Here is a 55,407-nt window from a genome sequence, read left to right as displayed (position 1 = left end):
TAAACGGAACGTACGCCTCCACCAGCCGGATCGGAAGTCCCGCGACGGTGTGCCCCCGCTCACACGGGGGCGGCGGACTCGCGGACCGCACGGCGTCACGAACGGCGGCGCGGGTGTGGAGCTCAGGGTCAGGACGTCTCTCGGGCCAGGGCGGCCAGAGTCTCGTAGTCCCAGGTGAGTGCGCCGGAGCGGAGGTCGGACGTGATCGTGTCGAGCCAGCCGAGCTCCGCGGTCAGTACGGTGCTGCGGTACTCGTCCTCCAGCATGGCGATCCGCGGCAGTGCCGCCTGCCGTGCCGCCTCGGCGGCGGTGCCCAGTTCGGCGAGCCGGGCACGCACCTGTGCGGCGCGAGCGGTCAGGTCGGCCTGTACCTCATGCGGCAGCAGCATCATGGTGAACGAGAGCGCGGCGGGGAACTCCGGGTACTCCGCTCGCGGGGCGGCCAGCATCTCCCGCAGCCATTCACGGGTTGCCGCGCGGCCCGCGCCGGTCACCTCGTAGACCGTGCGCTCGGGGTACTGCTGGTCCCGACTGGTCTCGCGCACCGCGATCAGTCCGGCGTCGAGCAGCCTGTCGATGGTCCGGTACAGGCTCGCCCGCTGGCTGACGTTGACGACCTGGTCCTTTCCCCACTGCTTGATCAGCCGCTGGATGCCGTACGGGTGCAGTGGCCGCAAGTGCAGCAGTGAGAGAACGGTCAGGCCGAGTGGGGAGCTGCGCATGCCTGGAGCCTAGCCGAATGATCTCAAGTGAACTAGTTGACATGATACTAGTTTCACTGCAACTATCAATTCCATGATGACGCCGACCCGGCTCGCGTCCGCCGAGCGCATCCACGCGGACCACGCCACCGTGAAGCACCTGGGCCACTGGACCGAGGCCACCGAGTTCGACGTGCACGCCCGCCACGCCAACGTCGTGCTGGACCTGCGCTCCCCGCACATCGGCTGGGACGAGCCGCTGACGACGGATCTGGAACTCGTCCGTGCCACGCTCACCCTGCTGCTGCCCGACGAGGTCTCCGTGGACAGCCGGGACCTCGCCTTCGCCCGCCGTGGCCGGGTGAAGGACGCGCAGCCCGGTGCCGGGCCGGCGCGGCTGCGGCTGGCCGGGGCGGTCAGTGACGGTGAGATCCGGATCCGCCGCGGCGGGAACGCCCAGCTCACCGCCATGTGCTCCCGCGCCTACCTGGACGACCTGCGCCGCGCCCACCGCGAGGGCGGCCTGCCCACCGTCGACGACCCCACCCGCGAGAGGACCCGTTGACATGACCCGCACCCGCACCGCCATCGTCGTGGGAGGCGGCATCGCCGGCCCGGTGGCAGCTCTCGCTCTGCACAGGGCCGGGATCGAGGCCGCCGTGTACGAGTCCCACTCCGCGACCGCCGACGGCATCGGCGGCGCCCTGAGCGTCGCCCCCAACGGCCGTGCCGCACTCGGCCTGGTCGGACTCGACCGGGTCGGCGTCCCGATGAACGCCATCGTGCTGCAGAACCACAAGGGCCGGGCCATCACCGAGATCCGCCGGCCCATGCGGTTCACCTGGCGCGCCGACCTCTACCGGCGGCTCTACGACCTGGCCCTGCACCAGGGTGTCCCGGCCCACCACGGCCACGAACTCGTCGACGTCCGCGACAGCGGCACCGGCATCAGGGCCGTCTTCGCCGACGGCACCGTCAGTGAGGAGGCCGACGTCCTGATCGGTGCGGACGGCCTGCGCTCCACTGTCCGCGGGCTGATCGACCCCCGGGCTCCTCAGCCGCGCTACAGCGGACTGCTCGGCTTCGGCGCCCGCGTCGACGGCGCCGGACTGCCGCCCACCGGCGACCGGATGTACATGGCCTTCGGCCGCCGGGCCTTCTTCGGGTACCAGACCTTCGACGACGGCAGCGGCGTCTGGTTCGCCAACCTCCCCCACCCCTACGCGACATGGCAGCAGGTGCGGCAGACCCCGAACGAGGAGTGGCTGCGCCGGCTGGGCGAGGCCTTCGCCGGTGACACCGTCCCCGCCCTGGACCTGCTGCGGCGCACCTCGCCCGAAGCCCTGGTCACCGCCGGGCCCATGGAGGACCTGCCGCACGTCCCGCACTGGCACCGCGGCCGGATGGTGCTGGTGGGCGACTCCGCCCACGCCACTTCTCCCAGCTCCGGCCAGGGCGCCTCACTCGCCGCGGAAAGTGCCGTGGAACTCGCTCGCGCGCTCCGGGACCTGCCGCGCTCCCAAGCCTTCGCCGCCTACGAGCGCGCCCGCCGCGCCCGGGTCGAGCGGGTCATCGCCGAGGCCGCTCGTACCAACAGCGGGAAGGCCGCCGGGCCTGTCGGCCGGGTGTTCCGCGACGCTCTCCTGCCGCTCTTCGCCCGCCTCGGCACCCCCGAGAAGATGGAATGGCAGTACGACCACCGGATCCACTGGGACACCGCCGTCGCCGCCTGAGAAACGGACCACACCGAGCGGAGCCGCACGCCCCCGGCAGTCATGAACTCGCCGGGGGCGCGTGCTGCCCGCGGGAGTGTCATGTCCCCGTTGTAGCCGTCGTGCGGACGGCGGGCGCGACGGGGGCGCCGTTCTTGCGTGCGGAGAACAGCGCGGCCTCGACGACCGCGACCGCCGCGTGGATGTCGGCCGCCGTGACCAGGGGAGTACGTCCGTAGCGGATGTCGTCGCAGAACTCGGTGAAGAGCCGGCGCAGCGCCGTCACCCCGGCGGGCCCGCCGATCTGGCGGGACACGCTGCCGCCGTCCGTCCCGCGCACGGAGACGGAGGGAGCGTCCTCGTCGGCGAGCGCGTGGCCGTGCGAGCCGAGCACCCGCAGGCTCGACGAGACCGGCGCCGGGCCGACACCGGCGGGTGTGCGGGCCACGGTGGCGGTCGCCACCACTCCGTTGCGCAGGCGGAGCGAGAGCACCGCCGCGTCCTCGACACCGTGGGTGCCGTGCGGACCGTCGAAGAGGGGAGCGTGGGGCGCGGCGCTGCTGAAGGCGACGACCTCCTCCACGTCCAGTCCGGTCAGGTGCCGGATCGCCAGCGCTGGATACCAGCCGAAGTTCATGAGTTCGCCGCCGCCGGACAGGGCGGGGTCGCAGACGAGTTCGGGGCGCTCGACCGTGGTTCCGTCGAGTCCGCCGGCCGCGAGCCACTCCGCGTCGACGGCCAGGGGCAGGCCGATCGCGCCGGAGTCCACGATGCGCCGGGCGCGGACGAGTTGCGGGGAGTACAGGCGGTGGACGGCGGTGAGCAGCCCGCGGGAGCGGTCGGCCGCGTCCCACAGGCGCTGTGCGCCGAGGGTGTCGGTGGCGGCGGGCTTGTCGACGATGACGTGGCGGCCGGCTTCGAGCGCTCTCAGTGCGAGTTCGACGTGGCGCGTGGGCTCGCTGCACACGAGGGCGATGTCGCAGGAGGCGAGACCCTGCTCCAGGTCGAGCAGCGCAATGCCCGTCGTCCGGGCGAGGGTGGCACTGTCCTCGGCGAAGGGGCTGTCGGCGGTGTCGGAGCAGCCGATCACTTCGATGCCGGGCAGGGACCGCAGCAGCGGCACGTAGTCACGGGCGTGCCGGACCCCGGACGCGATGAGGATCCTCATGTCAGCAGACCTCCTTGACGTCGACGGGGCGGCCCTCGTCCGCGCTGAGCTGTGCCGCCAGGGCGGCGGCCAGAGCGGCACGTATCTGGTGGGGAGCGGTCAGCGGGGCGGTCACGCCGTCGAGCACGTCGCGCAGATGCCTGGTCTGCTCCGTCATGGCGCCGTCGATCGAGGCGGGGGCGACCGGCGACGCGGAGTGCGCTCTCGGCTCGTCCTCGCTGCTGTGGTGCAGGGTGCCGGTCGTGCCGGACAGCACGAGCCGGCGGACGAACGTGCCGCGTTCCGCGAGGGCGTAACACAGTTCCACGGTGGCGAGGGCGCCGCCGGCGAAGCGTACGAGGATCTGGAAGCTGTCGGGGGTCGGCATCCCGGGCGCCCAGGTGCGGCAGGGGCGCGCGAAGACGCGGACCGGTTCGTCGTCCATGAGCCAGGTCAGCAGGTCGAGGGCGTGCACGCCGTTGTGGGCGACATGGCCTCCGGAACGGGACGGGTTCAGCTGCCAGCCCCGCCAGCCTCCGGGCCAGACGTGCCCGGTGTACCAGGTGAGGTGGGCCAGGCGCGGAGTGCCGATCGCGCGCTCGGCGACCGCCCGGGCGACTTCGAGGTGGACGGGCTGGAAGCGGGCTGTCTGGGCGACGAGCAGGGGCCGGCCCGCGGACCTCGCGGCGGCGAGGATCCGGTCGGCGTCGGCCACGTTCAGCGCGGCGGGCTTCTCCAGGAGGACCGCGCGGCCGGCTTCCAGCGCCGCCACGGAGAACTCCGCATGCGATTCGGGTGAGGTGCACACGGCGGTGACGTCGATGCCGTCCGACCACGCGCTCGCCGGGTCGGTGGACCACGTGGCTCCCTCGGCGAGGGCGGCCAGCGCGGCCGCCCGCTCGGGGTGCCGGTCGACGACGTGGGACAGGCGCATTCCCGGCACCTGCGCGAGCGCGGCGACGTGGTCACGGGCGATGGCACCGGCGCCGAGGACGGCCACGCGGTGGCCACCCGGCCGCCGCCCGGGGTCTCGCGGTTCCCTCTCTCCGGGCGGGGCCTCTCCGGGAACGGGGGCAGGGCGCACGCGCGGCTCCTCACACTCGACTCTTCGGGTTTCGAGTTCAGACGTCAGACATCTTATGTCTAGGGTCGGGATTTTCGGGAGGGGCGCCGTACGCCGGCCGTGGGTCACCCGTCAGGACCGGTCCGCGTCGCGTGCCCGACACGCAGTGCGGACGATGAGGTCATGCGCCCTCAGCCGACGGAAGACCTGTCGCCGTCCCTCCGCCGTGTCCGCCCGCACGGGCGGTACCCCGTCCCGGCCTCAGTCACTGTGACGTTCGCTCTCGCGGTCGGTGTGCTGACCGGATGCGGTCACAGCGGCGGCAGTGGTTCCAACGTCAGCCCGAGGCCGACTCCTCCCCACACGGCGTCGTTCTCGTCCCAGCCGCTGCCGTCGGCGCTGGCGTCCTCAGCTTCGGCGGCCATCTCCTCCGCCCGCGCCTCGGCGTCGGCGGCGGCCTCGTCCGCGTCCGTGCGTGCCTCGGAGTTCGAGGCGTCGGTGTCGGCCGAGACCGCCAGGCGGGCCGCGGTCGCCGAGAAGGAGCTCAAGGGTGTCCCGGGGCGCGGCAACGCGTTGTCGGAGGTGGGCCTGACCGGTGTGCCCAGGGCGCAGTCCGGGGGTGTGCCGGCTTCCCTGGTCACCATCACCAACAAGACGGACCGCAAGGCGTCCTACGCCGTGCAGGTCGACTTCGTGGACGCGCGGGGGCATGTGGTCGAGACCCGCTACACCGGGGCCGAGAACCTGGAACCCGGCAAGCGTCAGCAGCCCATCGTGTTCAGCCGGAAACCAGCAGAGCCCAAACTGACCGCCCGGCTGGCCAAGGCCCAGCGCTACTGAGCGGCTCGACAAGGGCACCGGCCCGATTGACATCGCCGCCCTGCTCCGCGCCTGGCCGCGGGCCGCCTGAACCGCGGGGCTGCCCAGCCCGCTTCCCTGGGGCTGCCGACACCGGGTCGGGCAGCGGCGGTTCAACGTACGGCGAGTCCGGTCTAGCCGGCGGCTTCGGGCTGGGCCCCCGCCTTGGAAGCCGGGGCCGTCTCGGACTCCGGCGTGTGGGGAGCGGTGTAGAAGACGGACGTGCCCTGCTTGCTGCGCTGAGCCTGGCTCCGGGCGACAAGGTTTTCGAGGGTGGTGCGCACGACGTTGGTCTTGATGCCGCGGTCGGGGTGCGCCTCGCCGAGCGTCGTGGCGACCTCGGCGGCGGAGCGCGGTTCACTCTGCTCGGTCAGATGACGGCGGACGAGGTCGGCCAGCGTAGGCTGCGCCTTCTTCGTGGCAACGTCCTTCCCGGCCGCGGGAGTTTTGGCGGAGCGCCCCTTGGCCTTGGCCGTGGGCTGATCCGCAGCCGCCTTCTTCGCCTTCCCACGAGGCTCAGCGGTGGCCTTCCCGCCGGGCTCGGCGGTGGCCTTCCTGCGAGATCCGGCGGTGGCCTTCTTCCGTGGGGAGGGCACGGTGGCGCTTTCGGCGGTCGCGGGTTCAGGGGCCGTCCCCGCGACACCGAGTGCCTGCCGCATGTTCACCAGCACGGTGTGGTCGTGCTGAAGAGCGGCCAACTGCTGCTGCAATGCGGCGATCTCCGCCGTGATGCGTTCCTGCTCCTTGACGTTCTGCTCCAGGTCGCCGGTCACCTGGCTGATGTACTGCGACGTCAACTCGGTGGCGGTAGCTGTGTTGTGGGGCACTCTTCTCTCCTTGCTCCGGGCCGGTCGAAGCCTGCGTCCCCATGGCAGCGAGTCAGGTGGCAGGTGCTCCGGCTGCGGGTGTCTGGCCCAGTGATGATACGGGTGGTTATACCTGTCTCTGGGCAACTACTTCGGTCAGTATGCGCCCAACCCGCCGCACCCCGTGTGACGGATCCCGCACCGCGCCGCGTGCGGAGGGGCTGACCCGCGCCCTCGCCAAGGCCGATGGTGGAGGCATGAACGATCACCGCACGGCACCCGGCGAGGTACGCCGTTTCTGGCGCCGGCTCGGTCTACCCGGCCTGATCGACGTCCACACGCACTTCATGCCCGAGCGTGTCCTGCACAAGGTCTGGGACTACTTCGACGCGCAGGGACCGCTGACCGGCGGGCTCGAGTGGCCGATCACCTACCGCGAGGAGGAGACGCAGCGCACCGCCGTCCTCCGGGAGTTCGGCGTCCGGGCCTTCACCGCGATGCTCTACCCGCACAAGCCCGGCATGGCCCCGTGGCTGAACGGCTGGGCCGCCGACTTCGCCCGCCGCACCCCCGACTGCCTGCACACCGCCACTCTCTTCCCCGAGCCGGGCGTCGAGACGTACGTCCACGAGGCAATCGAGGCCGGCGCGCGCGTGTTCAAGGCCCATGTACAGGTGGGAGCGTACGACCCGGCCGACGAACTCCTCGATCGCGCCTGGGGATTGCTCGCCGAGGCACGGATCCCCGTGGTGATCCACTGCGGCTCGGGGCCCGCACCGGGCAAGCACACCGGCCCCGAGCCGGTCGCGCGGGTGCTGGCACGGCACCCGGAACTGCGTCTGATCGTCGCGCACATGGGGATGCCCGAGTACGAGGAGTTCCTGGACCTCGCCGAGCGGTACGGGCAGGTGCGGCTGGACACGACGATGGCGTTCACCGACTTCACCGAGGGATTCATGCCGTTCCCGCGCCGGGCCCTGCCCCGGCTCGAAGCGCTCGGCGACCGCGTCCTGCTCGGCACCGACTTCCCCAACATCCCCTATCCCTACATCCATCAGCTCGACGCCCTGGAACGGCTGGGGCTCGGACAGGAGTGGCTGCGGGCCGTGTGCCACGACAACGCGGCGGAACTGTTCGGGCTGTGACCCGCGAGCCGGGGGGAGTTTTCGAGCCCGTACCCGTGCGGTGGCGTCCGCCAGGGCCGAACAGCCTGATTTCGGGGCCGCCGGACCCCTGCGCGAGCCGGCCGGCCGTGACGATGATCAAGCACATGGGGAGAAGGGAACGCCACAAGTGATCGCTGTTGTCGGCCACGCCGATCTCACCGCGCCGACGCTGGCTCTGCTGGAGGAGGAACTGCGTTCCCGTCTGGCCGCGTTCGCCCAGGCGGGAACCTCCGGGTTGGTGCGCGCCGGGAAGGGGCTGCCGGTGGTGGTCGGGCGGGCCGCCCGGAAGGCGGGACTGGCCCTCGTGACCGTCCTGCCGTCCTGCAACGGGGTACCCGCGCACGTCGCCGAGCCGGACCGGAAGGCGGCCGGAGAACTCCTGCTGCTGTCCGAGCAGGTGCGGCTGGTGGAGTACGACCCCGGTGACCGCACCTCGTGCGTGACGGCCGACGAGGGACTGCTGCGCTCGTGCGCGCGGGTGCTGGCCGTCTGGGACGGCTCCCCTTCCTCGGGGAGGGACGCGACGGCGCACCTGGTGGCCTATGCCCGCAGCCACGGTGTCGACGTCGAGGTGCTCTGGCCGCCGGGGGCGGAGCACGAGACGACCTCCAAGGGATAGCCACGCCTGCGGCGCCTCACATGCGTCGACTCCGACACCTTCCTTTCGACCGGCGAGTAGTACAACCAACACGACTCCTCGACCGGAGCCGAGCCGAGCCCGCAGGACACCGCACCGTAGGCTTCTCCCGCCCACGTGGTTCCGCGGGGAAGGGAGTCCATGAACGTCGGCATACAGCGCGGCGCGATCGCCGCCGTACAGGTCCTCGGCCTCGCCGTCTGGTTCTCCATGTCGGCGGTGGTTCCCACACTGCGCGGCGAGTGGGGGCTCGACTCCTCGGACGCCGTATGGCTGACCGCGTCGGTCCAGCTCGGGTTCGTCACCGGCGCGCTCACGTCGGCGGCCCTCACCCTCGCCGACCGCCTTCCACCCCAGCGCCTTCTCGCCGGCGGCGCCGCCGCTGCCGCCGTGTGCACCGTGCTCCTGGCCGTGTCGGTCGACCGGCTCGCCACAGCCGTTCCACTTCGCTTCGTGACCGGTGTGTGCCTGGCCGGTGTGTACCCGGTCGGCATGAAACTCATGGCTTCCTGGGCGCACGGCGCCGCACGCGGCAGGTCCATGGGTGTGCTCATCGCCGCCCTGACGCTCGGATCGACCCTTCCGCACCTCATCGCCGGCGTCGGGTCACTGCCCTGGCGAGGCGTTCTCCTGGTCGCGTCCGCCGCCGGACTCCTGGCCTCCTGCATCGCGCTGGCCTTCATCCGCGTCGGCCCCCACGCCGCCCCGGCCGCGCCCGCCCGCAACCCCCGCTACGCCCTCACCATGTTCACCCAGCGCGGCCCCCGCTCCGCCAACCTCGGCTACTTCGGGCACATGTGGGAGCTCTACGCCCTGTGGACCTGGATCCCCGCCTACCTCGCCGCCACGGACAGCGCCCGTCACCTTCCCGGCTCTGTCGAGGTCACCGTGTTCCTCACCATGGGGATCGGCGGTGTCGTCGGCTGTCTGCTCGGCGGCTGGGGCGCCGACCGCTACGGCCGCCCTCCCGCCGCCATCGCGGCCCTGGTCACCAGTGGTCTGTGCTGTCTGCTCTCACCACTGCTCCTCCACTCCCCGCCGGCGCTCGTGATCGCGTTCTGCGTGGTGTGGGGCGCCGCCGTGATCGCCGACTCCGGAGTGTTCTCCACCGCCCTCAGCGAGGTCGCCGACTCCCGCTACATCGGAACGGCCCTCACGGCCCAGACCGCGATCGGGTTCGCCCTCACGGTCGTCAGCATCCAGCTGACCCCCCTCCTCGCGGACGCCGTCGGCTGGCGCTACGCGTTCCTCCTCCTGGCTCCCGGACCCTTGGCGGGCGCCCTCGCCATGCGCGCCCTGAGAACCGGAACCGGCTCCGCCGAGCCTGCGGGGCGAGGGCGTACCGCACTCCGGCACTGACCGCTCCGTCCGGGCGACCGGGGACTTCGCGGACCTACTCCTCCAGGTTCAACGTCCGCACCGGGCGCCGGAATCCGCCCGTGCGGAGCGTGAGGATTGCCACCCCCACCAGCGCCCAGATGACGCCCACGACCTTGGCCGGGGTGTCCAGGCTGACCCACAGGGCCGCGTTCACGACGAACCCGAGAACCGGCAGCACCAGTTGCAGCACGGCGGCGACGGGTCCGCGGGCCTCCGGCCGTCCGGCGCGCCGGTCGCGCACCCAGAACCCGATCACCGCCAGGTTCACCGCGGCGAAGGCCACGTAGGCGCCGAAGTTGATCAGTGAGGCGGCGCTGCCGAGGTCCAGGAAGACGGCGGAGGCGGCGATGAGGCCCACGATGAGCACGTTGAGGGCGGGGACGCCGGTACGCGGATCGACCCGCCCGAAAACCGCACGCGGCAGCATGCCGTCGCGGCCCATGGCGAACAGCAGCCGTGCCGCACTCATCTGCTGGGTCAGACCGCACCCGAGCACCGCGGTGAGGTAGCCGCCCACGAACACCGCCTGGAACGCGGCACCGCCGATGTACTTGGCGATCTCCGGCGAGGCGCCCACGATGTCGCCCACGGCCGAGACGTCCGGGAAGAGCGTCTGCATGGCGTAGGTGATGGCCAGGAAGAACACCCCGGCGGCGGCCACGATGAGCAGGATGGCCCGCGGGATGTCCCGGCGCGGCTGCTCGGCCTCCTCGGAGAGGGTGGAGACGGCGTCGAAGCCCAGGAACGACAGGGCCAGCAGCGAGGCGCCGCTGAGCAGGGCGGGCAGCGGCACCGAGGCCGGGTCCCAACCGGTGGTTCCGAACGACTCGCCATGGGTGGCGATGGCACGCACGGCGAACACCAGGAACGCGATGGCGACGCCGGCCTGGATGACCACGAGCGCCACGTTCACCTTGGCCGCCAGCCGCACGCCCACCAGGTTCAGTGCCGTGCAGACCACCACGGTGGAGAGCACCCACACCCACGCCGGGACGCCGGGCAGCACGGCGCCCATGTAGATCGCGGCCAGCAGGGCGTTGAGCATGGGCAGCAGGACGTAGTCCAGCGTGGCGGACCAGCCCACCAGGAAGCCCACGGGCGCCCCGAGCGACTTGCCGGCGTAGGTGTACACGGATCCGGCGGAGGTGATGCGGCGGGCCATCCGCGCGTAGCTGAGCGCCGTGAGCCCCACCGCGACGAGGACGGCCAGGTAGGCGAGCGGCACATGGCCGTCGGTGGCTTCGGAGACCAGACCGAAGGTGTCGAACACCGCCAGCGGCGCCATGAAGGCCAGGCCGAGGAAGACGATGTGGCGCAGCTTCAGGCTGCGGCGCAACTGTGTGCCGCCCGGGGCCTCCTGGGCCTGTTCGCCGTCGGCGACGGTCGCGGTACTGCCAGGTGCCGCGGGCCGGCGGTTCGCCGTGGTCCGTGTGGCGGTGCCCTCGGCGACGCCTGAGGGACGGCTGCTGTCAGGCATGGGCGTGACCGCCTTCGGTGTGGGCGGAGCAGGAGGTGAGCGCACCGTAGTGGCCGGCGGTGGCGCGTGCGGTGGCGGCGTCGTGGACCACCTCGCCGCCCACCCAGGTGACCTCGGCCCGCTGCTGGAGCAGCGCCGCCGGGTCCGGTTCGAGCGCGTAGAGGTCCTCGGACCAGGCGACGAGGTCCGCCTTGGCGCCCTCGCGGATGACGCCGTACTCGTTCTCGCGGTGCCAGGCCCAGGCGCCCTCGGCCGTGTAGCCGCGCAAGGTGTCGTCGAGCCCCAGGCGTTCCGCCGGGGTCCAGGCGTCCTTGCCGTCGAGCCCGGCCCGGGTCAGTGCCGAGTAGAACCCGACCAGGGGATCCATCTCTCCCACCTGCCAGTCGCTGGACAGGGCCACGTGGGCGCCGGACGCCATGAGTGAGCGCAGTCGCCAGGCGCGGTCCCAGCGGGTCTCGCCGACGTTGTCCATCCAGGTGCCGGCCACGAGGTCCGGGGAGCAGTGGCGCGGCTGCATGCAGGCGGTGACGCCCAGCCGGGCGAAGCGCGGCAGGTCCTCCGGGGCGAGGCACTCGACGTGCACGATCCCGTGGCGGCGGTCCCGCGTGCCGTTGGTGCGCGCGGCGTGCTCGATCGCGTCCAGGGCCAGGCGGATGCCGCCGTCGCCCGTCGCGTGGGTGTGGGTCTGGAAGCCGAGGCGGTCCAGTTCGGTGATGACCCGGGTGAGCTCGCCCAGCGGTGCGGAGGGGTGGCCGCGGTGCCCGGGCCGGTTGGCGTAGTCGTCCAGCATCCAGGCGTTGTGGGGCTCGATCACGTCGTCGGCGTAGAGCTTGACCGGGCCGAAGGCCAGGCGGTCACCGTTCGGGGCGGCGTCGGCCGCGGCGCGCAACTGCTTCCGGAACGCTCCGTCGGACCCCATGGGGTGGAAGAGCGCCGCGATGACGCGTGAGCTGAGGCGCCCCTCGTCCTGGGCGCGCCGGAACAGGTCGATCTCGGCCAGCGGGACCTGCGGTTCCACGACGGTGGTGATGCCGGCGGCGGTGGCCATCTCCAGGCTGCCCAGCAGCTTCCGGTAGCGCCGCTGGGGCGAGTACATCGGGATGTCGCGCTGGAGGCCGGCCAGGCCCGCCGTCGTCATGGCGCTCGTGTAGAAGTCGGTGACCCATCCGGTGGCGCGGCCGTCGGCGTCCCGTTCCGGGCGGCCCCACGGGATGTCGCCGCCCTCGTCCAGGCGCAGCGCGCGGATCGCGGCGTCGTTGAGCCACACCGAGTGCTGGTCGTAGGTGGTGACGAAGACGGGACGCGAGGTGATGCCGGCCAGGTCGCGGGCGTGCGGGCGGCGGCCGTGGACCACCGAGTACACGGCGTTCTCGGCGCAGATCCAGGTCAGGTCCGGGCGTGCGTCGGCGAGTTCGGCGATACGGCGGCGGACCTCGTCGAGGGTCTCGGCGCCCTCGAGGCTGACAGCGTCGGGGTCGAAGCCGAGCAGCAGGTGGTTGTGGCTGTCGATGATGCCCGGGGTGAGGAGTCCCCCGTCCAGGCGGCGGTGCTCGCGGGCCGCCGGGGCCTCCGCCTCGTCGCCCACGAACGCGATGCGCCCGCCGGTGATGCCGACGGCGCCGGCCCACGGGCGGGAATCGTCGAACGTGCGCACGCGGGCGCCGGTGATCAGGGTGTCCAGCATGGTTGTCCTTGGTTCTGAGCCGCGCCACGAACGCGCGGCGAAGGTGCGCCGAGACGGTGCGCGCATTTGTTGTCATCGGCGTCAAAGAATGGTTCGAGTCTCATGAGCATCTCGACTACTGTCAAGGGATGGCCCGCCGAAAAAATCAGGACGAACGCCGTGCCCACCTCATCCAGGCGGTCATCGACACGACCGCCGAGACCGGGCTCCGCTCCCTCTCCCTCGCGGACGTGGCACGCAAGGCGGGGCTGACCCGAGGGGCCGTCCTCTACTACTACGACGACCTCGACGCGCTGCTGAGCGAGGCCTACCGCGCGGGCATGGAACGTTTCTGCGACCGGCGGGACGCGTTGCCGGGCACGATCGAGGATCCGGCGCGACTCCTGGGGGAGACGATCCGCGCCGGGCTCCCGACAGGACCCGACGACGCGCTGATGCGCCTGCTGTACGAGTTCGACGTGCTGGCCGAGAGTTCCCCGCTGCACACCAAACTGGTCGAGTCGATGTACGAGCGGCAACTGGCCACGTACCGGACCGTCCTCGAACTCGGCGCCGCGGCCGGGGCGTTCAACCTCGTCCTGGACACCGCGACCGCGGCCCTGAACCTGGTGGCGCTGGAGGACGCCTACGGACTGCACATCGTGGCCGGCAACGGCCAGATCACTGTGCGGCGCGCCGTCGAGGCGATGCTCGACGCGTCACGGGCGTTCGGCGCACCGGCCGCGTGACCGTGCGGCCATGGCATGCCGCTTTCGGAGCAATGGCCGGTGTGGTCGGTCCGGCCGTGTCAGGCTGTGATTTCTTTGATCGCGGTCGTGTCGGGATGCCGGGTGACCGGCACGATCCCGGCCACCTGGACCTGGACAGGAAGGGCGCCAAGCCGGTGTTCAAGACCTCAACCAGGCGCTCATGACGGCCGGGCACGAGGACGAGCCGAAGCTGCCGGGAATTCCCGACCTGGGGCAGCGCCTGAACGAGGAACTGGACCAGATCGGCGAGCGGCTCCAGGCGCTGGCCGCCGCCAAGGACCGGCTTCAGGGCCTGCTCGACGCGGTACTGGCGATCAGCGGCGAGCTGGATCTGTCGTCCGTGCTGCACCGCGTCGTCACCACCGCGATGGACCTGGTCGGCGCCCGCTACGGCGCCCTCGGAGTGCTCCACGAGTCCGGCGAGTACCTGCAGGCCTTCATCACCGCCGGACTGTCCGAGGAGGAGCGCGCCGTCCTGGCCGGGGTGGAGTTCCCCCACGGCCGCGGAGTGCTCGGGCTGCTGATCCGCCACCCCGAACCGCTGCGCGTCACCGACATCGCGTCCCACCCGGCCTCCGTCGGCTACCCGGCCGGCCACCCCCACATGCGCACTCTGCTCGGGGTGGCCATCAGCGTCCGCGGCGAGATCTACGGCGACCTCTACCTCTCCGAACGCCACGACGGACGCCCCTTCGACCGGGCGGACGAGGAGGTCCTCGTCGCCCTCGCCGGCGCCGCGGGCATCGCGATCGAGAACGCCCGCCTGTTCGGCCAGATCCGCGACAGCGCCGAGACCTTCCAGCGGCTGCTCCTGCCCACCCTCCCGGACCTGCGGCCCTTCACCGCCGCCGCGATCTACCAGCCCGCCGCCGAGCCCAACCGCCTGGGCGGGGACTGGTACGACGCCGTCATCCTGCCCGACGGCGCCCTCGGCGTCGTGATCGGAGACGTCGTCGGCCACGACCTCCACGCGGCCGGCGCCATGGCCCAGACCCGCAGCATGCTCCGCGCCCTGCTCTACGACCGCCGCACCCCGGCCAGTGGCATCCTCCACCAGCTCGACATCACCCTGAACGCCACCACCGAGAACCCCGTCACCACCGCCCTGCTGGCCCGCATCGCACCCGATGAGCACGGCGGCTGGACCCTGCAGTGGAGCACCGCCGGCCACCTGCCCCCGCTGCTGATCACCCCCGACCGGCGGGCCGAGTACCTGAACGCCGACCCAGGCGTGCCCCTCGGCGTCAGCACCGACGAGGTCCGCCCCGACCACACCCGGACCCTGCCCGCGGGGGCCGTGGTGATCTTCTTCACCGACGGACTCGTCGAACACCCCCAACACTCCATCGACGAGGGGCTGGACGCCCTGGCCGCACTCGCCACCGCGCACGCGGACCAGCCGCTGGAGGACCTCGTGCGGACTCTCGCGGGCCGGCACCCCAGCGACGGCCACGACGACGTGGCCATCCTCGCCCTGCGCACCCCACTCCCATGACCTCGGCGCACCGGGACCGAGTGCCGCGTGTGCCGTGTCAGCGCGGCGTGGAGCGGGCTTTCGGCGCGCTGCCGGTCGACTCCCTGATCTCCAGCCGGGTCGGCAGCACCAACGGCCGCCCCGCGACCGCGTCCGGCCCGTCCATGGCCTTGCGCAGCTCCCGCGCGCCGAGGCTGCCCAGCTCGAACGAGGGAAGTTTCACCGTGGTCAGCGACGGCTGCACGATCCGGGACATCGGCTGGTCGTCGGCGCCGGCCACGGACACCCCCTCCGGAACCGAAACCCCGAGGTCGCGCAGCGCCGCCAGCGCGCCGAACGCCTGGAGGTCGGAGCCGCACACCAGCGCCGTCACTCCGGCGTCGCGCCAGGAGGACCAGTTGTCCGCCACGGTGTCGTACGCCGCCGTCACGTCGATGGGGGAGCGCGCCACCACGACCCCCACCCGCTCCGACGCCTTCCGTGCCTCGGCGGTGAACGCCTTGCGGCGCGCCTCCAGGGTCCGGGTCCGGGTGTCGATGTCGAGGTAGGCGAAGCTCCGGTGCCCGTGATCCGTCAGATGGCGGGCGAGTTCCCTGGCGCTCCCTGCGACGTCCAGATTGACGCGCGGCAGGTTCTGCTGCCGTCCGGGGGAGTCGAGGATCACCACCGGGCACGACGGGTTCAGGGACGTCACCAGGTCGCTTTCGACCGTGGAGATGATCAGGCCGTCCACACCCAGGTCGAGCAGCCGCCGGACGCTCTCCTGGCTGACCGTCTGGCCCAGGGCGGTGACCACGGTGAGGACCTGGTACTCCGGGCTCAGTTCGCTCAGCAGGCCCATCTGCACACTGCTGAAGAAGGGGGTCGCGACATCGGGCGCGACGTAACCGACGATGCCGGTCCGGCCGGTGGCGAGGCTGCGGCCGCGGCGGTCGATGCGGTACCCGAGCCGCTGCGCGGCCGTGTGGACCCTGTCCCGGGTGGCCTGGTTCGCCCTGCCGGAGTCCTTCCCGTTCAGGACCAGCGACACGATGGAGACCGACACCCCCGCTTCGGCGGCGACATCGGCGCCCGTAACCCGGCGGCGTGCCACGAGTGTCACTCCCTTCCCGCCGGAGGCCGGCGACCAGCCCCTGCGAGCGCCGCGGCCCGGTCCGGCCGGGCGCGTAGGCGTCGATGATACGTTCCGCGGCCCACGGCCCCGGCGACCGGTGATCGTTACCGGCCACGCCCCGAACAGGACCGGCGGCGGCCGTGAACGGCCGCCGCCGGGCGGGTGCGCGAAACGGGACCGCGGTCAGTCCACGATCCGCAGGGCCCGCTCCGGGCAGGCCTCGACGGAGTTGCGGGCCTCCTCCAGCAGTTCGGCCGGGATCTCGTCGACCAGGGCGACGGCGATGCCGTCGTCCCGGAGGTCGTAGATCTTCGGCCAGCCGAAGTAGCACAGACCGTGCCCCTTGCAGAGGGCTTCGTCGACCTGCAGGCGTGGCATGGGTTTCCTCCTACTGACTGCTGACGTGCTGTCGTGTTTCCGGCCGAGGGGTCAGCGAGCGGACACGCGGACCGACTCCATGCCCCAGATGACGAAGGCCGAGTTGCGGCGCGGCTCCTCGACGAGCCTGAGATCGGGGCACAGGTCCCGGATCGACGTGAAGGTCTCCTCCAGCTCGATCCGGGCCAGCGGCGCGCCGAGGCAGGCGTGCACACCGCCGCCGAAGTTGACGTGGCGGGAGGCGTTCACCCGGCCGACGTCCAGCACCTCCGGGTCGGTGAACAGGCGCGGGTCGCGGTTGGCCGCGCCGTACAGCATCGCGATCTTCGAGCCGAAGGGGATCTCCTGGCCGCCGATCTCGACGTCGTCGGCCAGCACCCAGCGCTCGAACAACTGGAGCGGGGGATCCCAGCGGATGACCTCCTCCACCGCCTGCCGCGGGGCCACCTCCTGGGAGGTCACCCGCGCCCACTGGTCGGGGTGGCGCAGCAGGGCGGCCATGCCGTTGCCGGTGGTGTTGACCGTGGCCTCGTGACCGGCGTTCAGCAGGACGATCACCGTGGACACGATCTCGTCGTCGGTGAGCTTCCTGCCCTCCTCGGTCTCGGCCTCGACCAGGGCGCTCACCAGGTCGTCGGAGGGCTGCCGGCGGCGCAGCGCGATGAGCTCGCGGACGTAGGCGATGAAGGCCGCGGCCGAGTCGTTGGCCTGCTTGGCCTGCTCCTCGCTGGTGTCGAGCTCGTACATCTTCACCATCGCGTGCGCCCAGTCCAGGAACAGCGGTGCCTGCTCCTGGTCGGCGCCGAGCAGTTCGCAGACGATCGACACCGAGTACGGCATCGCGTAGTCGTGCAGCAGGTCGAACTCGCCCTGCTCGATGAGGTCCGCGAGCAGCTTCCGGGAGCGGGCGCGGACCGCGTCGCGCATCTGCGTCACGCGGCGCGGGGTGAAGGCGGAGGACACCAGCGAGCGGATCCGGGTGTGGTCCGGCTGCTCGATGTCCAGCAGGCTCCACTTCTCCGCCTGCCAGAAGTCGGCCCAGCGGGCGTCGCGCGGCGCGACCCCCATCTCCTCGGGGGTGTACTTGTGGCTGAAGTTCCGGGTGAGGCGGGCGTCCCGCTGGCACGCGAACACGTCCTCGTGGCGGGTCACGAGCCAGAGTCCCAGCGACTCCGCCCTGACGACGGGGGTGTTCTCCCGCAGGTGGTTGAGAACCGGGTAGGGGTTCTTCAGGAACTCCGGGTCGGTCGGATCGAAAATCTGCGCGTCCTGCAGCGGACTGCCCATGGTTCTTCCTTTCAACGTCAACGCCGACCGGTGCGGCGGTGAGCCGGTGCACCGGATCGTGGTTCCTCGGACGGCCTGCCGGCGGTCCGTTCAGCCGATGGGCGGCCCCAGCCGCTCGCACTCCTGCGCGATCCTTCTGCGCGAGAGCATCGCGTCCCTCGGACGGTTGACCGTCGTCGCGCCGGTCAGCCGGTCGCCCAGCCGGTGCGTGACGAACAGGGCGCCGTCGCCGTCGTGTTCCACCTCGCTGTGCCCGCCCGCGAGGATGCGGCCGACGTGCTGGATCTTCATGTCCAGCTGGTCGGACCAGAAGTACGGCACATGCACGAACGGGGTCCGGGACGCGTCCTCGCCCCGCAGTTCGCCCAGCAGGTTCGCGGCCGCCGCGGCACCCTGCTCGCGGGCGGTGCTCCAGTGCTCGACACGCATCCGGGCGCCGAAGGCGGGGTTGTGCCAGCGCGCGGCGTCACCGGCGGCGTAGACCAGGTCCGCCGAGGTCCGGCAGTAGGCGTCGGCCTCGATGCCGTCGCCGAGTTCCAGGCCCGATCCGGCCAGCCATCCGGTGGCCGGGCGCACCCCCACCCCGGCCACGACGATGTCCGCCTCGATCGCCCGGCCGTCGTCCAGGACGACGGTGGAGACCCGCCCGTCGCCCCGGACCTCCGCTACCGATCGCGACGTCAGCAGGGTGACCCCGCTGTCCCGGTGCGCGGCGCACACCCGCTCGGCGACGACGTCGCCGACCGCCGGGGCGAGCGGCAGCGGAAGCAGCTCGACGACGGTGACGTCGAGCCCCAGCCGGACGGCGGTCGCGGCCACCTCCAGGCCGATGAAGCCGGCGCCGACGAGCACGATCGACCGCGCGGTCTGCAGCGATCCGCGCAGTACGAGCGCGTCCTCCAGGGTGCGCAGCCGGCGCACCCGGGACTGCTCGTCGGGGAAGGGAAGCGGCCTGGACTCCGTCCCCGGGGCCAGGACGATGCCGGACGCCCGCAGCTCGGATCCGTCGCTCATTCGCAGCACCCGCTCCCCGGGCTCCAGCTCGGTCACCGACGTGCCCAGCGTGAGGGTGACTCCGAGCCGGGACCAGTGCGCGGTGGACTGGAACTGCAGCGCCGGAAGGTCGAGCCCGCCCCGGAGGACCTGCTTGGACAGCGGCGGCCGGTCGTAGGGGAGGTGCGCCTCCGCCTCGATCAGCCGGATCTCCCCGTCATGGCCCTTGGCCCGCAGTGCCTGTGCGGCCGCGGTGCCGGCGACGGAACCGCCCACGACGCATATGCCCGACCGATCGCCCACGTCTTGCTCCAACTCGCCGGCCGACAGCGCCCGACCGGTATCCCGTGATCCGCTCGGCAGCGCTGGAAGGGCTTCTGAATAGTGCGTGGGGCAGGGCCGGAGAAGTGCCCCGGCTCATGCCGCCACGGGGAACCTACGTCCGGGCGTCAAGTTTAGTCAAGCGTTTGACTTGGCTTTGAGCAGGACGCTCAGGCGCCCCTCGTGTGGCCGAGCGGGGCGTGCGCCGGTCCGTACGGCGCCCCCAGTTCCTGGGGGGAGGCAGGTGAACGGCGGCACGAACGGCCTACCATCTCGGGATGCTGAAGCAACAAGGTGACGGTCCCGTCTGCCGGGAAGAGGTCCCGGTGTGGCGCGTGCCGGGGATGCGGCCTCTGCTGGCCTCGACCGCGCTGGGCTTCGCCGGCCTGTCGTTGCTGATGCCGGTCGCCCCCCTGTGGGCGCTCGAGGGCGGGGCGGACGAACTGGGCGCGGGCCTGGTCAACACCGTGCTGATGCTCTTCACGGTGATCGCCCAACTGCTGGTCGGCAGGATCCTCGGGCGTCTTGGCTGGCAGAGGTCCCTGGCCCTCGGCTCGTGCCTGCTCGGACTCCCCGCCCTGGGACATCTGGTCACCAGCCAGGCGGGAGCCGTGATGGCCCTCGCGGCGGTGCGGGGCCTCGGCTTCGGGATCCTCACCGTGTGCGGTGCCACCGGGGTGGCCGCGCTCGTCGAACCCGGCCGCCGCGGCCGAGCGGTCGGCGCCTACGGGCTCGCCATCGCGGCGCCTCAGTTCCTGCTCATCCCCGTCGCGCCCTGGCTGGCCCAGAGCGTCGGATTCTGGCTGGTGTTCACGTGCGCGGCCGTGCCCTTGCTCGCCGTCCCGCTGGCCGCGCGCGTGGCACGTGCCCTGCATGACAGCGGCGACGTGTCCGGCGCGCCCGCCGAAGCGCATGACACGAGCCGGCTCCGCCGCGTCCTGGTCGGTCCGATCGCCGCGCTGCTCGTCATCACCGCGGCCGGCGGCGCCATCCTCACCTTCACGCCCCGTCTGCTGTCCGACCCGGTCGCCGTCTACCTCGCGCTTTTGGCGTTCACCGCGACGGCGGCGCTGTGCCGGTGGGGGTTCGGACACGTCGCGGACCGCAGGGGAGCAGCCCCGGCGATGGCCCCGCTGCTGTTCGCCGGCGCCGCCGGGCTGGCCGTGATCGGCGCGGGTGCGGTGGGCGGGTCAGGGCCGGCCGGGCCGGTCCTGGTGGTGGCCGGGATGCTTGTCGTGGGCGTCGCCTACGGCGGGTTGCAGAACCTGACGCTGGTGCAGGCCTTCGCCGCCGCCGGCGAGCGGGCGCGCTCCTCCGTCAGCGTCGCCTGGAACGTCGGCTTCGACGCGGGCACCGGACTCGGCGCCTTCGCCGCGGGCGCGGTCGTCACCGTCAGTTCCTACACGGCCGCGTACGCGGCTCTCGCCGCCGTGACCGCTGTCGTGGGTGCCTGCTGGGCGGGCGCGCGATGGCGGAACCGCGGGGCGGCGGGGCGAGCGGCGTTGTGAGGTCCTTGACGGGCGTTACGTGCCCAGGGGCCTCGCTCTCGTGAAGAACTCGACGGCTCCGGCTGATCGGGAGGTAGCCCTGGGAATGGCTCGCATCACGGCACAGTACGGCGACTGGGTTTCGAGCTACTCAGCGAAATCCCTGGTCGGGACGACGGGGTTACTGGAGGAGGCCAACGGTGTTCGACGGGTGACTTCCTCGCCGGTGTCTGCGGTGACGCCCAGATCACGACGCATCGCCACTCTCGTGACGCTTATCAGAGACCAGAGCGCATGCTGCGCTTCAGCGGCTGACTGCAGGGTCTCGCCCGGGCGGGGGTTTCCCTGTTCCAAACGCTTGATCTGTCCATAGACCCCGGTCAGCGCTTCGTTCAGTTCGTGAGCCGGAACAATCACCGCGTCGGGGGCGATCATCAGAGCCTCGGACCACCGGTCACGGTAGGCGTCCTTGGTTCCTTCCAACGCCGATACGTCCTCCGGCCCGAGCGTGCGATCCCGCATGACGTACAAGTGCCGGCTGAGCGCCGTGGCGAACTGCCTGGCATCCCGATGCAGTTGTGTGTAGCAGCTCCGGCGTAGCTCACGATTCTCGCGAGCTTCCTGGATGGCATGGGCCATCTCCAACTCGCGCCTCTTGGCCCGGTTGGCGCCCCGCTGGGTGAGCAACGCGCCCCCGAGAGTACCCGCTACACCAGTGATCGCAATCAGTACCGCCCCCACGTCCATTCGTTCACCCTAGACCGCGTCATGCGCCGGCCGGACAGAGGCGACGACCATCACGAACTACGCCTGAGCACTCGCCTGTCCGGCGAATCCCGCCGAGCCGTGCGGCATCACGGGTACGCCCCATGCCGGTCCACTCCTCCCGGATTGGCCTTGGCGGGGACTGACTTGGCACCCTTACGGTCCTGGGATGCGCATTCATGTCGTCGATGCCTTCACTGACCGTCCCTTCGCCGGAAACCCGGCGGCCGTGTGTCTTCTGGCGGCTGGAGAGTGGCCGGACGAGGCCTGGATGCGTCGGGTTGCGGCCGAGATGAATCATTCCGAAACCGCGTTCGCCCTCCCGTTGCCCACCCCGGCCGAGGCCGACTGGGCCATCCGCTGGTTCACCCCGCTTGTCGAGTCCAGACTGTGCGGTCATGCCACATTGGCCACAGCACACGTGCTACGTGCCGGGCGGGGAATCCTCGGCACTGTGCGGTTCATGAGTCGGCGGAACGGCGTCCTCGTCACGCACGCCGGCGAGGAAGGCGGCATCACTCTGGACTTTCCGGCCGCGCCCAGCACGAAAGTGCCCGTGCCACAAGGGCTGTCCGAGGCGCTGGGAATCGCGCCCGTGGCCACCTTCCGTTCCGAAGGGCTCGGTGACCTGCTGACGATCCTGCCCGACGAGGCCGGCGTCCGGGCCGTGACGCCCGACCTGGACGCGATAGCAGCCCTGACGAACCGCGAGGCCCTGCGCGGAATCATCATTACAGCGGCAGCGGATGGGACCGGCCTGGAACACGACTTCGTCTCCCGTTTCTTCGCGCCCGCCAGAGGCATCCCCGAGGACCCGGTCACGGGCAGTGCCCACACAGTCCTCGCCCCGCACTGGTCGGCGCGACTTGGCCGCAATGTACTTACCGGCCTCCAGGCGTCCGCGCGTACCGGTCTGGTCCGCACCGCCGTGCACGGCGACCGCGTACACCTCACCGGCCATGCCGTCACAGTGCTGGACGGGATGCTGCGCACCCACCATTGACCGGCCGGCAGGTCATGAGCGGAGACGCCGGCCACCACCCTCTCCGCTCCGCCCCTGACAAGGAAGATCACGATTTACGGCTGGTGGCCGACCACTGTCGTGTCGGCTCGCGCGTGTGGGCCGGCCCAGGACGACTCCGGCCAGGACGAGTGCCAGCCCACACAGTTGCTGGGCCGTCAGCTTCTCTCCGGCGACCACTGTGCCGAGCAGTACGCCCGTGACGGGGTTGAGCAGTCCGACCAGCCCCACGGTCCCCGCGGGCAGGTGCCGCAAGCCGGTGAACCAGGCGGTGAAGGCCAGCGCGGTGGCGACCAGGGCGACGTAGCCGAACGCGAGGAGCGCCGGTGTGTCGAGCGCGGGTGGAGGACCCTCCGCCACCGCGGCGACCGGCAGCAGGAACAGGCCTCCGGCGGTGAGCTGCCAGGCGGTCGAGGCGAGCACGTCGGCACTGGTGCTCCACCGCTTGGCCAGGATGTGGCCGAAGGCCGACACGAGCATGGCCGCGGCCGAGGCGAGGACTCCGGGCACGCTCACCCCTCCCACCCCTGTGAGCAGCATGAGACAGACCCCGCCGAGTCCGATCGCGGCGCCGGCCAGGTGTGAGATGCCGGGCCGTTCGGACACCAGGGCCCAGGCGATGAGCATCATCGCCAGCGGGGACACCGCCATGACGGTCGAGGCGACGCTCGTCGGCAGCAGCTGGGAGGCGGCGTAGACGAGTACGAAGAACACGCTCACGTTGAGCAGCCCGAGCACCGCGGACCGCCACCACCACGCACCGTGTGGCCGCTGCCGGCACAGGGCCAGCAGGACGAGGCCGGAGGGCAGCGCCCGCACGGCGGCCCCGAAGAGCGGGCGGTCCGCCGGCAGGAACTCGTGGGTGACGTAGTAGTTGGTTCCCCAGGCCACCGGCGCGACCGCGGTCAGAGCCACCCAGCGCAGATTAGTTTCCATGGAAGGCAATATAGCTTCCATGGAAGCTACCATGGTGTCCATGGACGATCCGCAACCGTTGGACCACGTGGCCCGCATCCAGGCCGACTGGCGCCGCGAACGACCCGACGTCGACATCACCCCACAGGGAGTGATCGGCCGACTGCATCGCCTGGCCGGCCGGCTGACCGAAGAGCTGTGCCTCGTCTACGGCCGCTACGGTCTGGGTGAGGGAGAGTTCGACGTCCTGTGCGCACTGCGCCGCGCCGGCGAGCCCTACGAGCGGGCACCCGGCGAACTCGCCGCGTACACCATGGTCACCACCGGCGCGATCACGAAGAGAGTCGACCGTCTGGAGCAGGCCGGACTCGTCGTCCGCCGCCGTTCCGCCGGCGACCAGCGCGGCCGGATCGTCGCCCTCACCCGGCCCGGACGCGAACTGATCGACCGGGCGTTCACCGACCACATGCGCAACGAACGCCGACTGCTGGATCTGTTGACGCCCGCCGAGGCCGAGGCACTCGAAACGCTGCTCACCACCTGGCTCTCCCGCATGGACGATCCGCGCTCTTCCGGCAATGGCGAATGACCCGCCGCCCGCCGGGCCGGCCGTGTCACGCGGGAGGTGACGGGTACCTGGAGCGGGCCAGATGCCCGCCTGCACTCAGGAGGGAAGGCCCGTGCTCTCCGACGAGTCCCGCCCCGTCATCACCGCCACGCTCCCCGTGGTCGCCGACCGCACAGGTGGGACCGCCCAGCGCTTCTACCGGCATCTGTTCTCCGCGCATCCCGAACTCCTCGACGGCGTCTTCAGCCGCGGCAACCAAGCGCACGGCCATCAGTGGCAGGCCCTGGCCGGCTCGGTGGCCGCCTTCGCGACGCCCGTGCGCCCTGCCGTGCGGCGACGTGGTGCTCGACGACTCGGGACGGCCGGTGGTGTTCGCAGGCGCGGGTATCGGGATCTCTCCCATGGCGGGCAGGCTGTCGCACCTGGTCACGGCCGACTCCGGGCTGTCGATCACCGTTCCGCACGCCGACCTCGACGAGGCGTCCTTCCCGCTGCGACGGCAAGTGGTCAACGACGTGCTGGCGCTGCGGGACGCGCGGATGTACCTCTGGTACGAGAAGGACACGCACAGCCTCGAAACAGTGGACGGGGTCTTCGGGGGCCTGAAGGACCGGACTGACCGCGGAGTGCCGTTCCGGGCAGGAACCGAACCGGCGGCGACGCCGTCGAAGGGCCGACCGAGCTACGGGGAGGCCCTTCCATGACGACAACCCGCACCCATGTGCTCATCGCGTCCGTCGGGCTCTTCCTCGCCGCGGTCGGCTGCGGGACAGGGCCCGCACCGACCGCCGAAGGGGCTGACCGGGTGAAGCGGGACCGATGGCCCGAACCGGACCGGTACTCCTTCCGGCTTCTCTCCGAGTCCGGAGAGCGGGGCGACCTCGGGGAGTACCGGATCACGGTGGAGAACGGAAAGGTCGTCAAAGCGATCGGCCTCGACGAGCCGGCTCGTCGTACCGTCGAGGACAATCCGCACAACGTCCCGACCCTGGGCGGTCTCCTCGCCAAGGTCCAGCAGGCACGCACAGGCCACGCCGACGTCGCCCACGTCGTATTCGCCACAGACGGTCATCCCACCGAGTTTCACATCGACTGGCAGAAGAACGCCATGGACGACGAGGCCGACTACTTCGTCACTGAATACCGCGAACTTCCCTGATCGCCCGTGCGCCTCTTCGCGGCCCACGGGCTCGACCGCCAGTGGGCCTGAAGGGCCGTCAGTTCATGTCGAGTCGCCCTACGCGGGGCCGACGGTGGCGATCGAGAGCGGGACGGTGCGGGTGCACGACGGGCCGGGGCTCGGAGTCGATCTCGACGACACCGCCGGTGCGGAAGCCGGATCCGCACGTCCTCGAACAGGGGTTGTGAACAGGCTCAGGGCCCGGGGCCCCTCCGTGGCGTCATCGCCCGGGGCGTGCGAGGGAGCGGAGGCGGAAGGCCTCCCCCGGTGTCACACGCACCCCCCTACCCGCGTTTGCCGTTAGTTGTCGTATGCAAGTATTGTCGACGCATGTAAGGCGCTTGCGCAATCCGGCTTTGCATGTCAAAGGACCCTCGTCATGCCGCTCGCACTGCTGGCCCTGGCCATCGGGGCCTTCGGAATCGGCACCACGGAATTCGTGATCATGGGGCTGCTGCCCCAGGTCGGCGCGGACCTCGGTGTGTCCGTGCCGACGGCCGGCTTCCTGGTCACCGGCTACGCCCTCGGCGTCATGATCGGCGCACCGATCATGACCGTCATCGGCACCAGGATCTCCCGCAGGAACATGCTCATGCTGCTCATGGGCCTGTTCATCCTGGGCAACGTCATCTCCGCCGTCGCCCCGGTCTTCGCCGTCATGCTGATCGGCCGCGTGGTGGCCTCCCTGGCCCACGGCGCCTTCTTCGGCATCGGCTCCGTCGTCGCCGCCGAACTGGTGGCCCCCGAGAAGAAGGCCGGCGCCATCTCCATGATGTTCACCGGGCTGACCGTGGCCAACGTCGTCGGCGTTCCCCTGGGCACGTACGTGGGCCAGAACGCCGGCTGGCGCGTGACCTTCCTGCTCGTCGCCGCCCTCGGCGTACTCGGCCTGGCCGGCGTCGCCAAGCTCGTGCCCGACCTGCCCGAACCGGAGGGAGTGCGGCTGCGGCACGAGGTCGCCGCGTTCAGGAACACCCAGGTCATCTTGGCCATGGCCATGACGGTGCTCGGCTTCGGGGGCGTGTTCGCCGCGATCACCTACATCGCGCCGATGATGACCGAGGTCAGCGGTTTCGCGGGATCCTCCGTCACCTGGCTGATGGTGGTCTTCGGGCTGGGCATGGTGGCAGGCAACCTGATCGGCGGCCGTTTCGCGGACCGCAGGCTCATGCCCATGCTCTACACCGCACTGGGCGGCCTGGCACTGGTCCTGCTGCTGTTCACCTTCCTGGCCTCCGGCAAGGCCGCGTCCGTCGTGGCGGTCTTCCTCATCGGCGCTCTCGGCTTCGCCACCGTCCCGCCGTTGCAGAAGCGTGTCCTGGACCACGCCCACGGCGCGCCGACGCTCGCCTCGGCGGTCAACATCGGCGCCTTCAACCTGGGCAACGCCCTTGCCGCCTGGCTGGGCGGCCTGGTGATCTCCGCCGGCCTCGGCTACACCGCGCCCAACGCCGTCGGGGCGGTGCTGGCCGCTGCCGCCCTGGTGCTGGCCGTCCTCTCGCACCAGCTCGAGTTGCGGCAAGCCCGCACCGCCGCGGCTTCCGCCCCGGCGAACCTCGACCCCGTCGCGGCCACGGACCACGGGGCCGCCCACCCCTCCGCGTCCGACCACGGCGCCGTTCAGGCCGCCGCGGGAGCGGTCCGCTCCTGATCCCCCGCACCAAGCAGTACGAAGGAAAGGAATCCCGATGACTTCCGTACCGAACGTGACGCTGAACAACGGTGTGACCATGCCCCAGTTGGGCTTTGGTGTCTTCCAGGTCCCCGACGAGGAGACCACCGCCGCGGTCAGCAGCGCCTTGGCGGCCGGCTACCGCAGCATCGACACCGCCGCGATCTACGGCAACGAGCGCGGTGTCGGCAGGGCCATCGCCGCCTCCGGTCTGCCCCGTGAGGAACTCTTCATCACGACCAAGCTGTGGAACGAGGACCAGGGCCACGACCGGACCCTGGCCGTGTTCGACGCCTCCCTGGACAAGCTCGGCCTCGACCACGTGGACCTCTACCTCATCCACTGGCCCACCCCGGCCCGCGACCTGTACGTGGAGACCTACAAGGCGCTGGAGAAGATCCTCGCCGAGGGGCGTGCCCGCGCCATCGGTGTATCGAACTTCCAGGTCCCCCACCTGCGGCGGCTCCTGGAGCACACCGGCATCACCCCGGCGGTCAACCAGGTGGAGCTGCACCCCGGCCTCCAGCAGACCGCGCTGCGCGCCTTCCACTCCGAGCACGGGATCGCCACCGAGGCCTGGAGCCCCCTGGCCCAGGGCGTGGTCCTCGGGGACGAGGCGATCGTGCGCGTCGCCGAGGCGTATGGAGTAACCCCGGCGCAGGTCGTCCTGCGCTGGCACCTCCAGACCGGCAACATCGTGATCCCCAAGTCCGTCACCCCCGACCGCATCCGGCAGAACCTCGACGTCTTCGGCTTCGAGCTCACCGACGCCGACATGGCCGCCCTCACGGACCTCGACCGCGGTCTGCGCACCGGTCCGGACCCCGACACCCTCAACTGACCCCGACCGTCCCGGGGTACCCGTCCGCCGTGGACGGATAACCCGGGAGGACGACACCGCAGCAGCTTCACGGCCTCGAACAACGACGGGAACGCATCATGCAGATCGATCTCTCCGGCCACACCGCCCTCGTCACCGGTTCCACCCAGGGCATCGGTCACGCCATCGCCACCGGCCTCGCCCGTGCGGGCGCCCGCGTCGTCGTCAACGGCCGCGGCGGGGAGCGCGTCGCCGAAGCCGTCCGCACCGTACGCGCCGAGTCCGGCAGCGACGACGTCACCGGCGCCGCGGGAGACCTGGCGACTCAGGCGGGCACCGGCGCCGTACTGGACGCCGTGCCCACGGTCGACATCCTCGTCAACAACCTCGGCATCTTCGGCTCCGCCGCTCCGCTGGAGATCGACGACGCCGAGTGGCGCCGTTATTTCGAGGTCAACGTCCTCTCCGCCGTCCGGCTGATCCGCGCGTACCTGCCCGGCATGAAGGACCGGGGCTGGGGGCGCGTCCTCAGCCTCGCCAGCGACTCGGCCGTGGCCATCCCCGCGGAGATGATCCACTACGGCATGACGAAGACCTCGCTGCTCGCGGTCAGCCGCGGGTTCGCCAAGGACGCCGCCGGCACCGGCGTCACCGTCAACTCCGTCATCGCCGGACCGACCCACACCGGTGGCGTCGAGGGGTTCGTCCGCGAACTCGTCGGCGACGAGCTGCCCTGGAACGAGGCGCAGCGCGAGTTCATGGTCAAGTACCGTCCCCAGTCCCTGCTGCAGCGCCTCATCGAGCCGGAGGAGATCGCCAACATGGTCGTCTACCTCGCCTCGCCCCTTGCCTCCGCCACCACGGGTGGCGCCGTACGCGTCGACGGCGGTTACGTCGACTCCATCCTGCCCTGACCCCGGCGCCGGTCAGGGCAGGCAGCCATGTCGCGGCTGCCGGCCCCGCGCAGGGCGGTGCTCTCAACGCAGCGGGTCGTAGGGCGTCAGGTCGATCCCCGGGTCGGCCCGGCGGGCCAGCCGTGCCGCGACCGCCCCCGCGTAGGGGCCCATCATCAGACCGGACGCTCCCAGGCCGTTGGCCACGATCAGCCCGCCGACCTGGGGGACCGCGCCGAGCAGCGGTCGATGTCGGGGCCCACCGGGCGGAACCCGATGCGGGTCTCCAGATGCGTGGCACCGGCCAGCCCAGGGGCCACCGACAGTGCCTCGCCGAGCACCTCGGCCATTCCGGCGGCGGTCACCCGGTGGTCGAAGCCGGCGCCGTCCTCGCGGGTCGCGCCGACCACGACCCGGGAGTCGTCGAAGGCCAGGAGGTAGTGCCGTGACCGTGGCAGCACGACCGGCCAGTTCGCGGTCTCCACGCCCGGCAGGCGCAGGTGCATGATCTGGCCGCGCTGCGGCGCGACCCGCACCCGGACGCCGATCGGTTCGAGCAGGTGCGGCGACCAGGCACCGGCCGCCGCGATCACTGCGTCCGCGCCGACGAACTCGTCGTCGACCCGGACTCCGCGGACCGCGCTGTCGGCCACGATCGCGGCCGTGCCGTCGACGATCCGAACGCCGTGCCGGACGGCGGCGCGGAGCATCGCGTCGCGCACGGAGCGGCCGTCCAGGCGCGCTCCTCCTGGGATGTGGACCGCCGGGCCGTCGTGTCCGAGTGGCGGGAAGACTTCGCGGGCCCGGCGGGCGTCGACCAACTCCACCTCGCCGGCCATCGGGGACTTCGCGGCACGCTCGGCCACACGCCGCAGCGCCTCCGCGGACTCGGTCTTGGACACCAGCCGCAGCGTGCCGACCCGCCGGTAGCCGAACCCGGTCTCCCCGTCAGCGGTCAGCGCCGCCAGCAGTTCCGGGTAGTACTCGGCCCCGGCGACCGCGATCCGGTACCAGTCCGGATCGTCCACCTGGGACGACCACGGGCAGATGATGCCCGCCCCGGCCGACGTCGCGCGGCCCGGCGCCCGCGAGTCCACCAGGACCACGTCCGCACCGGCCCGCACCAGCTCGTAACCGGCTGCCGCACCCACGATCCCGCTGCCGACGACCACCACACGCATGTTCTGCCCCTCCTGGTCGGACCGGCTCCTTCCCTGTTTTCCGGCGAGTAAGGCATTGCCCGCCGGGCTGAACACGTTGTCAGGCTGGTGCGTCGGCTTCGAGGATCTTCGCCAGTTGCTCCACCGTGGAGTGGATCTCGCGCTGCAGGCCGGCGAGGTCGAGTCCGTCGTCGCCGAGAACGGTCAGCAGGGCGCGTTCGCCGATGGCCTGGATGACGACGTGCCGTCCGGCGCTCCGGGTGGCCACGTCACGCAGCGCCCCGCCCCCGGCCTCGTGGGCCATGCGCTGGCCGAGGCTGTGCGTGGCGGCGGAGAGCGCGGCTATGGATTCCGGCTGGACGGCATCGCTGTCGGACGCGACCAGCAGGCCGTCGACGGTGGAGATGACCGTCTCGTTCACTCCCATCACCCGCTCCCGCAGTGCGGTCAGGACCTCGATGAGCGGTTCGGGCTGGTGGACGGTGGACATCGGCGCTCCTGAGGGTGGGAGGTGAGCTGCTGCGCGTGTGCGGTCGGTCAGGACAGGGCTTTGAGGCCCGCGAAAACCCGGTGCAGAAGGAGCAGGTCGGGTTGGTGGTCTGCGAGGTCGTCCGGCGGGTTCGGCAGCGCGGAGCCGGCGCCGGGCCGGCGGACGGCGAGCGGGGGAGGGGCGAACGGTGCCGGGTTCGGCAGCGGGTCGGGGCTCACTCGCTGTCCGTTCGGTGCGGGTGATGTGTTCCGGGGCTGCGCCGGGGCAGTGGGCGGTCGGCGGGAGACGGGACGTGGTGGGCCGGGGACGTGGGTCGGCGCGGTGCGGTACTCGGGCGCCCGGCCGGCTTCTCGCGGTGCAGCAGTCCCAGTTCGGCCATCCGGGCCAGGTCCAGCATGACCGCGTAGGTCCCCCGCCCCAACGCGAAAGCGATGTCCCGCGGAGTGCGGCGGCCGTTGGCGGCCTCCAGCAGCGCCGCATAACGGGACGGGACGGACGCGGGCCGGTCCGGGTCCGGGCGGACCCGGGTGCGGGCGAACTCGGCGGGCGGTCCCCACAGTCGGCTCAGGAGCAGCAGACGCCGCGAGGTCTCGGCCGCGAGAAGGTGCGGTTCGAAGGCCGGTCCGATGACCGCCGTCGGGGTCGGCTCCGTCACCTCCCAGTCCCCGGGAGGGCTGAGTGCGAGGGCGAAGGCACCGTCGAACACGGCTGCCGTGCAGACGATTTCGAACTCCTCCGGTGCCAGCAGGCCACGCGCCTGGAGCTCGGCGCCGACTCCGCCCTCGGTCCCGCTGTCGGCCGCGCAGGCGGACCTCCAGGAGGCGTCGTCGACACGACCCGACGCGAGCAGAAGGGACTCGACACCCGGAGCGCCGGGGGTTTCCACGGCGACGATCCGGCCGTCGCGCAGATGGATACTGCCGCCAGGCGCGCCGGAGATGACGACCGTGCCGGAATGGCCCTCGTCGTACAGCGTGGTGAGCAGGGCCGGGACGTTGCGCGGGCCGTCGGTGCGGGTGCTCATCCCGCCACCTTCGCCACGTAGAGGTCCAACTCACGCAGGACCAGAGCCAGGTTGGCCTGGTCGCGCTCCAAGGCCGCCATCAGCAGCAGGGGATCGCCCGGCCGGGGCATCGCCCTGAGGACGAGCTGATGCCGGGTGCCCGTGATGACCATGCTCTCCAGCTCTCCTTGCGCTCCGGCCAGGTGGAGCCGGTCGCCGACGAACGCCACAAGCCGACTGCACTCGGCGGCGTCCATCTCCCCCGCGCCGGATTCGCCGTAGGTCAACCCGGTGACCGCGTCGACAAGGGCGGCGCCTGTGACTCCCGGCACTTCGAGCAGGCGGCACAGGGAGTCTTCGACTGAGGACACCGGCATCCTTTCACAAACCCTTCACATTCGGCCAGAAAGCACAGTAGTTTAAGCCAGACGTTCCAGAACAGGTCGTCCGGCGAACTTTTTCTGACACGGCCTCAGTGCCGCGTCGTACAGCGCGAAGGGCAAGAACATGAGCATCGAGACCGCACTCAAGGAAGCCATGGCGATCGAGGGAGCGATCGGTGTCGCCCTGGTCGATTATGAGAGCGGCATGTCGCTGGGCACCCTCGGTGGTGGCCAGGGACTGGACCTGGAAGTCGCCGCCGCCGGCAACACGGAGGTCGTCCGCGCCAAGACGCGGACGCTGAGCACCCTCGGCATGAACGACTCGATCGAGGACATCCTGATCACCCTCGGCGAGCAGTACCACCTCATACGCCCCCTGACCAACAGCGACGGGAGCCTGTTCCTCTACCTCGCGCTCGACCGGACCCGCGGCAATCTGGCCCTCGCACGCCACTCGCTCAAGCGCATCGAGACCACCCTGGACGTCTGACCGGCCCACCCCGCGAGGCCCGGTGGCAAGCCATAGCGCGCGGAGGTACTGGTGCCCGCACCAGCCGCGCGCTTCGAGGGTGCCCGCGGGCCGGCGTCGGCTGCTGTCAGACGTATGAGCAACTCGGCGTGACGCCGGGTTGTCCGGCGAGAGACCGCATCACGACGCCGCCGCATAACAGTGAATGGCCACGAGTTGGGACGGGCTCCATCGTTGCTCGACCGTGGCCATCAGCTGCCACCCCAGCCGCTCGTACAGAGCCGCCGCGGAGGTGTCGGACGCCACGACGTCGAGCACCGGATGCAGGCCACGGTGTCGTGCCTCCTCCACTGCCTGGCCGATCAGCAGTGCACCGATGCCATGCCCCCTGGCCTGTGGGGCGACGAACAGCCGGTTGACCACCGCGGCCAGGGCCGTGCTCGTCCCGTTCCGCTCGCCCCACAAGCCGGGGGCCAGATCTCCTTCACCCTCGCGGGACAAGCTGACGTGGCCGACGAGTCGGCCGCCGAGTTCAGCGACCCAGGCTCCCAACAGGGAAGCGTGTGACAGCCACTCGTCGGGCTGGTCGGGCCAGTTCACCGGGTAGCCGTTACATTGATGGACTTCCGCGAGAACCCGCACACACGTTTCGACATCATCGTCAGTCCTCGGCCGGATCCGGGGATCCGACCGCTCCACACCGGCCCCGAAGCTCTCGATGTTCACTTCGGCATGGAAACACAGGGAACAGACCGACGACCAACCACTTTCGACGCACATTCTGGTACTGCAACGCAGGACGTATGAGCGTCGAAGTCGACGACGGCCGACCGGGAGCGATCAGCCGGCGCGACCCGCGCCCAGGCTCCGGCCTGGGCGCGGGTCGCGGGGCGTGGGTCAGCGCACGGCGTACGCGTCGGTCACGGTCTGGACGACGGAGTTGCCGTTGACGTCCGTCAGTTCGGTCTTCAGCGTGACCGGCTTGCCGGCCGCGCCCGCGTGGTTCACGGTCGCGGTCCAGCGGCCGTCGCGCTGCGAGGTGGTGCCCTCGGCCCAGGTCTCGCCGCCGTCGTACGAGTACGAGACCTTGGCGGCCACCAGCTTGCCGGGCGTGTAGCCCGCGTGACCGGTCACGCTCAGCCCGATCGTTTGACCGTCCCTCGCCGGAACGGTCTTGAGGCCGTCCGTGTCCACGTCGTAGCCCGGGAAGAGCAGCGGAATGCCTTGGGAGTAGGCGGTCTCGTCCCGGTGCGAGCGGAACTTCCAGACCGTCCGGGTGCTGGTGGACCGCTGCCACACGGCGGCGGGCTGCCCGAACTTGGTGGTGTCCATGGTGAGTTCGTACGCGGCGTCCTCAGCCGGGACATTGAACGTCCCCGACGGCCACCCGGTCTCGCCGATCACCTTGCCGCCGCTGGTGAGCCTCATGCTGCCGATGTCGCCGAAGGAGCCCTGGATGCCCATGTGTTCGGTGTCGCCCCAGAAGGCGGGTGCCACGCCGATCAGGTTGTCCTGCCGCTCCGCGGCCAGTTCGAGGCTGCCGTCGGTGCCGCGCGGGGCGGCCGGGGCCGGGATGCCCCGGTACCAGTTCTCCGCGCGCTTCGAGCCCGCGGTGTACGTGCGCGCCTGGTCGGCCATGGCCTCGCCCCAGGGGAAGCTGGAGGAGAGGTAGCGCGTCCAGGCGGTGTCGCCCGCCGAGTAGTACTCCGTGCGCTTGCCGGGGACGGCGACGGAGTCGCCGGCGGCGGAGAACACCCCGCCGTACGGAAGGGCCATGACCATCGTGTCGACGTAGTCCGCCGCGACGCCCATCGCCTCGTAGGTCGCGGTGACCGTGCCGAGCTTCTTGTCCCTGACCTGGTAGGTGCGGTCGGAGACGACCGGGCCGGTTTCGGGGAAGGCGAGGTTGTAGACGAACGGGCTGACGGCGGTGGCCTTCCAGCGCAGCGTCACCGCGCCCTTGGCCAGGGCGGACTTCAGCGCCGCGGCCTCGTCCGCCTCGATGCCGAGTGAGGGCACCGGCGCCTGGCCGAAGCCGATCGACGGCTGCCAGGGGCCCGCGGCCCGGCGGTGGGCGAGGACCGCCTTCGCGCCGGCGGCCTTCGCGTCACGCGCCAGGCTGTACAGGTAGCCGTCGTCGTCGGCCTCGACCAGCGCGATCTTCCCGGCGACGCCCGCGGCCCTCAGTTCATCGGGGGTGCCGGTGCCCGCGTCGACCAGCGCGGCCTCGCCCGTTCCGTCGAGGTTGACCGAGCCTGTGCTCGCCATCCGCGGGTGCAGTGCGGCACCGCCGACGACCGACAGCTTCTCGAGTTGCGGGGCGTACGCGCGCCAGAAGCTGGCGAACTCGAAGTCGCCGTCGCGCGCCTTGCCCTGCACGTCCGCCAGGTAGGTCCGGACGCTCCGGTTGCCGGTGACGGAGCCGGCGTGCAGCCAGGTCCCGTCCCAGGTGCGGCCGAAGGCCAGAGTGGTGGAGCGGCTCTCGGAGGCGCGGTCCGCGGTCTCCACCCGCAGACGGTGGGCCTTGCGGGCGTCGAGCACCACGGTGGTGTCCTTGGCGACGTCCACCTGGGGCCGGGCGAGGTAGCCGACCGAGTCGGTCATGCCGCCCGTGGCGTCGGCTGCGTCCGGCGTCATGACGAAACCGGAGACGAAGTACGCGCCGGGCCGCACCCGGTAGACCTGCTCGGCGGCGCCGTCGTTGAAGCGGCGCTCACCGTCGGCGGTGTCGGTGCCGATGACGTCCAACGAGGAGGAGCCCGTGGCGGGTTCGCCTGCGCGGTCGATCATCTTGACGCGCAGGGTGACGGTCCGCGGCTCGACGTACAGGGAGAAGGGAGTGGAGACCCTCACGTCGCCGGGTCCGGTGGCCAGGACGCGCCCGGTGACGTCGCCGTACTGGGCCGCCTTGAGGTTCGCGGCCGGGTCTATGCGCAGCGGGACCTTCATGGTGGCGCCGGCCGGGACGGTGACGGTCTTCGCGTCGAGCCCGGCGACGGGGGAGTGCACCGCGGAGCCGTCGTTGCCGGTGACGCCCTGGACCTTCAGCGACAACTCGACCGGTTTGCTGCCGGAGTTGGTGTAGGGGAGGTCGACGGTGGTGCGGTCGCCGACCTTCTGCGGCCAGGCGTAGGTGCCGGCCTGGACGGCGGGGGCACCGACGACGGTGGTGTCGATGGCGGCCTTCACGTCGAGCCGGCCGGCGCCGGTCTCGCGTACGTCGCCGGGGATGTCGCTCTGCGCGGACGACACCAGAACGGCCTTGACCTGCTGGGCGGTCCAGTCCGGGTGACGCTGCTTCACGAGGGCGGCGGCGCCCGCCACATGCGGGGTGGCCATCGACGTCCCCGACATCGACCGGTAGGCGTAGAGGCCCCGGCCGCCCGCGGCCGCGGCCGAGATGTCGACGCCGGGGGCGGCGATCTCCGGCTTGAGGGTGTGCGCGCCGAGCACGGGTCCGCGGCTGGAGAACTGGGCGGTGGAGTCGTCGCGGTCGACGGCGCCGACGGTCAGCACGTTCGGGGCGCAGCCGGGCGAGGAGACGGTGTTGAGCGTCGGGCCGGAGTTGCCCGCCGCGATGACGAACAACGTGTCCTTGTTCTGGGCGAGTTTCTCGGCGGCGACGCTCATCGGGTCGGTGCAGTCGGTCGGTTCCGGGTTGCCGAGGCTCATCGAGACGACGTCGGCCTTCTGGTCGACCGCCCACTGCATTCCGGCGATGATCCAGGATTCGGCGCCGTAGCCGCTGTCGTTGAGGACCTTGCCGTTGAGCAGTTCGGTGTCGGGGGCGACGCCCTTCTTCCTGCCGTCGCCGGCGGCACCGGAGCCGCCGACGGTGGAGATGGTGTGGGTGCCGTGGCCCTGCCGGTCGTCGGTGGTGGGGGAGTCGGTGAAGTTCTCCGAGGCGGTGATCCGGCCCTTGAGATCGGGGTGTTCGGCGTCGGCGCCGGTGTCGAGGACGGCCACCTTGGTGCCCTTGCCGGTGTATCCGGCGGCCCAGGCGAGGTCGGCGCCGATCTGCCGGGTGGACCGGTCGAGGGCGGCCCGGACCTTGCGGTCGAGCCACAGCTTCTTCAGGCCGGAGGCGGAACGGGCACGGGGGTTGGTGACGTCCGCCCAGAAGTCGGCGGCCTTCGCCTTGTCCGTCGTGAGGGCGACGCCGTCGATGGCGTCCAGCGCGGGGCCGCGCTTCGCGCCGCGCGGGGTGGCGGGCGCGGTGCGGGCCGCGGCGCTCCCGTAGACGGCGATCAGCGGGAGCGCGGCGGTGTGCGCGTCGTCGTAGCCCTGCCGGACGAGTCCGGTGACGTTGAAGAGTTCCTCGTCGACCTTGCCCGCGGCCAGCGCGCGGGCGGCGGTGTCGGGGTAGACGTAGAGGTCCTTGCCGGACTGGCGGGTCTGCAGGAGGGGCACGGAGCCGTCCTCGCGGGGCAGTGCGGTGACCGAGGCGGCCCCCGAACTGTTCGTGCGTACCAGGACCTTGTCGCCGGTGACCAGGGTGACGGTGACCGGTGCGCCTGCCCCGGCGGCGGTCGTGCCACCGGTCAGTGGTCTCTTCACGGTCGGATCGTCCTGCGGCGCGGCCGCGGACGGTGCGATCGCGGTGACGGCCAGGACGGCGGCGGTGGCCGCCCCCAGCGCCGTACGCGATATCGGACGCATGGCTCTCCCTAGGTGAAACCGGGTTACCTCTGAACTAACAGCGGCATTCCGGAAGTTGTCGGTACTGCCGTGGCGCCACATTGGCAGAGCGACAGACGTTGAAGGGATGATGACCACGGCGGGTTTACGCCGTGGCCGCTTTTCGCCGCGCCGGACGCCCGAGGGCGACGACGGCGTGCGGAATGAATTCGTCCGGGACGTCCGGGAGGGGAGCGGGGATGCTGGGAGCCATTGGTCTGGACGAGATACAGGAGTCGGTGTACCGAGCCCTTGTGACGGTGGGCGCCGCGGAGGTCTCCGACCTGGCCCACCGGCTGGCACTTCCCGAACCGGACACCGAACGGGCTTTGCGAGGGCTGGAACGGAGCGGCCTGGCCGCCCAGTCCTCGTCCCGCGTCGACCGCTGGGTGGCGGCGCTGCCCGCGGTGGCGCTGGGGGCGCTGCTGACCCAGCAGCGCCATGAACTGGAGCAGGCGGAGCGGGCGGCCGCGCTGCTCGCCGAGGAGTACCGGGTGGAGGCGACCGATTCGGCCGTTCACGACCTGGTCGAGGTGGTGACGGGGGCGAGTGCGGTGGCGCACCGCTTCTTCCAGTTGCAACTGGGGGCGACGAGCGAGGTGTGCGCCCTGGTCACCGGGAAACCGGTCGCGGTGAGCGGTATGGAGAACGAGGCCGAGGAGCGGGCCGCCACGCGCGGGGTGTCGTACCGGGTGGTGGTGGAGCGCGAGGTGCTGTCGCTGCCGTCCGGGATCCTGGAGTTGTCGGCGGCGCTCGGCCGTGACGAGCAGTGCCGGGTCGTCGACCGGGTGCCCACCAAGCTGGTTGTCGCCGACGGGGCGTTGGCGATGGTGCCTCTGACCGGCCGGGGCGCGGAGCCCGCGGCTCTGGTCGTGCACGGCTCCGGACTGCTGGAGTCGCTGATGGGCCTGTTCGAGGCGGTATGGCGGGAGGCGATGCCGCTCCGGCTCGGCGGGGGCGGCCGGGTGGAGGAGGAGTCCAACGGGCCGGACGCCACGGACCTGGAGGTTCTGTCGCTGCTGCTGGCCGGGATGACGGACGCGAGCGTGGCGAAGCAGTTGGACCTGGGGCTGCGGACCGTGCAGCGGCGGGTGAAGGGGCTGATGGAACTGACCGGAGTGTCGACCCGTCTCCAACTGGGCTGGCACGCCTACGAGCGGGGATGGGTGGCCCGGGAGCCGCAGCTCTGAACTGTCCTCACGGACATGGCGGAACTCGCCTCGCTCAGGTCAGCTGCGCGTCGGGACCACCTCTGGGCAAGGTCGAATCCACGTATGATGTGGCGAGTTCACACCCGGCTGCCCGGCGCATGCCGGACTCCCCGGGTCCGACGGGTCCACCACCCAGGCACACGAGGCCGGACAAGGCCCGCAGCCCCGCGAGCAGCACCGGAGAAACCGCGATGAACGGCTCCCGACCGGCCAGAGCACTCGCGGCCGTCCTCTCGTTCTTCGTGCTGGCGCTGCTCAGCCTCTACGCGGTGGGAAAGCTGCCCACGGACACCCTCCTGGGAAGCAGCGCCCGGGCAGGCGTCGGTGGGCTCCTCGCCACCGCGACCCTGGGCCTGATCAGATACCTGGCCGGCCTCGCTCGCGCCGGCCGCCGGAGATAGCGGTCCAGGTCCTGTGGGACCTGGCATCCTTCGGCAGTGCGACTCGTCACGGGGCTCGTCGACGCCGAGGATGTCCAGCCCGGCGGCCGGGACTACGAGCGTGGACGGCTGATGATGGCGGAGGACGTCAACGCGGCCGTCCGTGGTGCCGTTGCCGCTGGAGCCACCGAGGTCACCGTCAACGACGGGCACGGACCGATGCGCAACATCCTGCCCGAGGCCCTGCATCCCGCAGCCCGCCTCATCCGTGGCAGGCCCAAGCAGATGGGCATGCTCGAAGGTCTCACCCCCGAGCACGATGCCGTGATCTGTGTCGGCTACCACTCCCGGGCCGGGGCACTCGGTGTGCTGAGTCACAGCTTCATGGGCCACGAGATCGAGGACATGTGGCTGGACGGCCGACCTGTCGGGGAGATCGGCCTGGCCCACGCCACTGCGGCTGCCATCGGCGTTCCGGTGGCGGTCCTCACCGGTGACGACTGCGCGTGCACGGAGATGACGGAATGGGACCCGTCGGTGAGCACCGTGGCCGTGAAGGACGCGCGGGACCGGTTCGCGGCGGATCTGCGCCGGCCGGAAGAAGCACGCGCGGCCATCGAGGAAACGGTCGCTACTGCTCTCTCCGCACCGCCGAGGGCATCGGCACCCGCCGCGGACCCGTCAACCCTCACTGTTCGCTGGCAGTCGGCCTCCGTGGCCTCGACGCTGCTGGGAATCCCGGGAGTCACCTCGGTGGACAGCCGGACCGTTCAGGCACAGGGCGCTCTGCCCGGCCTTTATCGGCTGTTCGGCGTGTGGATGCGGGTGGCGGCGTCCCTGACCAATCAGCCACCGTATTGCTGACGTCCGGGGTTCGGCGAACCGGGGGTGCCACAGGAGAGTCGGTGTCGGCCCGGCCTTCGGACCCGGGCTGGACAACGCCTGCCGCCGGACACCGGCCGAGTCCGCTCACCTGCCCGTCCTCACCCGGCAAGCCCGGCTGTGTCCGCCTGGGCGGCTGAGGCGATCAACTGGTCCACCAGGGCGATCAGGATGTCCCGGCACGACTCGCGGTCACGTGCGTCGCACAGCATGACCTGGGCGTGTTCGGGCAGCGTCAGGGACTCCCGGATCTCCTCCGGCGGATAGGGGTGCTCTCCGTGGAAGCCGTTGACGCCGACGACGAACGGAATGTTCCGGCTCTCGAAGAAGTCGATGGCGGCGAAGCTGGTCTCCGGCCGGCGGACGTCTATCAGGACGACCGCGCCGAGCGCGCCCACGGCCAGGTCGTTCCACATGAACCAGAACCGCTGCTGACCAGGTGTGCCGAAGAGATACAGCACAAGGTCCGAACTCACCGTGATCCGGCCGAAGTCCAGGGCCACGGTGGTGGCTTGCTTGTGCTCGATGCCGTCGAGGTCGTCGACGCCCAGGCCCGCGGCGGTCAGCGGCTCCTCGGTGCGCAGCGGGACGATCTCGCTGACCGAACCGACCATGGTGGTCTTGCCGACCCCGAAGCCCCCGGCGATCAGGATCTTCGCTGTGTCGGGGGCCGATGACGGCCGAACGGTGGTGTCAGAGCCGGTCAAGGCCGTCCCTCACTTTCTGCAGAAGGGCCAGGTCCAGGGTGCGGGAGACCGGGGACGGCCGGCGGACGCTGATCCGTCCGGCGTCCAGCAGATCGCAGAGCATGATCACCACGACGCTCACCGGAAGATCGAGGTGGGCGGCGAGTTCCGCCACGGTGATGGACTCCGCGCACCGCTTCAGGATCCGCGCGTGTTCGGGCTGAAGCCGGGCGGCCCGCTCGGGCGGCGGGTCCACCGCCGTCACCATCGTGATGAGGGTGAAGTCGGCGCGGCTTGGACGGGTGCGTCCACTGGTCAGGGTGAACGGCCGAACGAGCCGTCCCGCCGCGTCGCCTCCGCTCACCTCACTCGCCGTTGCCGGACGCGTCGGCACCCGCACGCGGGGCCGCACTCAGGTGCTCGCCGATCTTCTTCACCAGCATGTTCATCTGGTACGCCACCACACCGACATCGGCGCCCGGGCCGGTGAGAACGACAAGATGGGCGCCCGGTCCGGCCGAGGTGAGAATCAGATAGGTGTGGGCCAGCTCGATGAGCGCCTGCCGCACCGGGCCGCCACCGAAGTCCATGCTGACGCCCTTGCTGAGGCTCATCAGACCGGACGAGGTCGCCGCCAGCCGCTCGGCGTCGTCGCGCGGGAATCCGGTGGACTTGCTGACGACCAGTCCGTCCTCGGAGAGCACAACGGCGTGGTTGACGTCGGCGACCCGTTCCACGAGACCGGTCAGCAGCTGGTCGAGCTGGGTGTGTGTGGCGGGTGTGGGGCGTGTCATATGGGTGTCCTTCATGTGCGGTCGGCGGGCGAAGTCGAGGGGGGATGTCCTCCGGGCTCGAACACGGTCGAGGCCTCGGGGACGGCGGTGCCTGCGGCGGGAACGCGGCCGTCGGGGCCGTTTGGTGCGGCGGCCTCCTCCGGTTCCACGTCCCGCTCAGGGGTGTCGTCGTGTTGGGCCCGGCGCGTGCCGCGCTGGAAGCCGGCCAGGGAGGAGGCGGCGTGTTCGGCGGTGAAGTCGTCGAGCGGGTCGTTCTCGACGGCGGGCGCGAACTCCCCACGCAGCTCGGCGGCCAGGCTGGTCTGCGGCACCCGGCGCGGCAGCGGCGAGATCCCCGGCTCACGTGTCCGTTTCGCGTCGCCTCCGCTTTCACCCGCACGGGAGGCATTCTGCCCTGCGGACGGTGTCCTCCGCCGGGCAGCGGCGGCGGGGGACGGGGTCTTGGCGGGCCGTTCCGGGCTCGCCGGCGCGGGCAGCCGCCCCGGCCCGGACGCCTGAGGCTGTGTCCGCGGGGAGGCGGGCGCCTCGTGCACCACGATGTCGTGCGGGACGAGCACGATCGCGCTGGTACCGCCGTAGGGCGAGGGGCGCAGGGTCACGGTGATGCCGTGCCGGGTGGCCACGCGGGCGATCACGAACATGCCGAGCCGCAGGTCGTCGGCGAGCGCCACCACATCGAACTGGGGGGCCTCGGCCAACTGGGCGTTGAGCTGGGCGTAGTCCTCCTCGGACATACCGAGGCCGCGGTCCTCGATCTCGATGACCAGGCCCTTGGCCACCATCGCCGCCCGCACGCCGACGGGGCTCGGCGCGGCGGAGTACGCGGTCGCGTTGTCGATGAGCTCGGCCAGCAGGTGGATCACGTCCGCCACGGCGGGCGGCGCGAGGTACACCTCCTCGTCGGTGTGCACCTCCACCCTCTGGTACTCGGCGACCTCCCCGACGGCACCGCGCAGGATGTCGATCAGCGCGACCGGTTCGCTCCAGCTGCGCCGGGGCTGCTCGCCGCTGATGATGACGAGGTTCTCCTCGTAGCGGCGCAACTGACTGGCCATGGAATCCAGTTCGTACAGGCCCTGGAGGAACTCCGGGTCCTGGTGCTGTCTTTCCAGTGCGTCGAGCTTGCTGAGCTGGAGGTTGATCAGGTTCTGGCTCTGCCGCGCGATTCCGAGAATCACCTTCTGGAAACCGCGCCGGGTGTCGGCGAGTTCCACCGCGGTGTGCACGGCCGTACGCTGCGCGGAGTTGAACGCGTGGGCGACCTGGCCGAGTTCGTCGGTGCCGTAGTCCAGTGGTGGCGTCGCGGACTCCACGTCGACCTTCTCGCCCCGCTCCAGCCGGGCCACCACGTCGGGCAGCCGCTCCTCGGCCAGGCGGAGCGTGGCGATCCTCAGCCCCAGCAGACGCCGGGAGAGGGACCGGGTGATCCGCCAGGACATTCCGACGCACACGACCAGGGCGGCCAGGCCTGCCGCGCTCAGGACGGCGGCCTTCAGCAGCAGCCCGTACGCTCGCTCGGCACTGCGGTCGAGCAGCTCGTCCGTCTGCTGCTGGATCAGTGCCGCGTACTGGACGGACAGCTTGTCGACCGCGGTGGTCCATCGCTCGCGCGCGTCCGGCAGCGCGATCCCGCGTGCGCCGGTGGCCTTGTCGCGGGCCGAGAGCACCCGGTCCTCGACGGTCTCGAGCGTCCGCCACTCCGCCGACTGCAGGATCCGTTCGGTCTGCGTCTTCGTGCTGCCCTGGAGCGAGGGGACGATCTGGTCCTCGACCAGCCAGCGGCGGGTGTGGACCAGTTGGGCGAACCTGTCCCACGCCTCCTGGTCCATGTGCTTGGACGACCACGCCAGGGTGAGCTGCGCGTTCTCCTGGGAGACCAGCTCCGCGGCGTGCTCCAGCGCCACGAGCGGGCCGGCCTGGGAGGTGAGGTCGCCGTCGTCGACCTGGGACAGTTCCTGGAAGGCGTGGATCTGGTCGTCGATGATCGCGGTGTACTGGTCCAGGGCCTGTTCGCCGGTGATGTCCGTCGGTTTGTCCACCTGGCCCCGGTAGTACTCCAGGCTGCCCACCGACGCGACGACCGAGTACATCCGGTTCTTGATGCGGGCGGGGGCCTGCCTGATCGAGTCGGCATGGCGGACCAGCTCGGCCACCGCCTTGTCCGTGGTCCTGCGCTGCGCGTCGAGAGCGGACCGGGAGCCGTGCGGGGACGCCAGCCACGCCGCCGACAGCCCGCGCTCCTGCTGGAGGCTGAGCGCAGCGTCGGTGCCCATGGCGCCGGTCGACCTGCTCAATGCCGTCTGTGAGCGCAGCCGGAGCCCCTCGGAGAACATCTGGGTCGTGGTCACACCCCACATGGCGGTGAGCGCGACAGTGGGGACCAGGGCCAGGAGGACCAGCGAGAGCCGAATGGAACCGAGACGGCGCCGGGGACCTGTCGGTGTCTGTGGAGACATCATCGTCCTAGAGCGATCTGCGGGGAGGCAGGGGTGGGGTGACGAGAGGGCGGGGTAGGGGCGCGTCCGGGAAGGGACGGGAGGCACGGGGGATGCCGTCCGCGCGGGCGACCGGGCGGACGGAGAAGGACGGTGTCGTCATGTCACCGGCGCCCCGTGCACGGCATTGCCTCAGCGCGTGCCGTTGGCGGCCAGCTTGGCCACCGACGCGACGTTCGACTTGGTCACGAAGGCGGGACCGGTGAGCACTGGTTCGACGCCGCCGCCACTGATATTGCCGTTGGACTTGTAGAGCCAGAGCGCGTCGACGGCGAGGTAGCCCTGCAGATAGGGCTGCTGGTCAACCGCGAACTGCACGTCTCCGTCCTGGACCGCCTTGACCAGGTCCTTGTTCAGGTCGAAGGTGGCGACGTGCGCCCTGCTGCCCGCTTTGTGCACGGACTTGACTGCGGCCAGCGCGAACTGTGCGCCGTTGGTGACCACTTCGTCGATGTTGGGGTCCAAGCGCAGCCGGGCGGCGATGGATTCGGTCAGCGCGTCCATGTCGGTGCCGTCGCTGTAGACCATGTCGGTCCTGCCGTCGAAGGCCTTCTTCACGCCGGCACAGCGTGCTTCCAGGCCGACGTTGCCCCGCTCGTGGATGACGCACAGGGCGTGCTTGGCCCCCAAGGCGTCCAGCTTGTCCCCGACGGCCCGGCCCGCGACGCTGTCGTCCTGGCCGAAGTACTGCAGCGCACCGCTGGAACGCCAGGCACTGATACCGGAGTTGATCCCGACCACGGGAATGCCCGCCGCCTTGGCCTCCGCGATCGGCCCCTTCATCGCGTCCGGCTTGGCCAGGGTCAGCGCGATACCGTCGACTCCGTCCCGGATCGCGTCCCGCACCAGCTCCGCCTGCTGGGCGGGCTCGGGGTCGCTCACGTACGTCAGCTCGATGCCGTCCTTCGCGGCGGCCACCTCGGCACCCCTGCGGACCAGTTCCCAGAAGGCGTCCCCCTCGGCCCCGTGGGTCACCATGGCGACTTTGAGCCCGGACCCGCCGGACCCCCGCGAGCCTTGCCCGGAGTCGGATCCGTCGGAGCCGGAGCAGCCGGCCAGGAGCAGGCAGACGGCGACCGCGGCCGTCACGGCGGTGCCGGGAGCGGATCTGCGGTACGTGGGCGGGGGAGGGGTCTTCATGAGGGTGAGGCACCTCACTGTGCGGCCGAGCATGTAGCAAACGGGGGCGGAACGGGACGGAGGGCCTGCGGACGTACGAACGGGCGGTTGGCTCTCGTTGAGCCGGAGCCAACCGTGTGCGACGTCCGGTAGTCAAGTGATCGGCGACCTATCGTGGCTTGTTGCTGCCGCATTGTGATCATCTGCCTTGTCTGCGGCACAGCCGGGTTCCCACTACGTCCGGTGCGCCGGGCGCCTGTACACGGGCGGCCAGGCCCAGTTGAGCTTGCTCGTCCTTTCGGTGCGCGTCTATAGTCCGACGCGTTGGCGAGCGGCGGCCGCGGAAGGACAAGGAGCGGCGCCCCGAACTCGGCCGGAAACAAGGGCAGACCGCCCGACGTCGGCGCGCCCAGAACCAGATCGCACCCGCTTGGGCGGACGGCTGTCGGGTGGCATGCCGCGGGCGTACACCTGACGCAGCGGGTCATGGCCGGACGGGCCCGCGGCGAGCGAGGCGGTAGCAGGGCAATGGGCCGAACGGGTGAAGTTCGCTCATCGGTCCGACCGGCACACCGCGTGCGTCGCTCACCAGTCCCGGGTGGCGATCAGCTCCTCCACATCCGCGTCCGTGAAACCGTACGCCGACGCGACGAACCAGAAGCCCTCGGCGATCTCCTCCCGCGCGACCGTCTCGATCTCACTTCCGGCTGCCTCGAACTCCGCCTCCAGCAGGTTGAACTCCTCCGTCGCGGCCTGGGTGAGCGCATACAGGGCCGCCAGGTCCGAAGGCTGCTCGGCCTCGACCCGCTCGCACAACCGCAACAGGATCGCTCTGCCCTTGTCGACGACGTGATCAGGGAAGTACGGGTCCTCGTACAACGGCCGCAGAAAAGCGTGCCCCTCCACCTGCTGATTCGTGATCGGCACAGCGCCCCCATCCCTGTCGAACGACTCGTCCGCCGATCATGCACCATCCCACTGACAAGGCTCCGTCGGCGCCGTCGCCCGCGTCGGCCTGATGCCTGCAACAAGTTCCATGTGCGAGGGAGTTGTCCTATGTCGGCTACGGTGGGCAGCCGGCCGGGCAAGTGAGGGGAGCGAGTGGGGATGGACGAGCGTTCGGCGGGTGGAACGGTGCCGGTCAACTCTTCGGTGGCGCATCCCGCGCGGGTGTACAACGTCTGGCTGGGCGGCAAGGACCACTACCCGGCCGACCAGGAGGCGGCCCGACTGGCCGCCGCGGCAAACCCGAAGATCGTTCCGGCGGTCCGGGCCAACCGGACCTTCCTGGGACGCGCGGTGCGGCGGTTGGCAGGTGAGGCAGGGATCCGGCAGTTCCTCGACATCGGCACCGGGATCCCGTCCGCCGACAACACACACGAGGTGGCGCAGCGCGTCGACCCCGGGGCCCGGGTGGTCTACGTCGACAACGATCCCATCGTCCTCGCTCATGCCCGCGCGCTGCTGGTCAGCACCGAGCAAGGGGCGACGGACTACCTGGAGGCGGACCTGCGGGACGTGGACCGCATCCTGACGGCGGCGCGGGAGACGCTGGACCTGTCGCAGCCCGTGGGCCTGATGCTCGTGGCGGTCCTGCAGTACGTTCCGGACGCCGACGACCCCCGCGGCATCGTCCGACGGCTCCTCGACGCGCTCGCCCCCGGCAGTCACATCGTCCTCTCCCACCCGGCCGCGGACATCGGAGCGGAGGAGGTCGCCGCGTCGATGCGCGTGTACAACGACCGGGCCGCCGAACACGCGGGAGCCACGCCCCGCACCCATGCCGAGGTCACCCGGTTCTTCGACGGCGCGGAGCTCCTCGACCCGGGCGTCGTCCAACTGCCCGAATGGCATCCCGACCCCGCGGGTGGCACGTCTCCCGGCGAGCTGCCGATGTGGTGCGGGGTCGGCCGCAAGCCTTGACGGCGTGGACCCGTGTCCGCCGTGAACCGGCTGGGCCGGTACGTCGCTTCGGGGCAGCGTCGCCGGATCGGCTCGTCCTAGTCTCGGTGCCATGACTTCCCTGCCCTCCGCCACTGCCGCGGCCCCCGAGTCCCGCCGTACCGTGACCGCCGCCGTCGTTCAGGCGGCCGCCCCGCTGTTCGATACTCAGGCGGCGCTGAAACGCGCCGAGGAACTCATCCGGGAGGCCGTCGGCGACCGGGGCGCGGAGGTCGTCGTCCTGCCCGAGGCGTTCCTCGGCGGCTATCCCAAGGGCCTGGACTTCGACATCACCGTAGGCAGCCGCACCCCGGCAGGCCGCGAACTCTTCCGCCGCTACCACGCCGCCGCCATCGACGTCCCCGGCCCCGAGACGGACACCCTGGCCGCCCTCACCCGGGAGCTCGGCTGCCACGCCGTGGTCGGCGCCGTCGAACGCCAGGGCGGCACCCTCTACTGCGTCGCCCTGTTCTTCGGCCCCGAGGGCTACCTGGGCCTGCACCGCAAGCTCATGCCGACCGCCGCCGAACGCTACCTGTGGGGCCAGGGCGACGGTTCCACCCTCCCGGTCGTCGACACCGGCAGCGCCCGCCTCGGCGCCGCCATCTGCTGGGAGAACTACATGCCGCTGTTCCGTACGGCCATGTACGCCAAGGGCGTCGACCTGTGGTGCGCGCCGACCGTGGACGACCGCGACGCCTGGCAGGCGAGCATGCGGCACATCGCCCTGGAGGGCCGCTGCTTCGTCCTCAGCGCCGGCCAGTACCTGCGCCGGGAAGCCCTGCCCGACGACCTCCACCCCGTCCAGGGCGACGCGCCCGACACCGTCCTGATCGGCGGCGGCTCCGTCATCGTCTCCCCGCTCGGAGAGGTCCTCGCCGGCCCGCTGCGCGGCAGCGAGGGCATCCTGACCGCCGAACTGGACCTCGACGACCTCACACGCGCACGCTTCGACTTCGACCCCACCGGCCACTACGCGCGCCCCGACGTGTTCACCCTCCATGTCGACGAGTCGGCCCGCCGCACCACCGTCACCAGCACCTGACCGGCGACCGCCGAGCTAGCCGATGCGGACTCCCGTGCCGCCGACACGGACTCGCGGGTCACCCGCGCGCAGCGTCACGGTGAGTTCGCCGGGGCGGCCCAGGTCCTCACCCTGATGCAGGGTGAGGACGGCGTCCTCGGGGACCAGGCCGAGCTCACGGGCGTACGCGCCGAACGCGGCGGCCGCGGCGCCGGTCGCCGGGTCCTCGACGACACCGCCGACGGGGAACGGGTCACGGACATGGAAGACGGCGGGCGACTCCCGCCACACCAACTGAAGTGTGGTCAGGTCAAGGCGGTGCATCAGAGCTTCGAGCCGCTGGAAGTCGTACGCGAGATCCGCCAGGCGTGCGCGAGTCGCCGCCCCGAGCACGAGATGGCGGGCACCGGCGAATGCGATACGGGGCGGGAAGGCCGGGTCGAGGTCGGCGGCCGGCCAGCCGAGCGCGGCGAGCGCCTCCGCGAGGTCGGCGGGACCGATCTCGTCGATGTGCGGCTCGACGCTGGTGAGTGTGGCCCTGACCGTCCCGCCCTCCTCGGCCACCTCCACCGGCACGGTGCCGGCTCGCGTCGCGAACAGGAGCTTGCCGGGACCGGTCCGCTCGGCGAGCGCGACGGCGGTCGCGACGGTGGCGTGCCCGCAGAACGGCACCTCGGCCTTGGGGCTGAAGTAACGGATGCTGTACGCCCGTCCCTCCGGGCCACCCAGGTCCTCCGGGGGTGCGGTCAGGAAGGCGGACTCCGAGTACCCGAGGCCGGCGGCGATGGCCAGCATGTCACTGTCGTCCAGGGCGGCGGCGTCCAGAACCACACCGGCGGGGTTTCCGCCGTCGGGGTCGCCGGAGAAGGCGGTGTAGCGCAGCACCTCGGGCCGCGGCGTGTTCGTCGTCATGTGCGCGGGAACACGCGGCAGGGCCGCGGCTATTCCTGTCGACTTCAACTGAAGGTGCGGCGGTACGCCTGTGGGCTGACACCCGTCGTCCGCTTGAAGCGGTCGCGGAACGCCGTGGGCGAGCCGAACCCGACCTGCCCCGCGATCCGCTCCACCGGATGCCGGGTGGTCTCCAGCAGGTGCTGGGCCTGCCGGACGCGCGCCCGGTGCAGCCACTGCAGCGGGCTGGTCCCGGTCTGCTCGCGGAAGCGGCGCATGAGGGTGCGGGTGCTGACGCCGGCGTGCGCGGCCATGTCGGCGACGGTCAGGTTCCGGTCCAGGTTGTCCTGGAGCCAGGCGAGCAGCGGTTCGAAGGAGGAACCCTGCGGTGTGGGCGCGTGGTCGTGGACGATGAACTGCGCCTGCCCGCCCTCCCGCTCGAGCGGCATGACGGAGAGCCGGGCGGCGTCGGCGGCCACCGCCGAACCGTGGTCGCCGCGGATCATGTGCAGACACAGGTCGAGGCCTGCGGCGGCGCCCGCGGAGGTGAGGAGCCGGCCGTTGTCGACGTACAGCACGTCGGGGTCGACCGTCACCTTCGGATACAGCGCGGCCAGCAGGTCCGCGGCCAGCCAGTGCGTCGTGGCGCGCAGTCCGTCGAGGAGGCCGGTGGCGGCCAGCGGGAAGGTGCCCGTGCAGATGGACGCGATCCGGGTGCCGTCCGCGGCGGCCTCCAGCAGCGCCTCGCGGACCTCGGGCGTGAGCGGTGCGGTGGGGGCGGCCGTGCCCGGCACGATGACCGTGTCCGCACCCTTGAGGCCGTCGAGGGTGCGATGCGCGCGGAGGGTGAAGGTGCCGGCGTCTATCTCGGGTCGCTCGGCGCACACGCGGACCTGGTAGCCGGGGCGCCCGTCGGGGAGCCGAGTACGGGAGAAGACCTCGATCGGCGTGGACAGGTCGAAGGGAATCACCTGATCCAGCGCCAGGACGGCGACGGTGTGCATGGCGGGAACATAACTCATCACCGCATTCCCGCCACCACGGCATCACGCCGGGGCGCCGTCGCATACTGTGCGGCGGCGCCCCGAGCAGATGTCACCCGCAGACGGGCCGGGCGGGCCGCCCAGGGCCGGGCCACGGCCTGGAGCACAGGGGCTCCCGCCGCACCGCCCGGCGGTCGCGAGGCGACTGCGGTCGCCCATCGCGCCGTCGAGAGGCCCGCGGGACGCCGCGCCGGGCGTCAGGGCATCTCACGCATCCGGCTGATCTCGCTGGTCTGCTGGGCGATCACTTCGTTCGCCATCTCCTCGACCTGTACGTTGTTGCCGTCCGAGAGCACCGAGGTGGCCATGGTGATCGCCCCGTAGTGGTGCGCGGTCATGAGTTTCAGGAACAGCTCGTCGAAGGCCGCGCCCCGCGCCGCGCGGAGCTGCGTCAGTTGGGCCTCGGTGGCCATGCCGGGCATCGTGGCATGGTCGTGGTGGTGCGACGAGCCCGCGCCGCCACTCGTGCGCCGCTTTCCGCCATGGTTCTTCAACCACCCCTTCATGGCGTCGATTTCAGGCCCCTGGCCCGCGGCGATGCGGGAGGCCATCCGCTTCACGTTGGCCGACTTCGCCCGGTGCGGGGCCAGTTCGGTCATGTCCAGCGCCTGGCCGTGGTGGACGATCATCATCTGGACGTACTCGAAGTCCGCCGCGTTGGGGGAGTCGTCGGGAATCTCCTTGGCGGCGTCCGCGGCGGACAGGGTCCGGGCGGGCTCACCGGGCTTACCGGGAGCGATCACCGAGGGGCCGGGCGCGCTCCTCTTCTCCGGAGCGTCCGTGCCCGAGTCGCACGCGCCGACTGTGAGAGTGACAAGGGTGAGAGCGGCGACTGTCCGCCACTTGACGCGATCAAAGACGTTCATAGCCAGCGCATTATCATCTTTTGATCTGTACATGAAAAGTACGATACTGCGGCTGTCCGTGAACCGTTCCCTTGCGAACGGACACCAGGGAGGAAACAGTGAACCTGTTAAACGGTCCCCGAACACGGCCCAGGCGCCTCGGGGTTGTGGCGGCCGCAACCGGCCTGCTGGCGGCGCTGCTCACCGCGGCTCCGGCCATGGCGACGCCCGACCCCGGCGACACCGCCACCACACCCCAGCGAGTGTCGAAGAGCGAGGCGGCCGAGACCAGAACGGCCATCGCCGACGGCGAGATACCGGCGCAGGACGAGATCGTCCACTCCGACAACATCGAGCACCTCGTCAACGTCCCCAAGGACGCCCTGACGGACCTGAACTCGGACCTCGCCTTCCAGGGCAAGTACGTGTTCGCCGGCAACTACGACGGCTTCCGCATCTTCGACATCAGCAACCCGAAGGCGCCCAAGACGGTCTCCCAGGTGCTCTGCCCGGGATCGCAGAACGACGTGTCCGTCTACGGGAACCTGCTGTTCCTGTCGACCGACTCCTCGCGCAGCGACAACTCCTGCTCGAGCACGTCGCAGCCCGCGACCGAGAAGTCGTCGTGGGAGGGCATGAAGATCTTCGACATCAGCAACAAGAAGAGCCCCAAGTACGTCGCGGCCGTCGAGACCAACTGCGGCTCGCACACGCACTCCCTCGTTCCGCACGGCCGTAACGTCTACATCTACGTGTCCTCGTACTCCCCGAGCCCGTCGTTCCCCGACTGCCAACCGCCGCACGACGGCATCTCGATCATCAAGGTGCCGCGCGACGCTCCCCAGAAGGCCGCGGTCGTCAACTTCGCCGTGCTCTTCCCGGGTGACGGCCCCGACGGTGGCGGCAACCCCGGCGCGCCCACCAACCCGGGTGTCTCCAAGACGACCGGCTGCCACGACATCACCGTGCTGCCGTCGAAGGACCTGGCCGCCGGTGCCTGCATGGGCGACGGCATCCTGATGTCCATCAAGGACCCGGAGCACCCGAAGGTCATCGACCAGGTCCAGGACAACGTCAACTTCGCGTTCTGGCACTCGGCGACCTTCAACCAGACCGCGAAGAAGGTCGTCTTCACCGACGAACTCGGCGGCGGCGGCGCCGCGACCTGCAACGCGGCCATCGGCCCGAACCGCGGAGCCGACGGCATCTACGACATCGTCGGCAAGGGCGACCAGCGCAAGCTCGTGTTCCGCGGCTACTTCAAGATCCCGCGCCACCAGGCGGACACCGAGAACTGCGTCGCCCACAACGGTTCCCTGATCCCGGTCAAGGGCCGCGACCTCATGGTCCAGGCCTGGTACCAGGGCGGCGTCTCGGTCTGGGACTTCACCGACTCGACGCAGCCGAAGGAGATCGGCTACTTCGAGCGCGGCCCGCTGAGCACGGACCGGCTGACCGTGGGCGGCTCCTGGTCCGCGTACTACTACAACGGCTACATCTACTCGAACGACATCGCCAAGGGCTTCGACGTGCTCAAGCTGAACGACCGGCGCACCGACCCGGCCCGGAAGATCCACCTGGACCAGCTGAACGTCCAGACCCAGCCGGACTACTTCGACTGACCCGGCCAGGGTCTGCCGGCGCAACGGCACCGGTCCCGCCGGGCGGTTCACCGCCCGGCGTCATCGGCGTCGAAGATTCTTGTCAACCCATTACCAAGCGTTTACTGAGCGGATACCTTTCTCCTTGCCGGTGGCAGGGGGAGCGGTGCGCTCCGGTCGTTTCTGCCTGCCCCCGGAGTGCCGCCGTACGTCCCTCGGCCTGTTTTCGGCCGTTACGCCCATTTCTGATGGACTGCCGGAAGGAAGCGTCTTGAACGCTCGGAACCGCCGTACCACGGTAGCCGCCGTATCCGCCGCAGGGCTCATAGCGCCGCTGCTGCTGATCGGCTCGGGCACCGCCTCCGCTCACAGTGACCCTGCGAAGGAGGCTGTCCAGCTCGCGAAGAAGCTCGTCAAGAAGAGCAACGCCGAGGATGCCTACGAGCATCTGAAGAAGTTCCAGCGGATCGCCGACAAGAACGGGAACACCCGGGTGGCCGGGTCGGAGGGGCACCGGCAGTCGGCCGAGTACGTCGAGGCACTGTTGCGGAAGGCCGGGTACTCGGTGACCCGGAACGAGTTCGACTACCCGTTCACGAAGACGCTGGCGCAGAGCCTTCGGGTGGTGTCACCGCAGCAGCAGGACATCCCGTTGATCGCCATGACGTACTCCGCCAGCAGCCCGGTCGGCGGCATCACCGCCCCGGTCGCGGTGGTGCCGGTCGACGACACCACCGGCTGCGAGCCGGGGGACTACACCTCCGGGACGTTCACCGGGAAGATCGCGCTGATCAAGCGCGGCGGCTGCACCTTCGCGGAGAAGCAGGAGGCCGCCGCCGGTGCGGGCGCGGTCGGCGCGATCATCTACAACAACACCGAGGGCACGCTCAACGGCACCCTGGGCGACCCGTCCGCCGCGAGGATCCCGGCGGGCGGCGTCACGCAGGCGGACGGTGAGGCTCTCGCGGCGAAGGCCGCCGCCGGCGCGGTGACCGTCAACCTGGAGATCCGCACCTTCGCGGAGAACCGGCACACCTACAACGTGATCGCCGAGACCAAGAGCGGCAGCGCCGACAACGTGGTGATGTTCGGCGCCCACCTGGACTCGGTGGAGGCCGGGCCAGGCATCAACGACAACGGCTCCGGCTCCGCCGGCATCCTCGACGTGGCCCTGAACCTCGCCCACGAGAAGGTCAAGAACAAGGTACGTTTCGCCTGGTGGTCGGCCGAGGAGTTCGGCCTGCTGGGCTCGGAGGCGTACGTCGACGGCCTCTCGGCGGCGGACCGTGCGAAGGTCAAGCTGTACCTGAACTTCGACATGATCGCCTCGCCGAACTACGCCCAGTTCGTCTACGACGGCGACGACTCCGACCAGGTCGGTGCCGGCCCCGGCCCGGAGGGCTCGGCGCAGCTCGAGCGGCAGATCACCGACTACCTGGACAGCAGGCGCATCCCGCACGAGGGCACCGACTTCACCGGCCGCTCCGACTACGGGCCGTTCATCGAGGTGGGCATCCCCTCGGGCGGCACGTTCACCGGCGCGGAGGGCATCAAGACGGCCGAGCAGGCAAAGGTGTACGGCGGTAAGGCCGGAGTCGCGTACGACGCCTGCTACCACGCGGCCTGCGACAACCTGAAGAACATCAACATGAAGGCGTTCGACGTCAACATCGACGTCATCGCCAACGCGGTGGGCCAGTACGCCTGGGACACCAGCATCCTGAGCAAGCCGGTGACGCCGCAGAACACCAAGGGTTCGGCGGGCAGCGGGGGCGGCCTGCACGATGGCCACGACCACGAGGTCACCGAGTAACTCCCGCTCCGCACAAGGGGAGGGCCGTACTGTCCGGCCCTCCCCTTCACTTCTGCGGCGACACACACGGCAGGGCGAGGACCGCCTCCTGGGCCGGCTGATCACTGGCGTATGCTCCGCATGCTCGTAGGCGTGGCACCACCCAGGGGGGAACGTGAGCGGTACGCCTGGCAACGGGGGAGGTGTGCGGCGCCTTCTGTCCTGCCTCGGAGTCGTCGTGGTCGTCCTCGCGGTACTGGCCGGAGGTGTCGTCTGGCTGCTCCGTGACGAACTGTTCCACCCTTTCGGCGACGCTCGGGCATGTGTGGGAAGCGACGCGAAGTTGCCCGGCGTGATCAGCGCCGGGGGTGCGCCGATCCCTGCCGGCGCCTCCGACATCCACTACCTCACCCGGAACGGCAGAGCCGAAGTCGCCTTCGTGAGCGGCCGGATACCGGACTACCTCGACCGCGCGGGCATCCTCCCGGACGACAAACCGCTGTTCGACCGAAAGTACGGCGAGAAAGTCGACGACGGCATCGCACGCCCCGACGACCTGTGCGGCACACCCCTCCGGGAGCCACTCTGGCTCTACCACTCCACAACCGACGACGGTGCCGACGTCAGCGTCCTGGTCGAGCGCTCACCCACGGTCAACGACGCCCTCCGCTTCCCGGCCCGCGCCGTGATCACCTACAACTTCCCCTGACCGGCGGAGTACGCGAGGCCGATGCGGTCCAGGCGGCGCAGTTGCTGGCGTGCGGTGGGCACGTCCAGGCCCTGGCCGCGGTCGGTGAGGTGGCCGGCGACGGCGGTGCGGTGCTCGACGGGCTTGTGGTCGTCGTACTTGAACTTGGCCCGCACCTCGGTGACCTCAAGGCGCAGCCCGCGGATGCCGGGCAGCATCCGCCCGTACGGCGACTGGCCGACGTCGATGAGGGCGTGGTCGCCGTCGGGCTGGAAGTGGGCCATCTGGCGGCGCAGCAGGTCGGCCTTGGCCTCGGGGTCGTCGACGATGTGGGCGCGGCAGGTGAACTGGACGGCCGCGTAGTAGCTGGTGGGGACGCCGTCGGTGGGCGGGATGCCGGGCTTGGCGCGCCAGGGGCCGGGGACGAAGGCGTAGTCGCCGATGACGGTGAAGGTGACGTTCGGGTCGTGCTCGATGGCCTTCCAGGCCGGGTTGGGCCGGGCGAGGTGGACCAGCAGTTGGCCGTTGTCGGTGGTGAAGTGGGTGGGGACGACGACGGGCGCCTGGCCGGGCAGGCCGTTGACGCTGAGCTGGCCGAAGTCGTGGCCGTCGGCGATCCAGGTCTGCCATTCGGTGTCGTCCAGGGGGGCGTCCCAGGGCTGGATGAACATGTGGTTCTCCTTGGGGGGGAGGGCAGTTGGTCAGGTGAGGGCCAGGAGGCCGACCGCGACGGCGGCGGTGCCCAGGCCGACGAGCTGGCCGCGGTGGATGCGTTCGGCGAGCACGCCGCGGGCGAGCAGGACCGTGCCGGCCGGATACAGGGCGGTGATCACCGCGACGACGGTGAGGTCGCCGCTGCGGGCGGCGAGCAGGAACAGCAGGTTCGCGAGCGAGTCCAGTACGCCGGCGGTCGCGGAGATCGCGTAGGCGGGCCTCTCCGGGCCCAGTCGGCTGTGCATCACCGCGGCCGCGGCCAGAGTGACGGCCGAGGAGACCGCTCTGCCGATGATCAGTGGGGCCACGCCGCTGTCGGAGGGCGCCTGGTGCAGGAAGACGAGCTGAAGGGCGATGGCGGCGCCCGCCCCGAAGGCCAGCAGCAGAGCCGTCCGCGACGGACGTGACGAGCCTGCCCCGTGCCCGGCGCTCACCATGACCACGGCCACCAGCGCCAGCGGCAGACCCACGAGGCCCGCCACTCCAAGGCGCTCGCCCTGGAGCAGCCCGACCGCGACCGGCAGTGCGGCGGACACCAGCGCCGTCAGCGGCGAGAGCACGTTCATCGGGCCGATCGCGAGGGTCTTGTACAGCAGGGCGAACGCGGCGGCCGACGCGACCCCGGAGGCCGCGCCCCACCCGACGCTCGCCCAGGTGAACGAGGCGCCCAGGACGGGCCACAGCAGCAGTTCTACGGCGAGACTGGCGGGGGCCGCGACCAGCACGGTGCGCAGCACATGCGCCTTGCGGGCGCCGAGGCCACCGAGGAAATCGGCGCATCCGTAGGCGAGAGAGCTGCCCAGGGCCAGCAGCAGAGCGAACACGGCACTTCCCTAACTTTCACATTGGAA

At 70.9% G+C, this 55,407-nt stretch carries 57 protein-coding genes; 25 read left to right on the top strand and 32 right to left on the bottom strand.

The annotated features are described in order from the left end of the window. Nucleotides 1–128: 128 nt before the first annotated feature. Nucleotides 129–722: a PadR family transcriptional regulator gene (locus tag CG719_RS13215; RefSeq protein WP_100568779.1), complete on the bottom strand. Its 594-nt coding sequence runs from the start codon at nt 720–722 to the stop codon at nt 129–131. Nucleotides 723–795: 73 nt separating this feature from the next. On the opposite strand from CG719_RS13215, the gene CG719_RS13210 reads away from it, so the two are divergent. Both CG719_RS13210 and CG719_RS13205 read left to right on the top strand, forming a co-directional pair. After that, nucleotides 796–1,266: a hypothetical protein gene (locus CG719_RS13210; protein WP_234375551.1), complete on the top strand. Its 471-nt coding sequence runs from the start codon at nt 796–798 to the stop codon at nt 1,264–1,266. A 1-nt stretch (nt 1,267) separates the two neighbouring features. After that, complete coding sequence (locus CG719_RS13205; RefSeq protein WP_100568778.1) at nt 1,268–2,434, top strand: FAD-dependent oxidoreductase; 1,167 nt, start codon at nt 1,268–1,270, stop codon at nt 2,432–2,434. Between the two features lie 79 nt (nt 2,435–2,513). Here CG719_RS13205 and CG719_RS13200 read toward each other — a convergent pair whose 3' ends face one another. From CG719_RS13200 to CG719_RS37525, 3 genes are all read right to left on the bottom strand, one after another. Further along, on the bottom strand, nt 2,514–3,581 hold the full coding sequence (locus CG719_RS13200) for a Gfo/Idh/MocA family protein (RefSeq protein ID WP_100568777.1): 1,068 nt from the start codon (nt 3,579–3,581) through the stop codon (nt 2,514–2,516). A 1-nt stretch (nt 3,582) separates the two neighbouring features. After that, complete coding sequence (locus CG719_RS13195; protein WP_234375550.1) at nt 3,583–4,560, bottom strand: Gfo/Idh/MocA family protein; 978 nt, start codon at nt 4,558–4,560, stop codon at nt 3,583–3,585. Nucleotides 4,561–4,934: 374 nt separating this feature from the next. Then, the gene (locus CG719_RS37525) at nt 4,935–5,171 is read right to left on the bottom strand and encodes a hypothetical protein (protein ID WP_376496450.1); all 237 of its coding nucleotides are present in this window, start codon (nt 5,169–5,171) and stop codon (nt 4,935–4,937) included. A gap of 73 nt (nt 5,172–5,244) precedes the next feature. Here CG719_RS37525 and CG719_RS37520 point away from each other — a divergent pair, with 73 nt between their 5' ends. Further along, nucleotides 5,245–5,463, top strand: coding sequence for an FxLYD domain-containing protein (locus tag CG719_RS37520; RefSeq protein WP_442802721.1), 219 nt, complete (start codon nt 5,245–5,247; stop codon nt 5,461–5,463). Nucleotides 5,464–5,615: 152 nt separating this feature from the next. Here CG719_RS37520 and CG719_RS13185 read toward each other — a convergent pair whose 3' ends face one another. Then, a complete protein-coding gene (locus CG719_RS13185) occupies nt 5,616–6,308 on the bottom strand; it encodes a hypothetical protein (RefSeq protein WP_100568775.1) in 693 nt (230 codons plus the stop codon). 236 nt (nt 6,309–6,544) lie between these two features. On the opposite strand from CG719_RS13185, the gene CG719_RS13180 reads away from it, so the two are divergent. The 3 genes from CG719_RS13180 to CG719_RS13170 all read left to right on the top strand — a co-directional run bounded on the left by CG719_RS13180 (nt 6,545) and on the right by CG719_RS13170 (nt 9,449). Further along, nucleotides 6,545–7,432, top strand: coding sequence for an amidohydrolase family protein (locus tag CG719_RS13180; RefSeq protein ID WP_100568774.1), 888 nt, complete (start codon nt 6,545–6,547; stop codon nt 7,430–7,432). Nucleotides 7,433–7,580: 148 nt separating this feature from the next. Further along, the gene (locus CG719_RS13175; protein WP_100568773.1) at nt 7,581–8,072 is read left to right on the top strand and encodes a hypothetical protein; all 492 of its coding nucleotides are present in this window, start codon (nt 7,581–7,583) and stop codon (nt 8,070–8,072) included. Nucleotides 8,073–8,231: 159 nt separating this feature from the next. After that, nucleotides 8,232–9,449, top strand: a complete 1,218-nt coding sequence (locus CG719_RS13170) for an MFS transporter (RefSeq protein WP_100568772.1) — start codon at nt 8,232–8,234, stop codon at nt 9,447–9,449. A 34-nt stretch (nt 9,450–9,483) separates the two neighbouring features. Here the strand turns inward: CG719_RS13170 and CG719_RS13165 are convergent, their stop codons facing one another. Both CG719_RS13165 and CG719_RS13160 read right to left on the bottom strand, forming a co-directional pair. Then, complete coding sequence (locus tag CG719_RS13165; RefSeq protein WP_100568771.1) at nt 9,484–10,947, bottom strand: APC family permease; 1,464 nt, start codon at nt 10,945–10,947, stop codon at nt 9,484–9,486. Beyond that, nucleotides 10,940–12,631 (bottom strand): amidohydrolase, encoded by a 1,692-nt coding sequence (locus CG719_RS13160; protein ID WP_100568770.1) that lies wholly within the window; start codon nt 12,629–12,631, stop codon nt 10,940–10,942. The genes CG719_RS13165 and CG719_RS13160 overlap by 8 nt, the downstream gene beginning before the upstream one ends. Nucleotides 12,632–12,759: 128 nt before the next feature. Here CG719_RS13160 and CG719_RS13155 point away from each other — a divergent pair, with 128 nt between their 5' ends. Together CG719_RS13155 and CG719_RS13150 are read left to right on the top strand one after the other, a co-directional pair. Continuing rightward, nucleotides 12,760–13,359 (top strand): TetR/AcrR family transcriptional regulator, encoded by a 600-nt coding sequence (locus tag CG719_RS13155; RefSeq protein ID WP_100568769.1) that lies wholly within the window; start codon nt 12,760–12,762, stop codon nt 13,357–13,359. 181 nt (nt 13,360–13,540) lie between these two features. Further along, entirely contained in the window at nt 13,541–14,875 is a 1,335-nt protein-coding gene (locus CG719_RS13150) for a PP2C family protein-serine/threonine phosphatase (protein ID WP_100568768.1), read from the top strand. Between the two features lie 37 nt (nt 14,876–14,912). On the opposite strand, the gene CG719_RS13145 is transcribed toward CG719_RS13150, so the two are convergent. From CG719_RS13145 to CG719_RS13130, 4 genes are all read right to left on the bottom strand, one after another. Then, the gene (locus CG719_RS13145; RefSeq protein ID WP_159024868.1) at nt 14,913–15,947 is read right to left on the bottom strand and encodes a LacI family DNA-binding transcriptional regulator; all 1,035 of its coding nucleotides are present in this window, start codon (nt 15,945–15,947) and stop codon (nt 14,913–14,915) included. Nucleotides 15,948–16,151: 204 nt separating this feature from the next. Next, entirely contained in the window at nt 16,152–16,346 is a 195-nt protein-coding gene (locus CG719_RS13140) for a ferredoxin (RefSeq protein ID WP_100568766.1), read from the bottom strand. A 51-nt stretch (nt 16,347–16,397) separates the two neighbouring features. Next, nucleotides 16,398–17,633, bottom strand: a complete 1,236-nt coding sequence (locus tag CG719_RS13135) for a cytochrome P450 (RefSeq protein ID WP_100568765.1) — start codon at nt 17,631–17,633, stop codon at nt 16,398–16,400. Between the two features lie 90 nt (nt 17,634–17,723). Next, complete coding sequence (locus CG719_RS13130; protein WP_159024867.1) at nt 17,724–18,929, bottom strand: NAD(P)/FAD-dependent oxidoreductase; 1,206 nt, start codon at nt 18,927–18,929, stop codon at nt 17,724–17,726. 296 nt (nt 18,930–19,225) lie between these two features. Here CG719_RS13130 and CG719_RS13125 point away from each other — a divergent pair, with 296 nt between their 5' ends. Further along, nucleotides 19,226–20,455: an MFS transporter gene (locus CG719_RS13125; protein ID WP_199836626.1), complete on the top strand. Its 1,230-nt coding sequence runs from the start codon at nt 19,226–19,228 to the stop codon at nt 20,453–20,455. Between the two features lie 126 nt (nt 20,456–20,581). Here the strand turns inward: CG719_RS13125 and CG719_RS13120 are convergent, their stop codons facing one another. Then, nucleotides 20,582–21,181 (bottom strand): hypothetical protein, encoded by a 600-nt coding sequence (locus tag CG719_RS13120; RefSeq protein ID WP_100568762.1) that lies wholly within the window; start codon nt 21,179–21,181, stop codon nt 20,582–20,584. Between the two features lie 187 nt (nt 21,182–21,368). Here CG719_RS13120 and CG719_RS13115 point away from each other — a divergent pair, with 187 nt between their 5' ends. Continuing rightward, nucleotides 21,369–22,202 carry a PhzF family phenazine biosynthesis protein gene (locus CG719_RS13115; RefSeq protein WP_100568761.1) on the top strand — a complete coding sequence of 278 codons (834 nt, stop codon included), beginning with the start codon at nt 21,369–21,371 and terminating at the stop codon, nt 22,200–22,202. Between the two features lie 12 nt (nt 22,203–22,214). On the opposite strand, the gene CG719_RS13110 is transcribed toward CG719_RS13115, so the two are convergent. Then, nucleotides 22,215–23,156 (bottom strand): EamA family transporter, encoded by a 942-nt coding sequence (locus CG719_RS13110; RefSeq protein WP_199836625.1) that lies wholly within the window; start codon nt 23,154–23,156, stop codon nt 22,215–22,217. A 40-nt stretch (nt 23,157–23,196) separates the two neighbouring features. Between CG719_RS13110 and CG719_RS13105 the strand changes: the two genes are divergently transcribed. The 6 genes from CG719_RS13105 (at nt 23,197) to CG719_RS13080 (ending at nt 28,289) form a co-directional block, all read left to right on the top strand. Beyond that, the gene (locus CG719_RS13105) at nt 23,197–23,724 is read left to right on the top strand and encodes a MarR family winged helix-turn-helix transcriptional regulator (protein ID WP_100568871.1); all 528 of its coding nucleotides are present in this window, start codon (nt 23,197–23,199) and stop codon (nt 23,722–23,724) included. 380 nt (nt 23,725–24,104) lie between these two features. Then, complete coding sequence (locus tag CG719_RS35800) at nt 24,105–24,407, top strand: hypothetical protein (protein ID WP_199836624.1); 303 nt, start codon at nt 24,105–24,107, stop codon at nt 24,405–24,407. Next, a complete protein-coding gene (locus tag CG719_RS13095) occupies nt 24,404–24,862 on the top strand; it encodes a DUF6174 domain-containing protein (protein ID WP_100568760.1) in 459 nt (152 codons plus the stop codon). The genes CG719_RS35800 and CG719_RS13095 overlap by 4 nt, the downstream gene beginning before the upstream one ends. A gap of 400 nt (nt 24,863–25,262) precedes the next feature. Further along, complete coding sequence (locus tag CG719_RS13090) at nt 25,263–26,534, top strand: MFS transporter (protein WP_159024866.1); 1,272 nt, start codon at nt 25,263–25,265, stop codon at nt 26,532–26,534. A 37-nt stretch (nt 26,535–26,571) separates the two neighbouring features. Then, a complete protein-coding gene (locus CG719_RS13085) occupies nt 26,572–27,396 on the top strand; it encodes an aldo/keto reductase (protein WP_100568759.1) in 825 nt (274 codons plus the stop codon). Nucleotides 27,397–27,494: 98 nt separating this feature from the next. Further along, complete coding sequence (locus tag CG719_RS13080; protein ID WP_100568758.1) at nt 27,495–28,289, top strand: SDR family NAD(P)-dependent oxidoreductase; 795 nt, start codon at nt 27,495–27,497, stop codon at nt 28,287–28,289. Between the two features lie 63 nt (nt 28,290–28,352). Here CG719_RS13080 and CG719_RS37120 read toward each other — a convergent pair whose 3' ends face one another. From CG719_RS37120 to CG719_RS13060, 6 genes are all read right to left on the bottom strand, one after another. Further along, entirely contained in the window at nt 28,353–28,475 is a 123-nt protein-coding gene (locus CG719_RS37120; protein WP_267895357.1) for a hypothetical protein, read from the bottom strand. Between the two features lie 2 nt (nt 28,476–28,477). After that, nucleotides 28,478–29,449, bottom strand: coding sequence for an NAD(P)/FAD-dependent oxidoreductase (locus CG719_RS13075; RefSeq protein ID WP_234375549.1), 972 nt, complete (start codon nt 29,447–29,449; stop codon nt 28,478–28,480). Nucleotides 29,450–29,528: 79 nt separating this feature from the next. Further along, nucleotides 29,529–29,918, bottom strand: a complete 390-nt coding sequence (locus CG719_RS13070) for a roadblock/LC7 domain-containing protein (RefSeq protein ID WP_100568757.1) — start codon at nt 29,916–29,918, stop codon at nt 29,529–29,531. Nucleotides 29,919–29,965: 47 nt separating this feature from the next. After that, the gene (locus tag CG719_RS35385) at nt 29,966–30,136 is read right to left on the bottom strand and encodes a hypothetical protein (RefSeq protein ID WP_159024865.1); all 171 of its coding nucleotides are present in this window, start codon (nt 30,134–30,136) and stop codon (nt 29,966–29,968) included. Continuing rightward, the gene (locus CG719_RS13065) at nt 30,133–30,942 is read right to left on the bottom strand and encodes a hypothetical protein (protein ID WP_100568756.1); all 810 of its coding nucleotides are present in this window, start codon (nt 30,940–30,942) and stop codon (nt 30,133–30,135) included. Before CG719_RS13065 ends, CG719_RS35385 begins: the two co-directional genes overlap by 4 nt. Beyond that, the gene (locus CG719_RS13060) at nt 30,939–31,292 is read right to left on the bottom strand and encodes a hypothetical protein (protein ID WP_234375548.1); all 354 of its coding nucleotides are present in this window, start codon (nt 31,290–31,292) and stop codon (nt 30,939–30,941) included. The genes CG719_RS13065 and CG719_RS13060 overlap by 4 nt, the downstream gene beginning before the upstream one ends. A 136-nt stretch (nt 31,293–31,428) precedes the next feature. Here CG719_RS13060 and CG719_RS13055 point away from each other — a divergent pair, with 136 nt between their 5' ends. Further along, nucleotides 31,429–31,794, top strand: coding sequence for a hypothetical protein (locus CG719_RS13055; protein ID WP_100568754.1), 366 nt, complete (start codon nt 31,429–31,431; stop codon nt 31,792–31,794). A gap of 159 nt (nt 31,795–31,953) precedes the next feature. Here CG719_RS13055 and CG719_RS13050 read toward each other — a convergent pair whose 3' ends face one another. Next, nucleotides 31,954–32,415: a GNAT family N-acetyltransferase gene (locus tag CG719_RS13050; RefSeq protein WP_100568870.1), complete on the bottom strand. Its 462-nt coding sequence runs from the start codon at nt 32,413–32,415 to the stop codon at nt 31,954–31,956. Between the two features lie 255 nt (nt 32,416–32,670). Further along, nucleotides 32,671–36,432 carry a S8 family peptidase gene (locus CG719_RS13045; RefSeq protein ID WP_100568753.1) on the bottom strand — a complete coding sequence of 1,254 codons (3,762 nt, stop codon included), beginning with the start codon at nt 36,430–36,432 and terminating at the stop codon, nt 32,671–32,673. Between the two features lie 218 nt (nt 36,433–36,650). Here CG719_RS13045 and CG719_RS13040 point away from each other — a divergent pair, with 218 nt between their 5' ends. From CG719_RS13040 to CG719_RS13030, 3 genes are all read left to right on the top strand, one after another. Next, nucleotides 36,651–37,640, top strand: coding sequence for a helix-turn-helix transcriptional regulator (locus CG719_RS13040; RefSeq protein WP_100568752.1), 990 nt, complete (start codon nt 36,651–36,653; stop codon nt 37,638–37,640). 212 nt (nt 37,641–37,852) lie between these two features. Continuing rightward, on the top strand, nt 37,853–38,062 hold the full coding sequence (locus CG719_RS13035; protein WP_100568751.1) for a hypothetical protein: 210 nt from the start codon (nt 37,853–37,855) through the stop codon (nt 38,060–38,062). Between the two features lie 36 nt (nt 38,063–38,098). Next, a complete protein-coding gene (locus tag CG719_RS13030; RefSeq protein ID WP_100568750.1) occupies nt 38,099–38,905 on the top strand; it encodes a M55 family metallopeptidase in 807 nt (268 codons plus the stop codon). A gap of 119 nt (nt 38,906–39,024) precedes the next feature. Here the strand turns inward: CG719_RS13030 and CG719_RS13025 are convergent, their stop codons facing one another. The 6 genes from CG719_RS13025 to CG719_RS13000 all read right to left on the bottom strand — a co-directional run bounded on the left by CG719_RS13025 (nt 39,025) and on the right by CG719_RS13000 (nt 44,944). Continuing rightward, nucleotides 39,025–39,630 carry a GTP-binding protein gene (locus tag CG719_RS13025; protein ID WP_100568749.1) on the bottom strand — a complete coding sequence of 202 codons (606 nt, stop codon included), beginning with the start codon at nt 39,628–39,630 and terminating at the stop codon, nt 39,025–39,027. Continuing rightward, a complete protein-coding gene (locus CG719_RS13020; protein WP_100568748.1) occupies nt 39,617–39,973 on the bottom strand; it encodes a DUF742 domain-containing protein in 357 nt (118 codons plus the stop codon). The genes CG719_RS13025 and CG719_RS13020 overlap by 14 nt, the downstream gene beginning before the upstream one ends. Nucleotide 39,974: 1 nt before the next feature. Then, on the bottom strand, nt 39,975–40,403 hold the full coding sequence (locus tag CG719_RS13015; RefSeq protein ID WP_100568747.1) for a roadblock/LC7 domain-containing protein: 429 nt from the start codon (nt 40,401–40,403) through the stop codon (nt 39,975–39,977). 11 nt (nt 40,404–40,414) lie between these two features. Continuing rightward, entirely contained in the window at nt 40,415–42,859 is a 2,445-nt protein-coding gene (locus tag CG719_RS13010) for a sensor histidine kinase (protein ID WP_100568746.1), read from the bottom strand. Between the two features lie 171 nt (nt 42,860–43,030). Then, on the bottom strand, nt 43,031–44,038 hold the full coding sequence (locus CG719_RS13005) for a substrate-binding domain-containing protein (RefSeq protein ID WP_100568745.1): 1,008 nt from the start codon (nt 44,036–44,038) through the stop codon (nt 43,031–43,033). Between the two features lie 564 nt (nt 44,039–44,602). After that, on the bottom strand, nt 44,603–44,944 hold the full coding sequence (locus tag CG719_RS13000) for a DUF5713 family protein (RefSeq protein ID WP_100568744.1): 342 nt from the start codon (nt 44,942–44,944) through the stop codon (nt 44,603–44,605). A gap of 180 nt (nt 44,945–45,124) precedes the next feature. On the opposite strand from CG719_RS13000, the gene CG719_RS12995 reads away from it, so the two are divergent. Further along, nucleotides 45,125–45,940 carry an SAM-dependent methyltransferase gene (locus tag CG719_RS12995; RefSeq protein WP_100568743.1) on the top strand — a complete coding sequence of 272 codons (816 nt, stop codon included), beginning with the start codon at nt 45,125–45,127 and terminating at the stop codon, nt 45,938–45,940. Between the two features lie 91 nt (nt 45,941–46,031). Further along, entirely contained in the window at nt 46,032–47,003 is a 972-nt protein-coding gene (locus tag CG719_RS12990) for a nitrilase-related carbon-nitrogen hydrolase (RefSeq protein WP_100568742.1), read from the top strand. Nucleotides 47,004–47,018: 15 nt separating this feature from the next. Here CG719_RS12990 and CG719_RS12985 read toward each other — a convergent pair whose 3' ends face one another. The 3 genes from CG719_RS12985 to CG719_RS12975 all read right to left on the bottom strand — a co-directional run bounded on the left by CG719_RS12985 (nt 47,019) and on the right by CG719_RS12975 (nt 49,782). Beyond that, nucleotides 47,019–47,894 (bottom strand): PhzF family phenazine biosynthesis protein, encoded by an 876-nt coding sequence (locus CG719_RS12985; RefSeq protein WP_100568741.1) that lies wholly within the window; start codon nt 47,892–47,894, stop codon nt 47,019–47,021. Nucleotides 47,895–47,938: 44 nt separating this feature from the next. Next, nucleotides 47,939–48,877, bottom strand: coding sequence for a GlxA family transcriptional regulator (locus CG719_RS12980; RefSeq protein WP_100568740.1), 939 nt, complete (start codon nt 48,875–48,877; stop codon nt 47,939–47,941). A 236-nt stretch (nt 48,878–49,113) separates the two neighbouring features. Next, nucleotides 49,114–49,782 (bottom strand): DUF305 domain-containing protein, encoded by a 669-nt coding sequence (locus CG719_RS12975; protein ID WP_100568739.1) that lies wholly within the window; start codon nt 49,780–49,782, stop codon nt 49,114–49,116. Nucleotides 49,783–49,880: 98 nt separating this feature from the next. On the opposite strand from CG719_RS12975, the gene CG719_RS12970 reads away from it, so the two are divergent. The 3 genes from CG719_RS12970 (at nt 49,881) to CG719_RS12960 (ending at nt 53,863) form a co-directional block, all read left to right on the top strand. Beyond that, on the top strand, nt 49,881–51,383 hold the full coding sequence (locus CG719_RS12970) for an LVIVD repeat-containing protein (RefSeq protein ID WP_100568738.1): 1,503 nt from the start codon (nt 49,881–49,883) through the stop codon (nt 51,381–51,383). A gap of 250 nt (nt 51,384–51,633) precedes the next feature. Beyond that, nucleotides 51,634–53,175: a M28 family metallopeptidase gene (locus CG719_RS12965; protein ID WP_100568737.1), complete on the top strand. Its 1,542-nt coding sequence runs from the start codon at nt 51,634–51,636 to the stop codon at nt 53,173–53,175. 154 nt (nt 53,176–53,329) lie between these two features. Continuing rightward, complete coding sequence (locus CG719_RS12960) at nt 53,330–53,863, top strand: hypothetical protein (protein ID WP_100568736.1); 534 nt, start codon at nt 53,330–53,332, stop codon at nt 53,861–53,863. On the opposite strand, the gene CG719_RS12955 is transcribed toward CG719_RS12960, so the two are convergent. Both CG719_RS12955 and CG719_RS12950 read right to left on the bottom strand, forming a co-directional pair. Further along, on the bottom strand, nt 53,848–54,513 hold the full coding sequence (locus CG719_RS12955; protein WP_100568735.1) for an FMN-binding negative transcriptional regulator: 666 nt from the start codon (nt 54,511–54,513) through the stop codon (nt 53,848–53,850). The two genes, CG719_RS12960 and CG719_RS12955, sit on opposite strands and share 16 nt — an antisense overlap. Before the next feature lie 30 nt (nt 54,514–54,543). Continuing rightward, entirely contained in the window at nt 54,544–55,380 is an 837-nt protein-coding gene (locus CG719_RS12950; protein ID WP_100568734.1) for an EamA family transporter, read from the bottom strand. Between the last annotated feature and the right edge of the window lie 27 nt (nt 55,381–55,407).

It is taken from the genome of Streptomyces sp. CB01373 (genome assembly GCF_002803075.1).
Classification (GTDB): domain Bacteria; phylum Actinomycetota; class Actinomycetes; order Streptomycetales; family Streptomycetaceae; genus Streptomyces.
This window is presented reverse-complemented; position numbering and strand designations above follow the sequence as displayed.

Coding starts and splice junctions, on each gene's coding strand:
- CG719_RS13215 (WP_100568779.1), bottom strand. CDS start 722: ATGCGCAGCTCCCCACTCGGCCTGACCGTTCTCTCACTGCTGCACTTG.
- CG719_RS13210 (WP_234375551.1), top strand. CDS start 796: ATGATGACGCCGACCCGGCTCGCGTCCGCCGAGCGCATCCACGCGGAC.
- CG719_RS13205 (WP_100568778.1), top strand. CDS start 1,268: ATGACCCGCACCCGCACCGCCATCGTCGTGGGAGGCGGCATCGCCGGC.
- CG719_RS13200 (WP_100568777.1), bottom strand. CDS start 3,581: ATGAGGATCCTCATCGCGTCCGGGGTCCGGCACGCCCGTGACTACGTG.
- CG719_RS13180 (WP_100568774.1), top strand. CDS start 6,545: ATGAACGATCACCGCACGGCACCCGGCGAGGTACGCCGTTTCTGGCGC.
- CG719_RS13170 (WP_100568772.1), top strand. CDS start 8,232: ATGAACGTCGGCATACAGCGCGGCGCGATCGCCGCCGTACAGGTCCTC.
- CG719_RS13165 (WP_100568771.1), bottom strand. CDS start 10,947: ATGCCTGACAGCAGCCGTCCCTCAGGCGTCGCCGAGGGCACCGCCACA.
- CG719_RS13160 (WP_100568770.1), bottom strand. CDS start 12,631: ATGCTGGACACCCTGATCACCGGCGCCCGCGTGCGCACGTTCGACGAT.
- CG719_RS13155 (WP_100568769.1), top strand. CDS start 12,760: ATGGCCCGCCGAAAAAATCAGGACGAACGCCGTGCCCACCTCATCCAG.
- CG719_RS13150 (WP_100568768.1), top strand. CDS start 13,541: ATGACGGCCGGGCACGAGGACGAGCCGAAGCTGCCGGGAATTCCCGAC.
- CG719_RS13140 (WP_100568766.1), bottom strand. CDS start 16,346: ATGCCACGCCTGCAGGTCGACGAAGCCCTCTGCAAGGGGCACGGTCTG.
- CG719_RS13135 (WP_100568765.1), bottom strand. CDS start 17,633: ATGGGCAGTCCGCTGCAGGACGCGCAGATTTTCGATCCGACCGACCCG.
- CG719_RS13125 (WP_199836626.1), top strand. CDS start 19,226: ATGCTGAAGCAACAAGGTGACGGTCCCGTCTGCCGGGAAGAGGTCCCG.
- CG719_RS13120 (WP_100568762.1), bottom strand. CDS start 21,181: ATGGACGTGGGGGCGGTACTGATTGCGATCACTGGTGTAGCGGGTACT.
- CG719_RS13115 (WP_100568761.1), top strand. CDS start 21,369: ATGCGCATTCATGTCGTCGATGCCTTCACTGACCGTCCCTTCGCCGGA.
- CG719_RS13110 (WP_199836625.1), bottom strand. CDS start 23,156: ATGGAAACTAATCTGCGCTGGGTGGCTCTGACCGCGGTCGCGCCGGTG.
- CG719_RS13105 (WP_100568871.1), top strand. CDS start 23,197: ATGGACGATCCGCAACCGTTGGACCACGTGGCCCGCATCCAGGCCGAC.
- CG719_RS35800 (WP_199836624.1), top strand. CDS start 24,105: ATGGCGGGCAGGCTGTCGCACCTGGTCACGGCCGACTCCGGGCTGTCG.
- CG719_RS13095 (WP_100568760.1), top strand. CDS start 24,404: ATGACGACAACCCGCACCCATGTGCTCATCGCGTCCGTCGGGCTCTTC.
- CG719_RS13090 (WP_159024866.1), top strand. CDS start 25,263: ATGCCGCTCGCACTGCTGGCCCTGGCCATCGGGGCCTTCGGAATCGGC.
- CG719_RS13085 (WP_100568759.1), top strand. CDS start 26,572: ATGACTTCCGTACCGAACGTGACGCTGAACAACGGTGTGACCATGCCC.
- CG719_RS13080 (WP_100568758.1), top strand. CDS start 27,495: ATGCAGATCGATCTCTCCGGCCACACCGCCCTCGTCACCGGTTCCACC.
- CG719_RS13075 (WP_234375549.1), bottom strand. CDS start 29,449: ATGCGTGTGGTGGTCGTCGGCAGCGGGATCGTGGGTGCGGCAGCCGGT.
- CG719_RS13070 (WP_100568757.1), bottom strand. CDS start 29,918: ATGTCCACCGTCCACCAGCCCGAACCGCTCATCGAGGTCCTGACCGCA.
- CG719_RS13065 (WP_100568756.1), bottom strand. CDS start 30,942: ATGAGCACCCGCACCGACGGCCCGCGCAACGTCCCGGCCCTGCTCACC.
- CG719_RS13055 (WP_100568754.1), top strand. CDS start 31,429: ATGAGCATCGAGACCGCACTCAAGGAAGCCATGGCGATCGAGGGAGCG.
- CG719_RS13045 (WP_100568753.1), bottom strand. CDS start 36,432: ATGCGTCCGATATCGCGTACGGCGCTGGGGGCGGCCACCGCCGCCGTC.
- CG719_RS13040 (WP_100568752.1), top strand. CDS start 36,651: ATGCTGGGAGCCATTGGTCTGGACGAGATACAGGAGTCGGTGTACCGA.
- CG719_RS13035 (WP_100568751.1), top strand. CDS start 37,853: ATGAACGGCTCCCGACCGGCCAGAGCACTCGCGGCCGTCCTCTCGTTC.
- CG719_RS13015 (WP_100568747.1), bottom strand. CDS start 40,403: ATGACACGCCCCACACCCGCCACACACACCCAGCTCGACCAGCTGCTG.
- CG719_RS13010 (WP_100568746.1), bottom strand. CDS start 42,859: ATGTCTCCACAGACACCGACAGGTCCCCGGCGCCGTCTCGGTTCCATT.
- CG719_RS13005 (WP_100568745.1), bottom strand. CDS start 44,038: ATGAAGACCCCTCCCCCGCCCACGTACCGCAGATCCGCTCCCGGCACC.
- CG719_RS12995 (WP_100568743.1), top strand. CDS start 45,125: ATGGACGAGCGTTCGGCGGGTGGAACGGTGCCGGTCAACTCTTCGGTG.
- CG719_RS12990 (WP_100568742.1), top strand. CDS start 46,032: ATGACTTCCCTGCCCTCCGCCACTGCCGCGGCCCCCGAGTCCCGCCGT.
- CG719_RS12985 (WP_100568741.1), bottom strand. CDS start 47,894: ATGACGACGAACACGCCGCGGCCCGAGGTGCTGCGCTACACCGCCTTC.
- CG719_RS12980 (WP_100568740.1), bottom strand. CDS start 48,877: ATGCACACCGTCGCCGTCCTGGCGCTGGATCAGGTGATTCCCTTCGAC.
- CG719_RS12975 (WP_100568739.1), bottom strand. CDS start 49,782: ATGAACGTCTTTGATCGCGTCAAGTGGCGGACAGTCGCCGCTCTCACC.
- CG719_RS12955 (WP_100568735.1), bottom strand. CDS start 54,513: ATGTTCATCCAGCCCTGGGACGCCCCCCTGGACGACACCGAATGGCAG.